Here is a 53,526-nt window from a genome sequence, read left to right as displayed (position 1 = left end):
CTGGCGCGTGCGCGGGCGCGGCAGGTCCACGTCCACGATCTTGCCGATGGTGGCCTGCGGGCCGTTCGTCATCATCACCACGCGGTCGGCGAGCAGGATGGCTTCGTCCACGTCATGGGTGACGCAGATCGCGGTGACCTTGGTGCGATCCCAGACTTCCATCAGCACCTCCTGAAGCTCCCAGCGGGTGAGGCTGTCCAGCATCCCGAATGGCTCGTCCAGCAGCAGCAGCTTGGGCGAAAGCGCGAAGGCCCGCGCGATGCCGACGCGCTGCTTCATGCCGTTGGACATGGAATGCGCCGGGCGGTCCATCGCGTCCGCCAAGCCGACGCGCTCAAGGTAGTAATCCACCACGTCCTGTTTCTCGGCGCGGCTGGCGTTGGGGTAGACCTTGTCCACACCGATCGCGCAGTTCTCCCGCGCCGTGAGCCAGGGGAAGAGGTTCGGCGACTGGAACACCACCGCGCGCTCCGGATCCGCCCCTTCCACGTGGCGGCCATCCAGCCGGATCGCGCCCTTGGAGATCTCGTTGAGCCCGGCGGCCATGGTGAGAACGGTGGATTTGCCGCAGCCCGAGTGGCCGATGAGCGAGATGAATTCGCCCCGGTTGAGCTTGAGGTTGAAATCCTCCACCACGGTGAGCGGGCCCTTCGGCGTCGGGTAGACTTTGTGCAGCTGGGAAAAATCGAGGAAGTTGCGGTCGATCATCCCTTTCTGCGCCTCGGCGACGGCCACCGGCACGCCGTGGATCGGGGTCACGTCGGGCAGGGTGCGGCTGCCTTCGACCTTCGCCTCGATGCCCACGTCCATCAGGTATTTGGTGACATCGGCGCGCAGGCGCTTGAAGAGCGGGCTGTCGTTCATCTCCATCCGGTCGCGCGGGCGCGGGATGTTGACCTCGAATGCCTTGCCCAACGTGCCGTCCGGGTTCAGCGCGATGATGCGGTCGCCCATGATGATGGCTTCATCCACATCGTTGGTGATCAGCACGCAGGTCTTCTTGTCGGTCTCCCAGATGTTGACGATCTCATCGGCGAGGTTGGCGCGGGTGAGGGCGTCGAGCGCGGAGAGCGGCTCGTCCAGGAGCAGCATTTCCGGGTCCATCGCCAGGGCGCGCGCCACGTTGACCCGCTGGCGCATCCCGCCCGATAGCTCCGCCGGGCGGCGCGTGGCGGCGTGGCCGAGGCCCACCATCTTCACGTAATGCGCCACCTTATCGGCGCGTTCCTTCTTTGAAAGCTCGGGGAACATCGTGTCCACCGCGAGGCCCACGTTGCCGTTGACCGTGAGCCAGGGCATGAGCGAATAGCTCTGGAAGATCACGCCGCGCTCCGGGCCGGGGCCGGTGATCGGCTTGCCCTTGAAGGTGACTTCGCCGCTCGTGGGCTTTTCCAACCCGCTCATCAGGTTGATCAGCGTCGTCTTGCCGGTGCCGGAGAAGCCGAGAAGGACGAGGAACTCGCCCTCCTTCACGCTCAGGTCGATGGACTTCAGCACGTCGGTCTTCGCGGTGCCTTCGCCGAAGCTCTTGGAAACGTTCTTCAGTTCGAGAATACCCATGGCGATCACCGGTTGTTGGAGAAGGTGAACATGGACTGGATCGCATACATCAGGCGGTCCAGCAGGAAGCCGATGATGCCGATGGTGAAGACGGCCACCATGATCTTGGCGAGCGACTGGCTGGAGCCGTTCTGGAACTCGTCCCAGACGAATTTGCCGAGCCCCGGGTTCTGCGCCAGCATCTCGGCGGCGATCAGCACCATCCAGCCCACACCCAGCGAAAGCCGCAGGCCGGTGAAGATCAGCGGCAGGGCAGAGGGCAGCACCAGCTTGGTGATCTTGGTCCAGGTGTTCATCTTCAAGACCTTGGAAACGTTCACAAGATCCTTGTCGATGGAGGCCACGCCGAGCGCGGTGTTGATCAGCGTCGGCCAGAGCGAGCAGAGCGTCACGGTGATGGCGGAGTTCAGGAAGCTCTTGGTGAAGAGCCCGTCGTTGGTGGTGTAGAGCGCCGAGACGACCATCGTCACGATCGGCAGCCAGGCAAGGGGCGAGACCGGCTTGAAGATCTGGATCATCGGGTTGATCGCGGCATTGGCCACCGGCGAAAGGCCCGCGGCGATGCCCAGCGGCACGGCGACGATGGTGGCCAGCAGGAAGCCGAAGAAGACGGTTTTGATCGAGGTCCAGATCTGGTCGTAGTAGGTCGGCTTGCCGGTGAAGGTGCGCCACTTCACCTTGTCGGATTTGCCTTCGGCCTCCAGCTTGGCGTTGCGCTCTTCCTGGCGTTCGTAGAAGGCGTCGCGCTTGGCGCTGGTGCGCTGCGCGTCTTCATGCAGGTTGATCACCTGCTCCCAGACCTGCGCCGGGCCGGGGATGGCGCCGAGCGAGGTCTGCACTTTGGGCGCGAGGTTGGCCCAGACCATCAGGAAGATCAGGATCGAGGTCAGCGGCACGCCGAGCAGCATCCAGATTTCCTTCATCTGGGCGCGCGGGTTGTCGCCTGCGGCGGCTTTCAGGATCGGCGTGATGAAGGCGAGGCCCAGCACCTTGAACCAGGCGTCGGCCTTGTTGATGCGGGTGAAGAGGCGGGCGCGGCGGGCCTCCTTGGCCTCGGCGGCGGTGAAATCGGGATCGACGGTTGCCATGTTCCGTGTCCTTTGCTGGCGTTGGGCTGGTTCGGTGTTCCTGGGCCCTTCCCCCCTCGGAAGAGGGGAAGGGAGAGGGGCGCGCTGCCGGGGAGTGTGAGGGGCGCGCGCCCGATGCGCGGGGGTTAGCCCTGGACTTCGTTGCCCACGACCTTCTGGGCGCCCTTCAGGCCGATGGGCAGGCTGTCGAGGTAGGCGTTGGGCTGCTTGCCGTCGTAGGGGATGCCGTCGATGATGTCGGCGGCCGGGGTCGGCGCCTTGTAGCCGTCGCTGTCCCAGGGGAAATCGGCTTCATCGGCGAGGCCCTCTTCCACCAGCAGGCGGGCGGCTTCGAGGTAGATCTCGGGCTTGTAGACGGAGCGGGCCACTTCGTCATACCAGCTGTCGGGCTTGGCTTCGGTGATCTGACCCCAGCGGCGCATCTGGGTCAGGTACCAGACGGCGTCGGAGTAGAAGGGGTAGGTGGCGTTGTAGCGGAAGAAGACGTTGAAGTCCGGCACCTCGCGCTTGTCGCCCTTTTCGTATTCGAAGGTGCCCGTCATCGAGTTGGCGATCACCTCGTAGTCCGCGCCCACGTATTCGGAGCGGCTCAGGATCTCCACCGCCTCGGGGCGGTTGGCGTTGTCGTTCTCATCCAGCCAGATCGCGGCACGGATCAGCGCCTTGGTGATGGCGAGCGTCGTGTTGGGGTATTGCTCGGCGAATTCGGCGGTGATGCCGAAGACCTTCTCGGGGTTGTTCTTCCAGAGCTCGTAGTCGGTGATCACCGGCACGCCGATGCCCTTGAACACGGCCTGCTGGTTCCACGGCTCGCCCACGCAGTAGCCGTAGATCGTGCCGGCTTCCATCGTGGCGGGCATCTGCGGCGGCGGGGTGACGGAGAGCAGCACGTCGGCGCCGATCTGGCCGGTGATGTTCTCGGCGGAGTAGAAGCCGGGGTGCAGGCCGCCGGCGGCGAGCCAGTAGCGCAGCTCGTAGTTGTGGGTGGAGACGGGGAAGACCATGCCCATGTTGAAGGGCTTGCCCTCGGCGGCATATTCCTCGACCACCGGTTTCAGCGCCGCCGCCGAGATCGGGTGCTGCGGGCGGCCGTCGTCCATCTTGGCGACATGGGGTTTCATCTTCTCCCAGATCTCGTTGGAAACGGTGATGCCGTTGCCATTCAGATCCATGGAGAAGGGGGTGATGATATGGGCCTCGGTGCCGAAACCGATGGTGGCGGCGAGCGGCTGGCCGGCCAGCATGTGGGCGCCGTCGAGCTGGCCGTCGATCACGCCGTCCAGCAGCACCTTCCAGTTGGCCTGGGCTTCGAGCGTCACGAAGAGGCCCTCGTCTTCGAAGTAGCCGTTCTCATAGGCCACGGCCAGCGGGGCCATGTCGGTCAGCTTGATGAAGCCGAAGGTCAGTTCGTCCTTCTCGACGTCGAGCATTTCGGCCATGGCGGGCGCGGCCAGGGCAAGGCTGGCGGCGACGGCTGTGCTGATAGCGCGTTTCATGGTGCGTGCGTCCTCTCGTGTCACGTCGCCCCTTGGGAGGAAGGGGCATAAAAAAATGCCGCGCGAGCTGTCCGCGCCCCAGGGAGGAGGGGGGGGAGACAGATCGAGCGGCATTGCTCAGGCATTCCCAGTGTCGATGGGCCCAAATTCCTTTGGGATCGCTTTGCAGGACGCCCTTGCCCTGCGCGACTGATACTCTTTTGCCCGTTTTGCTGCGTTGCGGCGAGGGCCTTCGGGGATCTCGCTGCGGTTGCGCCGGGTGCTTTTCTCGCCTGCCTGTTTTTTGGGCGCGCTTCAGGTGCCGAAGTCGAAAACCTGGCCGTCGAAGAAGGCGTCGGGCCCCAGAATCATCTCGCCGCGCACCGAGGCCACGGGGGTGGCCCGGGGCAGGGCGCCTTCCAGCTTCTCGGAGGCGCCGGGCATGTCGGCGCCGGTGCCGGTGAGGTTGGCGCGGTAGAGATCGCTGCGGAAACAGGCGCGGGCCACGCGCAGGGCCTCTTCGCGCGCGATTCCGGCGCGGGCGGCGATGTGGGTGGCGATCCACGCGCCCTGCGAGCGCCACGGGAAGGTGGCCGCGCCGCCGTGGAAGCGCTGGAAATTCTCCACGCGCTCTCCGATCTGGCCGGGGCGGGGCTGGATCGTCCAGGTGAGGGCGCGGTCGATGATCGTATCGCTGAGATCGAGGTAATCGGAGCGCGCCAGCAGTTCGGAGGCCATCATCCGGTTCTCCGGCGTGCCCAGCCAGCGGCTGGCGGCATGGATGGCCCGCATCAGGCCGCGGGTCAGCTCGGGGTTGGCCTCGCACCATTCGTGGCGCACGGCGAGCACCTTTTCCGGCGCGAAGGCCCAGATGGCGCTGCCGGGCAGCACCAGTTCGGCGACGCCGGTTTCCACGGCCAGTGAGCCCCAGGGTTCGCCGACGCAGAAGGCGTCGATCTCGCCTGCGCCGATGGCGTCGGCCATGCGCGGCGGCGGGATGGTGCGCACGTCCAGCGCTTCGCCAGCCGAAATGCCGAGCGCGCCGAGCCAGTGGTGGAACAGTTCGGCATGCATGGAAAAAGGGAAGGGCACGCCGAGGCGGATCTCGCCGCCGGTGGCCTCGATCAGGTGTTTGCCCGTTTCGAAGGGGGCGTTGAAGGCGCCGCTCCAGCCATTGGCCCGCATCCGCTCCGCGATGGCCGGGGTCACCCCCATGGAGTTGCCGTTGACCGACAGAACCATGAGCACGTCCACCCGCGCCGCAAGCCCGCCGAGCCCGAGCGACATGGCCACGGGCATCGGCGAGAGCATGTGCGCCGCCTCGATGTGGCCGAGCGCGAGCATGTCGCGGATCGCCGACCAGGAAGGTTGCTTGACGAGATCCAGTTGGAAGCCCTCGCGCTCCGCGAACCCCAGTTCATGGGCCACCACGAGCGGGGCGCAATCCACCAGCGGGAGGAAGCCGGCTGTCAGACGCGGCTTCATTTCAGCAACTCCGCGGCCGTGATGAGCGCCTGCGCCACCTCGGCCACCTTCTTGCCCTGGTCCATTGCCGTCTTGCGCAGGAGCGCGTAGGCCTGATCCTCGCTGATGCCGCGGGCCTGGATCAGCAGTCCCTTGGCCCGCTCGATCATCTTGCGTTCCGCCAGCGCGGCCTTGGCGGCGTTCAACTCGCTGCGCATCTGCGAGAGCATGTGGAAGCGGGTGATGGCGGCATCGATCACCGGCTTGATGCGCTCCTTCTTCAGCCCGTCCACTACGTAGGCCGAGAGCCCGGCCTGGATCGCGGCGCGGGTCATCTCCGGGTCCGAGCGATCCACGAACATGGCCACGGGGCGGCTGTTGGCGCCGGTGGCCACGGAGAGCTGTTCGAGCGTGTCGCGGCTGGGGTTGGCCAGATCGATCAGCACCACGTCGGGTGCCAGATCGGCCAGCTTGCGGGCGAGGCCGGTATCGTCGCCCAGCACCGTGACCTCGAAATCGCCGGCCTCGCAGAGCCCGTCCACGATCATGTGGGCGCGCTCGGGATCGGCGTCGACGACGGTTATGCGCAACTTGCTGCTCACAGGCCGGATGTAGGCTGCCCCGCGGCGGGCGGCCATGCGCTGGCGTGCGGCCGCCAGCGCGGCCTTGCGCGGCGCGGCCTCCTCTGCCTGTTTTTTGGGCGCCTTGCCCAGACCGCGCGCGCCGCGCGAAGGCCCGCGTGGCTTGGTCGCGGGGGGTGGCGGCAGGTTTTGTTTGCAATTGCAGCATCGGCCGGTGTTGAGTCGCGTCGAAGGAGCCATGCAATGAGCGGAATCGTACTGACAGTGGCCCAGCAGAAGGGCGGATCCGGCAAGACGACGCTGGCGGCGAACCTCGCCGTGGCGTTTCGGGAGAAGGGCCTGCGCGTCGCGGTGCTGGACACCGATCCGCAGGGCTCGCTCGGGCGCTGGTTCATGGCGCGCATCGAGGCGCGGGGCGAGGACGAGTCCTTGAGTTTCGGCACGGCCTCGGCCTGGGGCGTCTCCTACGAGGTAGGCAAGCTTGCCGGCAGCCACGACGTTGTGCTCGTGGACACCCCGCCCAAGATCGACGCCGATCTGCGCCCCGCGCTCAGGGTCTCCGACCTGGTGATCGTGCCCATCGCCACGAGCCAGGTGGATCTCTGGGCCACCGAGGGGCTGGTGGAACTGGCCGCGCGGGAGGACAAGCCCGTGCTCTTCGTGATGAACCGGGCCGCCGCGCGCGCCCGGCTGACGGCCGACGTGGCGCGCCAGATCGCGGATCTGCAGGGGCGCAAGGCCGAAACCGTCATCGGCAACCGCGTGGCCTTCGCCGAAGCGCTCGGCGAGGGGCTGGGCGTGACCGAGAAGGGCCGCACGGCCCCGGCGGCGCAGGAGATCGCCGCGCTGGCCGAGGAAGTTCTCGCGCATCTGGGCTGAAGAACGGCCGTCATCCGGCCGCCGGCACGCAGGCTCAGTTGCCGCTCTCCCAGCGCCGGACCTGCCCGAGGCTCAGCACCTCGGGAATCGCGCCGTCGAGGCCGGGAATGAAACCCGGATCCTGTTTCAGGCAGCCGGGCCCGCAGATCAGCCGCGCCACCGCGCGCTCCCCGTCGATGAACCACAGCCGCCCGCCGGGCGTGGCCACGTAGCCGTCGATTCCCTCGTCGCGATCGCTCTCGATGTCGGCGGAGGAGGGGAATTCGTTGAAATGCCCCGGATCGAATGCACCGTGGGTGTGGTAGGAGGCGAAGATGCGGATCTGGCCGCTCCAGCGCAGCGTGCAGCTGTCGGCCTGACCCCGGCGCGGACGGGTGGCGGCGAGCCGGCCCTCCGCCGTGAGGCCGAAGTAGCCGCAGTATTCGCGGTTGCGGGCGAAGGAGCGCTCCTGCAACGCGTTCAGGAAAGCCTTGGCGAAGCGGATTTCCTCGGGGGATTGCGCCACTGCGGCGGGCGGGGCCAGGAGGGCTGCCAGCACCAGCAGGGCAGCGCCCAGGAGTCCGGTGGCCCGCCTGGCCCCCGTGGCCCTCACGGCCGGCCTTCCGCCCGGGTGCCGGGGCGCAGCTTGCGCCCGATGGCCCGGATGGCCGCCTTCGGTGCCTTGCGCAGGAACATCAGGCGCAGGTCGCGATACTCGATCTCGCCCGCCAGCAGGCGCAGGTATTTGTTCTGGAGCGAGGTGCCGCGCGCGAAGGCCGAGAGGAACACCTCGCGCATGGCCTTCGGAAACATCAGGCTGCGCCACATGCGCGCTTCGCGCAGGGATTGGTGCATGGGCCGGAGCGCGGTCCGGTAGCGCCGCAGCGCGGTCTCGGGCGCCTGTGCGGCCAGCGCCTCGGCGGCGGCCGTGGCCGCGAGCGCGCCGCTTTCCATCGCCAGCGCGATGCCTTCGCCGGTGATCGGATCCACGAGGCCCGCGGCATCGCCGCAGAGCAGCACCGGGCCGCGGCCCGGAACCTTCTTGAAATCGCCGAAGGGCAGGAACTGGCCCTTGTAGGGAATGGCATCCGGCTCCAGCCCGCAGCGTTCGAGGTAGGCCGCCATATGGGCCTTCATGTCCGCGTTGCGGCTCTTGATCCCGCCCACGCCGATGGTGGTGGAGTGATGCTTGGGGAAGGCCCAGCCGTAGCCCCAGACGGCGGCGTCCAGATCCACCTCCACGTAGTCGTGCATCGCCGTGCCGGGGGCTTCGATCTCCAGCCCGAAGCCGATGGTCTCCGGGTCGAAGGGCCGCCCGAAAAGGGCGCGGGCCACGGCGGAGTTCACGCCGTCCGCGCCGATGAGCACGCCGTAGTGCAACGCGGTGCCGTCCTTCAGGGTGATGCGCCGGGCGGTTTCGTCGATCGCGGTGAACCCCTGCCCGAGGAAGGGCACGGCGCCCGCCTCAAGCGCGAATCCGTGGAGCCATTCGTCGAAATCCCACCGCATCGTGAGGTGGACGGGCGGGCCGTCGGCCAGATCCGCCAGCAGCCGCCCCTTTGCGGAGAAGCGCATCTCGGTGGCCTTTAGGAACATCTGCCCCTCGACCTCGGCGCCGAAGATCGCCTTGATGGCCTTGCGGCTGCGCCCGGTGACGAGCCCGCCGCAGAGCTTCTTGCGTGGAAACGTGGCCTTGTCCACGAGCGCGACGCTCAGCCCCGCGCGGCGGGCCTGCACGGCGGCGGCGCTGCCCGCGGGGCCGGAGCCCACGACGATCACATCGAAATTGCTTTGCATCCAATCGGCCTCTGCCATCTGTGCCGGGCCGGAAAATCCGGTGCCCGATCACATAGGGTGGTCCCTGACAGGTGCAACACGCCTGCGGGGCGGTGTCAATCGCCGCGCGCCGAGAGGGCACGGCCCGTATCAGCCTAGCAACGGCCCAGCGGGCGGAGTCGGATGGTGATGGTGTAAGGGAGGAACCGGAGGGTGATGGTGTGAGGGGGGAGGGGTGGTGGGCGACCCTGGAATCGAACCAGGCATGGGTCTCCCCGGCGGAGTTACAGTCCGCTGCCGCACCTTGCAGCCCGTCGCCCACATCGGCGTTGTCCGCCGGATGTGGGGCGCTGATTACAGGCCATGCCGGGGGGCGTCAACAGGAAAATATCTTGCACATCCCGCTGGCCCGTGCGCATTGTCCCGGGCGCAGCAAAACAAGGGTGCCGGGCAATGAAAAAGCCGAAGTGGGTGGTGGAAAAAGAGAAGGCCAAACGGGCCGCGGCCGCAGAGACCGTCTGGCTGTTCGGCCTGCACGCGGTGCGCGACGCCCTGCAGAATCCCCGGCGCGAGAAACTGCGCCTGATCGTGACCAAGAACGCCCACGACAAGCTTGCCGAAGACATCGCGGCAAGCGGCATGGCGCCCGAGATCGTGGATCCGCGCAAGTTCTCCGCGCCGCTCGATCCGCAGTCGGTGCACCAGGGGGCCGCGCTGGAAGTGAAGCCCCTGCACTGGGGCGCGCTGCACGAGGTCTGCACGCCGCCCGACGGCCCGATGCCCTGCGTCGTGCTGCTGGATCGGGTGTCCGATCCCCACAACGTGGGCGCCATCCTGCGCTCGGCGGAAGTCTTCGGGGCCTGCGCGGTGATCGCGACGGCGCGTCACTCCGCGCCGGAAACCGGCGCCCTCGCCAAAACCGCCTCCGGCGCGCTCGAACGCCAGCCCTACCTGCGCGTGCGCAACCTGTCCGAAGCCATGGAACAGCTCAAATCCTTCGGCTACCTCATGCTCGGCCTCGACGGCGAAGCGGAGCAGACAATCGGCGAGGCGCTGGAGGGGCAGCGCGATCGCCCGATCGCGCTGGTGATGGGCTCCGAAGGGCCGGGCCTGCGCGAAAAGACCAAGGAAACCTGCGACAAACTGGTGAAAATCCCGGCAATCGGCACTTTCGGCTCGCTCAACGTCTCCAATGCGGCGGCCGTGGCCCTATATGCAGTGAGAGCCTGACGCCGGAGGAGAGATGCCGCACCCCACGAAGATCGCGACCTGTTGCTACTGCGGCACCCGTGCGGCACTTGTCCTGTCGGGGCGGGAACGCCACGAACTGGCCTGCTCCGGCTGCGGCGCGCCGCTGCACGATCTGAAAATCATGCCGAGCGCGGCCGGCCAGCAGGCGCATTACCAGCGCCCACTGCAGGCCAAGCCCAGCTATCACAAGCCCAAGAAATCCAAGAAAAAGAACAAGAAAAAGAAGAGCCCGGCGCGCAAGCTCTTCTCCGAAGCATTCGACCTGCTCGACGACATTTTCGACTGATCCCGCTCGGCGCCCGTCCGCTCACCGGCGATCACGCTTTCGTTGAAGGGGTTTCGCGAAGCCCGCCGTGCCGTCATCTCTGGGCAAGACACGAAACCCGGAGGACCCCATGATCACTCGTCGCACCGCTCTCGGCCTGCTTGTCGCCGTTCCCGTCGCCGGCACGCTGGCCCGCCCCGCGCTCGCCGCGAAGCCCGAAATCTACGCCGAGGGGGGCGTGGCCATCAACGGTTACGATCCCGTGGCCTATTTCAACGAGGGCCAGCCCGTCAAAGGCGCCGCGGCCCACGCGGTGAGCTACAAGGGCGCCACCTGGCATTTCGCCTCGGACCGCAACAAGGCCGCCTTCGAGGCCGATCCCGAAGCCTTCGCACCCAAATACGGCGGCTACTGCGCCTATGCCGCATCCAAAGGCGGCACCGCGACGACCTCGCCGGACGCCTGGACGATCCACGAAGGCCGCCTCTACCTGAACTACAACACCACCGTGCGCGGAATCTGGAGCCAGGACATCCCCGGAAACGTCGCCAAGGCCGACGCGAACTGGCCTGACGTTCTTTCCGCGTGAGTCGCGTCAAGAAAATTTTCCGATCACAAAGATATCAGCAGATCTTTAAATTTTCTCTGTGGCACTTATCTCACATGTCAGAGCCCAGGTTCGGAACACCTGTCGCTCACTTCACTGTCCCTCGTTCCGCACTGCGCCCGCGTTCCAGAAACGACGGGCGCTTTTTTTGACTGCGCGCCCGTGGAGCCTTGGCCGGCGGGCGCATTCGGCGCAGTCTGTGGGCATGGCAACGGATTCCCAGATACGGCAGGCCCTTCTTGATTCGGCGGTGATCGCCTGCGTCGGCGCTTCGGCAAAGCCCGAGCGCCCCAGTAACTCCGTCTCGCAGTTCCTGCGGGGCAAGGGCAAACGGGTGATCGGCGTGAATCCCGGGCTCGCGGGGCAGGCGCTCTTCGGCGCGCCAGTCTACGGCCGCCTGTCCGAGATTCCCGCCGCCGAGAACGTGGACATGATCGATCTCTTCCGGCGCTCCGAGCAGATCCTGCCCATCGTGGAGGAGGCGATCGCCGCGCTGCCGGCGCTCAGGACCGTCTGGATGCAGCTTGGTATCGAAAACCGCGAAGCCGCGGCTCTGGCCGAGGCCCATGGGCTGCTGGTGGTGCAGAATCGCTGCCCGAGAATCGAGTGGCCGCGGCTGATCGGTTGATCCTAGCCCTTGCGGGCGGCCTTCTCGGCAATTCCCGAGGTGCCTTCGCGGCGCTCAAGTTCCGCCAGCACGTCGGCCAGCGCGACATCGCGGGATTCCAGCATGACGAGCAGGTGGAACAACACGTCCGCCGCTTCCGCCGTCAGCTCGGCCTTGTCGCCTTTCACGGCCGCGATCACCGCTTCCACCGCCTCTTCGCCGAATTTCTCGGCGCATTTCTCCGGCCCCTTGGACAGAAGCTTCGCCGTCCAGGAGCTTTGGGGATCGGCCCCCTTGCGGGCGGCCACGGTCGCGGCAAGCCGTTCGAGCGTCGTCATGTCAGCCTCATGGGGATGCCCGCGGCGGCCATGTATTCCTTGGCCTCGCGGATGGTGTAGTCGCCGAAGTGGAAGATCGAGGCCGCCAGCACGGCCGAAGCGCCGCCCTCCGTCACCCCCTCCACGAGATGATCCAGCGTGCCGACGCCGCCCGAGGCGATCACCGGCACCGGAACCGCGTCCGAGATGGCGCGGGTCAGGGGCAGGTTGAACCCGGCGCGGGTGCCGTCGCGGTCCATGCTGGTGAGCAGGATCTCGCCGGCGCCCTTGGCGACGACCAGCTTGGCGAATTCCACCGCGTCAATCCCCGTGCCCCTGCGGCCGCCGTGGGTGAAGATCTCCCATTTTCCGGGGGCGACGGTCTTGGCGTCGATGGCCACCACGATGCACTGGCTGCCGAAGCGGTTGGCCGCATCGGCCACCACGTCCGGGTTGGCCACGGCGGCGGAGTTGAAGCTCACCTTGTCCGCGCCCGAAAGCAGCAGCTTGCGCACGTCCTCACTGGTGCGCACCCCGCCGCCGATGGTGAGCGGCATGAAGCAGTGTTCCGCGGTGCGGCGCGCCAGGTCATACATCGTGCCGCGGTTCTCATGGGTAGCGTGGATGTCGAGGAAGCACAGCTCGTCCGCGCCGGCGGCGTCATAGGCCTTGGCGCTTTCCACGGGATCGCCGGCATCGATCAGATCGACGAAGTTCACGCCTTTCACGACCCGGCCGTCGGCCACGTCCAGACAGGGAATGATGCGGGTTTTCAGCATGATGTCACCTCTGCCGCTCTCTTAGCGGGAAACGAAGGCTGCGCCAATGGGGGCTCTGCCCCCGCCGCGCCTGCGGCGCGCCTCCCCCGAGGTATTTGTGGCGAGAGGAAGCGGCCGACTTTGTTCTCCAAATATCCCGGGGTGCGGGGCGGAGCCCCGCGTCACGCCTTCAGTACGGCGAGCGCTTCGGCCAGGTCTATCGCGCCATCGTAGAGCGCGCGGCCGGAGATGGCGCCGTTCAGGGGGGCGCCGCAGGCTTTCAGGGCGCGCAGATCATCGAGGGAGGAGACGCCGCCCGAGGCGATCACGGGGATGGAGACGGCGCGGGCGAGATCGGCGGTGGCCTCCACGTTGGGGCCCTGCATGGCGCCGTCGCGGTTGATGTCGGTGTAGATGATCGCGGCGACGCCGGCGTCCTCGAAGCTTTTGGCGAGGTCGGTGACCGTCACGTCGGTTTCCTCGGCCCAGCCCTTGGTGGCCACGCGGCCGTTGCGGGCATCGATGCCCACGGCGACCTTGCCGGGGAAGGCGCGGGCGGCTTCGCGCACGAGGGCAGGGTTTTCCACGGCCACGGTGCCGAGGATCACGCGCGCGAGCCCCTTGTCGAGCCAGCGCTCGATGGTGGCCATGTCGCGGATGCCGCCGCCGAGCTGGGCGGGCACCTTCGTGCGCTTCAGGATCTCTTCAACGGGGGCGGCGTTCACCGGCTCGCCGGCGAAGGCGCCGTTGAGATCCACGAGGTGCAGCCATTCGCAGCCCGCTTCCACGAAGGCCATGGCCTGGGCGGCCGGATCTTCGTTGAACACGGTGCTCTGCGCCATGTCGCCCTTGTAGAGGCGCACGGCGTTGCCGTCTTTCAGGTCGATGGCGGGGTAGAGGATCATGGGGCGCTCGCGTTGCTTGGTGGCTCTTGCCTGCCCTTTGGCACGTTACGTCGGCAATTGCAAAGCGACCCGACGTCAGGCTTGATCCAAACGCGCCGGGTGCGACAGATTTTCACCCAGCGTGTGAGGAGGAATGACCGCTATGAAAAAGTTTGCACTGTCCGCTGCCGTCCTGATCGGCCTGGCCGGCGCCGCGTTCGCCGATGACGTGGAAGGCGTGTGGAAGACCGAGGTGGACGACGGCTCCTATGCCCACATCTCCATTGCGCCCTGCGGCGCCAAGTTCTGCGGCGTGATCAGCCGCACCTTCAACGCCGAGGGCGAATACAAGTCCGGCAACATCGGCAAGCAGCTGGTGTGGGACATGGAAGCCGCCGGCAACGGCAAGTATCGGAACGGCAAGATCTGGCAGCCCTCCACGGGCAAGACCTACAAATCCAAGATGGATCTGTCCGGCAATACCCTCAAGGTGGCCGGTTGCGTCGGGCCGATCTGCAAGAAGCAGACCTGGACGCGCGTGAAGTAAACGCCCGTTCAGCTCGAACGGCAAAGGCCGGCCCCCGAGACGGGGCCGGCCTTTCCTTTTCCCAGTGACGGAGCGGGTGCTCAGACGGGGCCGGTGTATTCGCCGCGGGCGGGGTAGTCGTTGGCGATGGCGAAATCCAGCGCGCCGACCAGTTCGGAGAAATGCGGGCGCACGAAGGGCATCGTCTGTACCGAGCCGTAGTAGAGCGTCTGCTCCGGCGTCACCATGAAGAGGCCGGGCTCCGAGAAGAGGGCAGGCTCCTCGATGCCGATCGAGGTCTTGCCGCGGGAGGTGGAGATGTAGAGGCCCCAGTCCTTCGCCACGGAGAGCGGCAAGTCATAGGCGATGCGCAGATCCTTGGCGTCGATCTTTTCCGCCATCGCGCGGGCGCGTTCTTCGCCGTCGGAAGAGACGGCGATGGTTTTCACGCCGCGCTCGGCGAAGGCGCCGGTGAGCCGTTCCAGTTCCTTGAGGTAGGTGGCGCAGATCGGGCAGTGCAGGCCGCGATAGAAGCAGATGACGGTGCCGCGTTCGGCGCCCTCGCCGGCAAGATCGAAGGTGCCGTGGTTGAGGGTGGGAAGCGTCAGGCCGGGGGTTTTCTGGCGGGGAAGCAGCATTGGATATCCTTGCTGTGGGTTGCGATTGGGGCTTTTATCTCCGATGATTGCATCAGATTGTTCCGAATAACCTGACGTGGATTCCGATATGGCCCCCTATGACAGGCTCTCTGCCCTGATGCAGCATTTCCAGCTGGAGGTGCGCCCCTGCGAGGCCGGCGAGGCCGATCTGATCATCTGTTCGCGGGATGCACGGGCGGCGGACTGCGGCGGGATGCGCGTCCTTCTGGCTGCGGGTGGGGGCGCGGCAGCGGCGCGGTTGCCCGTGGGCGCGGAGGTGTGCTTCGCGGCCCGCGTCGGCTGGGGCGGGGCGCAGAACCCGTTGTTGCAGGCCTTGCCGCCGATCGTCTGCTACCCGCTGGAGGGCGATGCGGAGGCGCAGGCGCTGGTGGCGGTTCTGCTGGCAGAGAGCGCGGCGCGTCGCTGCGGGGCGGAGTCCGTCCTGAGCCGGTTGTGCGAGGTGCTGCTGGTACGTCTCTTGCGGCACCAGATCGCGGAAGGAGCCACGGAGGCGGGGCTGCTGGCGGGGCTGGCGGATGCGCGGCTGAGCCGGGCCATCGTGGCGATGCACGATCAGCCCGCGCGGCAGTGGCGCACCGAGGATCTGGCGCGGGAGGCCGGGCTTTCGGTAAGCCGGTTCGCCGAGCTCTTCGCCGCCCGCGTCGGCGAAACGCCGATGGCCTATCTGCGGCGCTGGCGGATGACACTCGCACGGCGCGACCTTGCGCGCGGAGACAGGGTGGAGGCCGTGGCGCGGCGCTACGGCTACGGCTCGCCCGAAGGTTTCACCCGTGCCTACAAGCGCGCCTACGGGCGCCCGCCCATGGCGGCGCGGCTCGCTGAACGCGCCGCCTGAGGGTTCACGGGGCCCAGGACAGGAAGTTCGCGATCATCCGCAGGCCGATGTGCTGGCTCTTTTCCGGGTGGAACTGCATCCCGACCATGTTGTCGCGGCCGACGATGGCGGTGATGTCGCCGCCGTAGTCGACATGGGCCAGCCGGTGCGCCGGATCCTTCACCTGGAAGTGGTAGGAGTGCACGAAATAGGCGTGATCGCCCGAGGCGACGCCCGCAAGCAGCGGGTGGGGGCTGTCGATCACGAGGTTGTTCCATCCCATGTGCGGCACCTTCAGCGACGGATCGGCAGGGGTGATCTTCACGACGTCGCCGCCGATCCAGTCGAAGCCCGGGGTTTCGACGTATTCATGGCCGGTCGTGGAGAGCATCTGCATGCCGATGCAGATCCCGAGGAAGGGGCGGCCGCGGCGGATCACCGCCTCCTCGGTGGCCTCGAACAGGCCGCTGTGCTCGAAGAGCTCGGCCTTGCAGGCCGGAAAGGCGCCGTCGCCGGGCAGCACCACGCGGTCGGCGCGCAGCACGTCCTCGGGGGAGGAGGTCACGATCACCTCGCCGGTGCCGGTTTCGCGCGCCATGCGCTGGAAGGCTTTCTCGGCGGAGTGGAGATTGCCGGAATCGTAGTCGATGATCGCGGTCAGCATGGCTCGGGCCTTGTGCGGAAACTATGGGGCGGCGGGCGTGCGGCCCGCCGTCGAGGGGAGGCTCAGAGGGCGCCCTTGGTGGAGGGAATCGCGTCCGAGGTGCGCGGATCGGTTTCCAGCGCGATCCGCAGCGCGCGGGCCACCGCCTTGAAGGCGGCCTCGGCGATGTGGTGGCTGTTGAACCCGTGCAGGCGGTCGATGTGCAGGGTGATCCCGCCGTGGGTTGAGAGCGCCTGGAAGAATTCGCGCACCAGCTCGCAATCGAAGCTGCCGATCTTCTGGGTGGGCAGATCGAGGTTGCAGATCAGGTAGGGGCGGCCGGAGAGATCGAGCGCGCAGCGCACCTGCGCGTCGTCCATCGCGAGGTGGCAATCGCCGTAGCGGCGGATGCCGCGCTTGTCGCCCACGGCCTGCGCCAGCGCCTGGCCGAGCGCGATGCCGGTGTCTTCCACGGTGTGGTGATCGTCGATGTGCAGATCGCCCTCGGCGCGGATCTTCATGTCGATCAGCGCGTGGCGGGCCAGTTGATCGAGCATGTGGTCGAAGAAGCCGACGCCGGTCTGGTTGTCATAGCGGCCGGTGCCGTCGAGGTTGATCTCCACGGTGATGTCGGTTTCGGCGGTTTTGCGCGTTACTTGAGCGGTCCGCATGGGGCCTCCGGCTACTTGCGATGTTCGGCTGCTCTATAGCGGGCTGCGCGGGGCGGGCAAAGGGGGCTTCGGGGCAGGCCCGGATTTGCCTGGCAAGTGGTGCGCGCCCGCCATGCGGGCGATGTGCGTGGTGGGGGCGGGATGCCTCCGGCGGGGATATTTGGGGAACAAAGTGGGGCGCGGCCTCCGCCTTTGCAGGAGCCGCCGGATGTGGGTGGTGCCTTGGGAGGTGGTTTTTCTGGAGCGGGCGATGAGATTCGAACTCACGACCCTTACCTTGGCAAGGTAATGCTCTACCCCTGAGCTACGCCCGCGCGCCAGAACTGTGATCCGATGGAGCGGGCGATGAGATTCGAACTCACGACCCTTACCTTGGCAAGGTAATGCTCTACCCCTGAGCTACGCCCGCTTACCGGATCCGTTTCACAATGGAGCGGGCGATGAGATTCGAACTCACGACCCTTACCTTGGCAAGGTAATGCTCTACCCCTGAGCTACGCCCGCCTCCTTGTGTGGGGCGTGAGATAATAGGAAGCTTGCGGGGCTGCAAGTGGAAACTGGAACCGATGCGCAAATTTTTGATCCCCTTTCACCGCCATTTTCCGAAGGCCCCCGGCGAGGCGCCGGCAGGGCGGCGCCGGCTGCTTCTGCAGGCCGGTGCGGGGCTCCTTCTGGGGGCGGGTTTGGGCGCGCGCGGCGCGGCGCATCCGGGGCACGGGGAGGGGAGCCTTCTCGTCGAGGTCGGGGCGGTGCGGCGGCGCGAGGGGCGGCTGGACGTGCGGCTGCGGCTCGATGCGCAGGGCGTGCCGGGGCGCATGGTGGTGGACGCCTTCGCGCTGGGGGCGATTCTCGACCGCCGGGCGCTGCCGCTGCCCGTTCCGGCAACCGGCGGCGCCGTGCTCGATCTTTCGCTGCGCTACGCGGGGCCGGTGCCCGCGCGGCAGGAGATCCGGCTCCTGGTGATGCCCGAGGGGGTATTGCAGGCGGTGGACGTGTTGACCGGCGGTTAGGGGGCGGGTTCAGAAGATCGCGAAGGCGACGGCGAGGCTGGCGGAGATCGCGAGCATCGCCAGCGTCAGCCCCATGCCGATCTGGCGCAGCAGGAGGATCTGCGGGGTGCGCCCCATGCCGATGGCGTGCAGCACGCGCCCCGACAGAAGCATCAGGCCCAGCAGGTTCAGAAGCCAGGGCGCGGCGGCCCCGGCCTCAAGCAGCAGCAGCAGGATCAGCCCCAGCGGCGCGTATTCGGCGCAGTTGCTCTGCACGCGCATCCGCTTGAGCAGGTTCTTGTCGCCCTTGTCGCCGAGGGAGATGAGATTCGCCCGGCGATAGAGGATCACCCGCGCGCAGAGCACGAGGTAGAGCAGAACGATGAGGCCGGCGTAGAAGGAGGTGATCGTGGGCATGGGGCGCCTTTCGCGTTTCTTCGTCGCCGGGACGGTAGCGCGGAAAAGGCCGGCCCACCAAGCCCTGCCTGCGGCCAGAACGAAAAGCCCCCGCGCTCTTGCGGGCGCGGGGGCGGAGGGCTTTCGGGTGGCCGGCGGGGTGGCCGGGCCTATTCGAACTCGACGAGCAGATCCTTGGCGTCGATCTGGCCGCCGGGCTGCACGTGGACCGCCTTCACCACCGCGTCGCGTTCGGCGTGGATGCCGGTTTCCATCTTCATCGCCTCGATCGTAAGCAGCAGATCCCCCTCGGAGACCTTCTGCCCCGCCGTGACGCCGATGGTGGCCACCACGCCGGGCATCGGCGCGCCCACGTGGTTGGGGTTGCCGGCCTCGGCCTTGGGCCGCGCGGCGGTGGCGGATTTCACCAGGCGGTTGGGCACGCGGATCACCCGCGGCTGGCCGTTGAGCTCGAAGAAGACCTTCACTTCCCCTTTCTCATCGGTCTCGCCGATGGCCTGCAGGCGGATTTCCAGCGTCTTGCCGGGATCGATCTCGGCGCTGATCTCCTCGCCGGGCTCCATGCCGTAGAAGAAGGTGCGCGTCGGCAAGGTGCGCACCGGACCATACTGGCGGTGGCGGCCCATGTAATCGAGGAAGACCTTCGGATACATCAGGTAGCCGTTGAGATCCTCGTCATCCACTTCGAAGCCGTTCAGCTCTTCGGAGAGCTTGGCGCGGACTTCCTCCAGATCCACCGGCGGCAGGTGCTTGCCGGGGCGATCGGTGATGGGGGTTTCGTCCTTCAGCACCTTCTTCAGGATGCCTTCCGGGAAGCCGCCCGGGGGCTGGCCGAGATTGCCGCGCATCATGTCGATCACGGAATCGGGAAAGGCGACCTCGGTGTTCGGATCCTCGACCTGCTCGCGGGTGAGCCCTTGCGAGACCATCATCAGCGCCATGTCGCCCACCACCTTGGAGGAGGGGGTGACCTTCACGATGTCGCCGAACATCTGGTTCACGTCGGCATAGGTCTGGGCGACCTCGTGCCAGCGCTCCTCCAGCCCGAGCGAGCGCGCCTGCGCCTTGAGGTTGGTGAACTGGCCGCCCGGCATCTCGTGCAGGTAGACTTCGCTCGCCGGGGCCTGCAGGCCGCTTTCGAAGGCGGCATATTGGGCGCGCGCGCCCTCCCAGTAGTTGGAGATCTCGCGGATCGCGTTGATGTCCAGCCCGGTGTCGCGCTCGGTGTTGGCGAGGGCTTCGACGATGGAGCCCAGCGTCGGCTGGCTGGTGTTGCCCGACAGCGCGTCCATCGCCGCGTCCACGGCATCCACGCCGGCTTCCGCGGCGGCCAGGATCGTGGCGCCGCCGATGCCGGAAGTGTCATGGGTGTGGAAGTGGATCGGCAGGCCGACCTCCTCCTTCAGGGCGCGGATCAGCACGCGGGCGGCGGCGGGCTTCAGCAGGCCCGCCATGTCCTTCAGGCCCAGCACGTGGGCGCCGGCGGCTTCCAGCTCCTTGGCCATGTTGACGTAGTACTTGACGTCATACTTGGCGCGCGCCGGGTTCAGGATGTCGCCGGTGTAGCAGATCGTGCCCTCGCAGACCTTGTCGGCCTCGATCACCGCATCCATCGCCACGCGCATGTTCTCGACCCAGTTGAGCGAGTCGAAGACGCGGAACACGTCCACCCCGGTGATGGCGGCCTGCTTCACGAAGCTCTGCACCACGTTGTCGGGGTAGTTGGTGTAGCCCACGCCGTTGGAGGCGCGCAGCAGCATCTGCGTCATCAGGTTGGGCATGCGGGCGCGCAGATCGCGCAGGCGCTGCCAGGGGCATTCCTGCAGGAAGCGGTAGGCCACGTCGAAGGTGGCGCCGCCCCAGCATTCCACCGAGAAGAGCTGCGGCAGGTTCGCCGCATAGGCGGGCGCGACGCGGATCATGTCGATCGAGCGCATCCGGGTGGCCAGCAGCGACTGGTGACCGTCGCGCATGGTGGTGTCGGTGATCAGGAGCTGGCGCTGCTGCTTCATCCAGTCCGCCACCGCCTGCGGGCCTTTCTGCTCCAGCAGGTTGCGCGTGCCGTAGGCGGGCGGCGTGTCGGCCTTCGGCGGCTTGGGCTCGCGCACGTCGGCGGGCAGGGGCGGCCGGCCGGCTGTTTCGGGGTGCCCGTTCACCGAGATGTCGGCGATGTAGGTGAGCACCTTGGTGCCGCGGTCGCGCCGCTTGGAGAAGGTGAAGAGCTCCGGCGTCTCGTCGATGAACTTGGTGGTGTATTCATTGGACAGGAACGTCGGGTGCTTGAGCAGGTTCTCCACGAAGGCGATGTTGGTGGAGACGCCGCGGATGCGGAACTCGCGCAGCGCGCGGTCCATCCGGGCGATGGCCTTCTCCGGCGTCGGGGCCCAGGCGGTGATCTTCGTCAGAAGCGAATCGTAGTAGCGGGTGATGACGCCGCCGGAATAGGCGGTGCCGCCGTCGAGCCGGATGCCCATGCCGGTGGCGGAGCGGTAGGCGGTGATGCGGCCGTAGTCGGGGATGAAGTTGTTCTGGGGATCTTCCGTCGTCACGCGGCACTGCAGGGCGTGGCCGTTGAGGCGGACATCTTCCTGCGTGGGCTTGCCGGTGGCCTCGGCGATCGTCTTGCCCTCGGCGATCAGGATCTGGGCCTGCACGATGTCGATGCCGGTCACTTCCTCGGTGACGGTGTGCTCGACCTGCACGCGCGGGTTCACCTCGATGAAGTAGAAGTTGCCGCTCTCCATATCCATCAGGAATTCGACGGTGCCGGCGCATTCGTAGTTCACGTGCTTGCAGATCTTGTAGCCGAGCTCGCAGATCTCGGCGCGCTGCTCCTCCGTCAGGTAGGGCGCGGGCGCGCGTTCCACCACTTTCTGGTTGCGCCGCTGCACCGAGCAGTCCCGCTCGTAGAGGTGATACATGCCGCCGTGCTTGTCGCCGAGGATCTGCACCTCGACGTGGCGGGCGCGGGTGATCATCTTCTCGAGGTAGCCCTCGCCGTTGCCGAAGGCGGCCTCGGCTTCGCGGCGGCCCTCAAGCACCTTCTCCTCGACCTCATCTTCCGAGAGGATCGGGCGCATCCCGCGCCCGCCGCCGCCCCAGGAGGCCTTCAGCATCAGCGGGTAGCCGATCTTGGCGGCTTCGGCCTTGATCGCCTCCATGTCGTCGCCCAGCACCTCGGTGGCCGGGATCACCGGCACGCCGGCCTCGATCGCCACGCGGCGGGCGGAGGCCTTGTCGCCGAGGGCGCGCATGGTCTCGGCCTTGGGGCCGATGAAGGTGATGCCGTTTGCTGCACATGCATCCACGAAGTCCGGGTTCTCAGACAGAAGCCCGTAGCCGGGGTGGATCGCGTCGGCGCCGCTCATCTTGGCGACGCGGATGATCTCGTCGATGCTCAGATAGGCGGCCACGGGGCCGAGGCCCTCGCCGATACGGTAGGCCTCGTCCGCCTTGAAACGATGGAGGGAGAGCTTGTCTTCCTCGGCGTAGATGGCAACTGTCTTCTTGCCCATTTCGTTGGCCGCCCGCATGACGCGGATGGCGATTTCACCACGGTTCGCAACGAGGATCTTGCGAAATTCTGCCATGATTTCCCCCAATGAGCAGTCAAATGCGACGGTTTTGTAACCAGTTTCTGCGCCGCAGTATAGCCGTAGAAATGGGTAGCCGGCCGGAAAAGCGGGGGCGGTTTACGCTGGGGTCAAAAGTGCGCTTTCCAGATCTTTCAATCGCGGCGTTCCAATTTGGCACATGTTGCTTTCCATGTCCTTGCGCAGGATGTTCACGACATGCGCCGCCCCGGCTTCGTCGAAGGCGGCGAGGCCGAAGTGGAAGGCCTTGCCCAGCATCACGAAATCCGCGCCGAGCGCGAGGGCGCGCAGGATGTCGAGGCCGCCTTCGATGCCACTGTCGTAGATCAGCGGGTAGTCCGGGCCCGCGGCCGCCCGGATGGCTGGCAGGCAGTGGATCGCGGCCGGGGCGCCGTCGAACTGGCGCCCCGCGTGGTTGGAAACCCAGATCGCATCCACGCCCGCATCGATCAGCGGGCCCACGTCCTCGGCCCGCAGCACGCCCTTGACCACCAGCTCGCCCTCCCAATGGGCGCGCAGCCAGCGCAGGTAGGCCCAGTCCGGCGAGGTGCGCAGCAGGGTGCCCACGTGGGCCACGGAGGAGAGCGAGCCCGCGGCCTTGCTGTAGCTTTCGATCAGCTTCATGCGCGGGCGCCCGAGCCGGGCGATCCCGGCGGACCACGCCGGACAGCGCGCCATCTGCCAGAGCAGGCGCGGCGTCATCCGGATCGGCTGGGCCAGACCGCCGCGCACCTGCCGCTCCCGGCGGCTGTTGGCGGGCACATCGACCGTCAGCACGAGCTTGCGGAAACCCGCGTTCCAGGCACGGGAAAGCATGTCCTTGCGCACGTCCACCTGACGGGGCGGGTAGAGCTGGAACCACCCGTGGCCCTTGGCAAGCGGCCCGGTTTCTTCCGGGGTGCGGGTGGCAACGGTGGAGAGGCCGTAGGGAATGCCCACCTCGCCTGCGAGCCGGGCCAGCTTGCGCTCGGCGTCGGGCCACAGCACGCCGGAGGTGCCCACGGGCGCGATGCCGAAGGGCAGGGGGTAGGCCTGCCCCATCAGCGTGCAGGAGAGATCCGGCACCATCTCGCCATGCAGGATGGAGGGGCGGAAGAGGATCGCGTCCAGCGCTTCACGGTTGCGGCGCACAGCGGCTTCGGTGCCGGTGCCGGAATCGAGGTATTCCCAGACGAAATGGGGCACGCGTCGCCTGGCGCGGGCCTTCAGATCGGAGAGGGCGGGGTAGCGGCTGTCGAGATCCATGCCGCACTCTCGCGCCCGCCGGGGCGCAGATCAATCTCAAATCAGGGGCTTGCCGCCCCGATCCGCCGCGGCGAGCCGGCGGGCGGCGCGGCGGTCGGCCTCGCGGCGCAGCAGCCCCGGCGCATCCACCTGCGAAAGCGGGCTGGCCTCGGAGCGTGCGATCTCGCCGTCGGCGGCCAGCGCGAGGTAGCGCGCGCAGCAGACCCTCAGGAAGGAGGTGAAGTTGCCCATGTCGTGGCCGGCGTCGATGGCTTCGAAATAGAGGCGCGTGATGAGCTGGTTCACCGTCATCGCATCGCGCCGGGCGATTTCGTCCAGCGTCTGCCAGAAGAACTCCTCGATGCGGATCGAGGTGGCCACGCCGTCGATGCGCAGCGATTTGGTGCGGCTGCGCCAGAGCGCAGGCTCCGCGCCGATGAACAATTCACACATGGTCCGGGCCTCCTCCCCCCTGTGCCTTCTCCCCCGTGTGCCGGGCGGCGACGGCCGCCGCCCCGCGCAAGCGCGCCTACAGAAGCGCCATGAACTGCTTCAGCCAGGCCGGGTGGGCCGGCCAGGCGGGCGCAGTGACGAGAGTGCCATCGGTCACGGCCTCTGTCACCTCGATCTCGGCATAGGTGCCGCCTGCGGCGCGCACTTCGGGGGCGCAGGCAGGGTAGGCGGAGCACGTCCGCCCCTCCAGAACGCCCGCCGCGGCCAGAAGCTGCGCCCCGTGGCAGATCGCGGCCACCGGCTTGCCGGCGTCAAAGAAGTGGCGCACGGCGACCAGGACGCTTTCGTCAAGCCGCAGGTATTCGGGCGCCCGCCCGCCGGGGATCACGAGCGCATCATAGGCGCCGGCGTCGATCTCGGCCCAGGTGGCGTTGAGCGCGAAAATGTGGCCGGGCTTCTCAGTATAGGTCTGATCCCCTTCGAAATCGTGAATCGCGGTCTTGACCGTTTCCCCGGCGGCCTTGCCGGGGCAGGCAGCCGCCACCTCGTGCCCGCAGGCCAGAAGCGTCTGGAAGGGCACCATCGTTTCGTAATCCTCGGTGAAATCTCCCGTTATCATCAGAACCTTGGCCATTTTCTCCTCCGTCTGGCTGGGTGTTCGGCCGGATCCTAAAGCGGCGCGGGGCCGCGCGGGTGTTAGCGGGATACGACATCGCCGCCGCGGCGCAGCAGGGGATAGAGCGCAACCTGTGGCGGCATCGGCGCCGACGCCCGGCAGGCAAATGCCGCCGTGCTCGGCCAATGCGCGCATGAATGCGGGCGCTTCGTACTTCGCCGGGAGATGCGCTCATCGATCATCTGGGCGCCGCGGCCAGGGGCGGGACGGGCGCGCGCGGGCCGCCGCCGGCGCTCGAACATTAAGCGAACACGGCTTTTCCTTTCCCGGCGGCCGGGCTAAGATGCGCGCCATGAGCAGCTTTGATGAAAACGACGCTTTCGAGAGCGCCGCACGGCCCTCTCTGGCCGCCCGGGCCATGGCCGCGCGCCCCGCGCCCTACCTCGATGATCTGAACCCGGCCCAACGCGAGGCGGTGGAGGCGCTGGACGGCCCCGTGCTGATGCTCGCCGGCGCCGGCACCGGCAAGACGAAGGCGCTCACCACCCGCATCGCCCACCTGCTCAACACCGGCCGCGCGCGCCCCAACGAGATCCTCGCGGTGACCTTCACCAACAAGGCCGCGCGCGAAATGAAGGAGCGCGTGGCGCGCACGCTCGGCCAGTCCGTCGAGGGCATGCCGTGGATGGGCACCTTCCACGCGATCTGCGTGAAGCTGCTGCGCCGTCATGCCGAACTGGTGGATCTGAAAAGCAATTTCACCATCCTCGATACGGACGATCAGCTGCGCCTGCTCAAGCAGCTCATCTCGGCGGCCAACATCGACGACAAGCGCTGGCCCGCCCGCATGCTCGCCGGGCTGATCGACGGCTGGAAGAACCGCGCCTGGGGCCCCTCGCAGGTGCCCGCCGGCGAGGCCGCGGCCTACAACAACATGGGCGGCGAACTCTACGAGGCCTATCAGCGCCGCCTTGTCGAGCTGAACGCGGTGGATTTCGGCGATCTGCTGCTGCACATGGTCTCCATCTTCCAGAAACACCCCGACGTGCTGGCGCAATACCAGCGCTGGTTCCGCTACATCCTCGTGGACGAATACCAGGATACCAACGTCGCCCAGTATCTCTGGCTGCGGCTGCTGGCGGCGGACCACAAGAACATCTGCTGCGTGGGCGACGACGATCAGTCGATCTACGGCTGGCGCGGCGCGGAGGTGGGCAACATCCTGCGCTTCGAGAAGGATTTTCCCGGCGCCAAGGTCGTCCGGCTGGAGCAGAACTACCGCTCCACGCCGCATATCCTCGCCGCCGCCTCCGGCGTGATCGCCGGCAACCGAAGCCGGCTGGGCAAGGAGCTTTGGACGGAAGCGCAGGAGGGCGAGAAGGTCCGCCTCATCGGCCACTGGGACGGGGAGGAAGAGGCGCGCTGGATCGGAGAGGAGATCGAAAGCCTTCAGCGCGGCACCCGAGGGCTGCCGCCGCGCTCGCTGGACGACATGGCCATCCTCGTGCGGGCTTCCCACCAGATGCGCGCCTTCGAGGATCGCTTCCTCACGATCGGGCTGCCCTATCGCGTCATCGGCGGGCCGCGCTTCTACGAGCGGATGGAGATCCGTGATGCCATGGCCTATTTCCGCATCGCCGTCTCCCCCGACGACGATCTGGCCTTCGAGCGCATCGTCAACACGCCCAAACGCGGGCTGGGCGACAAGGCGCAGCAGAAGATCCAGATGGCAGCGCGCAGCAACGGCGTGCCCCTGCTGGAGGGCGCGCGGATCCTGCTGGAGGAGAAGGGCCTCGGCGGCAAGGGCGCGGCGGAACTGCGCAAGCTGGTGGACGCCTGCGCGCGCTGGCACGCGGCGGTGCTGAACGCGCAGCTGGATTTCCTTGACGAAGACGCCGTGCTGGACGATGGCCTCGTGCCGCTGCAGCCGCCGCTGCCCGGGCTTTCCCACGTCGAACTGGCCGAGGTGATCCTCGACGAAAGCGGCTACACCGCCCATTGGCAGAACGACAAGTCACCCGAGGCACCGGGCCGGCTCGAAAACCTGAAGGAACTCGTCAAGGCGCTGGAGAATTTCGACAACCTCCAGGGCTTCCTCGAACATGTTGCCCTGATCATGGACAACGAGCAGGAAGAAACGGAAGAGAAGGTCACCATCATGACGCTGCACGGCGCCAAGGGGCTGGAGTTTCCGGTGGTCTTCCTGCCCGGATGGGAGGACGGGCTCTTTCCCTCGCAGCGCTCGATGGACGAGAACGGCCTGAAGGGGCTGGAGGAAGAGCGCCGCCTCGCCTACGTCGGCATCACCCGCGCCGAGGAGCTGTGCACGATTTCCTTCGCGGCCAATCGGCGGCTCTATGGGCAATGGCAATCCTCCATGCCCAGCCGTTTCATCGACGAATTGCCGGAGGATCACGTGGAAGTGCTGACTCCTCCGGGCCTCTACGGCGGCGGCTATGGCGCGGCCGGGTTGAACACCGGGTCGATGGGCGCCGGCTTCGGCACGGGGCTGGCCGGCGGGATGGAGCAGCGCGCCACCAAAGCCGACGTCTACAACTCGCCCGGCTGGAAACGGATGCAGGCGCGCCGGAGCGAGCGCCCCCTGAGCCAGCCGCGCGAAAGCCGCGCCTCGGCGATCGATCTGGAGGCGGTTTCGAGCTTCACGGCCGGAAACCGCGTGTTCCACCAGAAATTCGGCTACGGCATCGTGATGGGCATCGAGGGCGACAAGCTCGACATCGCGTTCGAGAAGGCCGGGGCGAAGAAAGTCGTCGCGCGTTTCGTCGTGGCCGCCGATCAGGCCGGCGACGACGTGCCGTTCTAAGAGGGGGCTCTGCCCCCGCCGCCTGCGGCGCCTCCCCCGAGATATTTGTCGAACAAAGTGGGGCCCCGACTTTGTTCCAAAAATACCTCCGCCGGAGGCAGGAAAGTGAATGGGCGCGTGAAACACAAGCGCCCGTTCGTGGTTGTCAAAGCGCGGCGTGGAAAAGCGCGCGGGTGTTCTCTGCCGTCATCTTCACCGGGTTGCCGCCAGCGCTGGGATCTTCCAGCGCCATGGGAACCATGATTTCGATCTTCTCTTCGGTGACGCCAAGATCGGCGAGGTGGCGCGGGATGCCGAGGCTGTCGTTCAGATCCTGCACGTAAGCCCGGAAGCCCTCGAACCCGCCCTTGATGCCGAGGTAGGCGGCGGCGGCGTCGAAGCGTTCGGCGATCGCGGGAGCGTTCATCTCCAGCACCGCGGGCATGCAGACGGCATTGGTGGTGCCGTGGTGGGTGTTGAAAATCGCGCCGATCGGATGTGAGAGCGCGTGGATGGCGCCGAGGCCTTTCTGGAAGGCCGTTGCTCCCATCATCGCCGCGCTCATCATCTGGGCGCGGGCTTCGAGATCGCTGCCGTTCTCATAGGCGCGCGGGAGGTAGTCCTTCACCAGCCGCATGCCTTCGAGCGCGATGCCCTGGCTCATCGGGTGATAGAAGGGGGAGGAATAGGCCTCCACGCAATGGGCGAAGGCGTCGAGCCCGGTGCCGGCGGTTATGAACTTCGGCATGCCGGTGATGAGTTCGGGATCGCAGATCACCACGGTGGGCAGCACCTTCGGGTGGAAGATGATCTTCTTCACGTGGGTTTCGGAATTGGTGATCACAGAGGCGCGGCCCACTTCGCTTCCGGTGCCGGCGGTGGTGGGCACGGCGACGATGGGGGCGATGGCGGAAGCATCGGCGCGGGTCCACCAATCGCCGATGTCCTCGAAATCCCAGACGGGCCGCGTCTGGCCGGCCATGAAGGCGACCATCTTCCCGAGGTCGAGGCCCGAGCCGCCGCCGAAGGCGATGACGCCATCATGGCCGCCCGCCTTGTAGGCGGCGATGCCGGCGGCGAGGTTCAGCTCATTGGGGTTGGGATCGACGTCGGCGAAAAGCGCGCGCCCCAGCCCGGCGGCCTCCAGCAGATCGAGCGTGCGGGTGGTGATCTCCATCGTGGCCAGCCCCCTGTCGGTGACGAGGAGCGGGCGGGAGATGCCCGCCTGTGCGCAGGCCTCGGCGATCTCCTTGATGCGGCCGGCGCCGAAGCGGATGGCGGTGGGGTAGGACCAGTTGGCGGTGAGGCTCATGGGATCAGCCCTTCTTGAGGTGGTAGGATTTGGGTCGTGTCAGGTTGTGGTAGCCGATGACGGAGAGCCCGCCGCCGCGCCCGGTGTCCTTGCAGCCCGTCCAGCAGAGCGCCGGGTCGAGGTAATCGCAGCGGTTGAGGAATACCGTGCCGGTGTCCAGCGCGTCGCCGATGGCCTCGGCGGCCGCAGGATCGGCGCTCCAGATGCTGGCGGTGAGGCCGAAGTGACTGTCGTTCATCAGGGCGATGGCCTCGGCGTCATCCTTCACCGGCATGATGCCGACGACGGGGCCGAAGCTTTCATCGCGCATCACGCGCATCTCGTGGGTGACGTCCACGAGGATCTGCGGCATCAGGTAGGCGGCGCCGTCGTCTTCGGGGAAATCCAGCGGCGAGATCAGGGCTTTAGCGCCGGCGGCCACGGCCTCTTCCGTCTGGGCGCGCACCTCGGCGGCGAAGCGGGCGTGGGCCATGGGGCCGAGCGTGGTTTCGGGATCGAGCGGGTTGCCCAGCTTGTAGCCGCGCACGATCGCGACCGCCTTGGCGACGAAATCGTCGAACAGGCTTTCGTGGACGTAGATCCGTTCGATGCCGCAGCAGCACTGGCCGGAGTTGAACATCGCCCCGTCGATCAGCGTCTCGACGGCGGCATCGAGATCGGCGTCGGCGCGGACGTAGCCCGGATCCTTGCCGCCCAGTTCCAGCCCGACGCCGGTGAAAGTGCCCGCCGCCGCGCGTTCGATGGCGCGGCCGCCGCCCACGGAGCCGGTGAAATTCACGAAGCCGAAACGTTTCTGTGCGATCAACGCGCTCGTCGTCCGGTGATCGAGGAAGACATTGGCGAAGACATCCTCGGGCACGCCGGCCTCGTGGAAGGCGCGGGCCATGCGTTCGCCCACGAGCAGCGTCTGGCTCGCGTGTTTCAGCATCACCGTGTTGCCCGCGATCAGCGCCGGGGCCACGGTGTTGATCGCCGTCATGTAGGGGTAGTTCCACGGCGCGATCACGAGGACGACGCCATGGGGCACGCGTTTGATCTGGCGCTTGAAGCCGGCATCGTCGGCGATGGCGATGGGGGCCAGGGCGTCTTCGGCGATCTGCGCCATGTAGGTGGCGCGTTCGTTGAAACCGCCGAATTCGCCGCCGTAGCGGATCGGGCGGCCCATCTGCCAGGCCAGCTCGGGCACGATTTCCTCGTTCATCGCGCCGACATTGGCGACGCCCCTGAGCACGAGATCGATGCGTTCCTGAAGCGGGCGCGCCGCCCAGGCCTTCTGCGCGGCCGCGAGGCGTTCGCAGAGGGCGCCCGCCTGCGCGGCGGTGAGGGTTTCACGTTCGGCGTAGACGGAGCCATCGACGGGGGAGATGCAGGTAAGGGTCATGGATCAGGCCTTCTCGAAGCCGCGGGCGACTTCGTAATCGGTGACGACGCGGTCGAATTCTTCCTGCTCCCACTCCGCGCAGCGGGTGTAATGGGCCACGACGCCGGCGCCGAAGGCCTCTTTCAGGAAGGCGGAGTTTCGCAGGGTATCGGTGGCCGCGCGCAGGGTTGCGGGGATTTCGCCCACGTTCTCGGCCTCGTAGAGATCGCCCGAGGTGGGGGCGGGCAGGGGCAGCTTCTCCTCGATGCCCTTCAGGCCGGCGGCGAGCTGAGCGGCGAGCGCGAGATAGGGGTTAAGGTCGCTGCCGCCGATGCGGCATTCCACGCGCACCGCCTTGGTGCCTTCGCCGCAGAGGCGGAAGCCGGCGGTGCGGTTGTCCACGCTCCAGGCGGTTTTCGTCGGCGCGAAGCTGCCTTTCACGAAGCGCTTGTAGCTGTTGACGTAGGGGGCGAGGAAGAAGGTGTAGTCGGGCGCGTAGGCAATCAGCCCGGCCATGTAGTGCTGCATGATCTCGCTCATGCCGAGCGCGTCGTCCGGATCGAAGAAGGCGTTGCGCCCGTCCGCCCAGAGCGACTGGTGCACGTGGGAGGAGGAGCCGACGCGATCGTGGTGCCACTTGGGCAGGAAGGTCGCGGCGCGGCCCTGCTGCCAGGCGATCTCCTTGGTGGCCTGCTTGGCGATGGTGTGGAAATCGGCGCAGTCCAGGGCCTCGGAATAGCGGATGTTGAGCTCTTCCTGCCCGGCCTCGGCCTCGCCCTTGGAGTTCTCGATCGGGATGCCGGCGGCGTAGAGGTGGTTGCGCAGCGGGCGCATCACGGCCTCTTCCTTGGTGGTCTGCAGGATGTGGTAATCCTCGTTGTAGCCGGAGATGGGCGTGAGATCCCTGAAGCCGCCCTTGCGGATCTCGTCCAGCGGCTTTTCGAAGAGGAAGAACTCAAGCTCGGTGGCCATCATCGGCGTGAAGCCGAGCGCCTCGGCGCGCTGGATCTGCCTCTTCAGGATCGCGCGGGGGGAATGGGGCACCTCTTCGTGGGTATGGTGGTCGAGCACGTCGCAGAGCACCATGGCCGTTCCTTCCAGCCACGGCACGGGCCGCAGGGTGGAGAGATCGGGCTTCATCACGTAGTCGCCGTAGCCTTCGCGCCAGCTGGTGGCGCGGTAGCCGTCGGGGGTGGCCATTTCCAGGTCGGTGGCCAGCAGGTAGTTGCAGCAATGGGTCTCTTCCCATGCGCCTTCCACGAAATGGGCGGCATGGAAGCGTTTGCCCATGAGGCGGCCCTGCATGTCCACGAGGCAGACGAGAACGGTATCGATGCTGCCGTCGGCGACGGCGGCCTTGAGGGCGTCGAAGGTGAGGGGGCCGGGCATGATGTGAAAACTTCCTTCCTGATCCAGCGGAGGCCGGCCCGCGGGGGGCCGGCCACTCTATCTGTGCGCGCTGCCCCGCGCGGGGCAGCACAGGGCTCAGCCGTAGCGGTAGGGGCGGCCGGCCTTCTGCATGTCGGCGTTGTATTTCTTGATGATCTCGACGACCTTCGCCTTGGTTTCGCTTTCCGCGGCGATTTCGTCCCAGAACTTCACGGCGGCTTCTTCCACCTGTGCCCATTCGGCATCGGGGATGGTGGTCAGCTGCATCTTGGTGCCGTTGACCCGCAGCGAGGCCTCGCCGCCCCAATACCACCACTGACGGTAGTAGTGGGATTGATCGCAGCAGACGCGGAACAGCGTCTGCAGATCTTCGGGAAGCTCGTTCCAGCGATCCATGTTGGCAAAGAAGCTGCCCGCCCAGGCGCCGGAGATGTTGTTGGTGAGGAAGTAGTTCGTCACGTCGGCCCAGCCGACGGTGTAATCCTCGGTGATGCCCGACCAGGCGATGCCGTCCAGCTCGCCCGTCTGCACGGCGACCTCGATGTCTTCCCACGGCAGGGTGACGGGCACCACGCCGAACTGGGCGAGGAAACGGCCCGCGGTGGGGAAGGTGAAGACGCGTTTGCCCTTCAGATCCTCCAGCGAGTTGATCGGATCCTTGGTGGCGAAGTGGCAGGGATCCCAGGCCCCTGCGGAGATGTGCTTCACGCCGACCTTGGAGTATTCGGCGTCCCAGATCTCGTTCAGGCCGTATTGGTTGAACAGCACCGGCACGTCGAGGCTGTAGCGCGAGGCAAAGGGGAAGTAGCCGCCGAAGACGGTGACCTCGGTGGGCGAAGCCATGGAATCGTCATCGGACTGCACGGCGTCGATGGTGCCCTTCTGCATGGCGCGGAAAAGCTCGCCCGTGGGCACGAGCTGATCGGCGTAGAAAAGTTCGATCTCCATGCGGTCGCCGGCGATCTTGTTGAACATCTCGATCGCGGGATCGATCACGTGGGCGGCCAGCGCGGGGCCGGCGTAGGTCTGCATGCGCCACTTGATCTTGCCCTGGGCCAGCGCCGGGGTGGCCAGCGCGGCGGCCGGAGCAAGGGCGGCGCCCTGAAGCAGCTTGCGTCTTGTGGTCATTGTCTCTCTCCTGGTTGGCGGTTGGGGTTCGGCCCGCTGCCGGGCTCTCGTTGTCGGTTATTTTCCGTAGACGTAGTTGGGCAGCCACATGGCGATCTGCGGGAAGCACATCACCAGGACCAGTGCCAGCACCATCACGCAGACGAAGGGGACGATGGAGGCGTAGATGTCGCGCAGGCCGATCTCGGGCGGGGCCATGGCGCGCATCAGGAAGAGGTTGTAGCCGAAGGGCGGCGTCATGTAGGCGATCTGCGTGGTGATCGTGTAGAGCACACCATACCAGATCAGATCGAAGCCGAGCGCCTTCACCAGCGGCACGTAGAGCGGCGCGACGATCACCAGCATGGCGGTGTCGTCGAGGAAGGTGCCCATCACGAGGAAGCTCAGCTGCATCAGCACGAGGATCATCCAGGGATCGAGCCCGAGCTGCTCGGTGAAGAGCGTGTCGATCGCGCGCACCGCCCCGAGGCCGTCGAACACCGCGCCGAAGCCGAGCGCGGCCAGGATGATCCACATGAACATGCAGGAAATGGCCAGCGTCTGGCGCACGCTGGTTTCGAACACCTCCTTCGTCATCCGCCCCTTGAGCACCGCCGCCGCGAAGGCGGTGAGCGCACCGATGGCGGAGCTTTCCACCAGGGATGTCCAGCCATTCACGAAGGGCACCATCATCGCCGCGAAGATGAAGAGCGGCAGCAGGCCGGCGCGCAGCAGGCGCAGCTTCTCGGCCATCGGCACCGCGCGGGCCTCTTCCTTCAGGGCGGGGCCCAGTTCGGGCTGCAGGCGGCAGCGGATGTAGATGTAGAGGATGAACATCGCCGCCATCATCAGCCCCGGCACGATGCCGGCGAGCCAGAGCTGGCCCACGGGCTGGCGCGCGATCATCGCGTAGAGCACGAGCACGACGGAAGGCGGCACGAGGATGCCGAGGCTCGATCCCGCCTGCACCACGCCCGTGACCATGCGCTTGTCGTAGCCGCGGCGCAGCAGCTCGGGCAGGGCGATCGTCGCCCCGATGGCCATGCCGGCCACCGAAAGCCCGTTCATCGCCGAGATCAGCACCATCAGCCCGATCGTGCCGATGGCGAGCCCGCCGTTCACAGGGCCCATCCAGACGTGGAACATCTTGTAGAGATCGTCGGCGATCTTGGATTCCGACAGCACGTATCCCATGAAGATGAACATCGGCAGGGTGAGCAGAGGATACCATTTCATCAGCTTCATGGCCGAGGAGAAGGGGATGTCCGATCCCCCCGTGCCCCAGAGCATCACGGCGGCCATGGAGGCCACGAAGCCGATGGCCCCGAATACCCGCTGGCCCGTGAAGAGCATCAGCATCATGGTGGAGAACATCAGGATGGCGATCATCTCGTAGCTCATCGGATCTCCTCCCCGCGGATGCGTGCGACATCCTTGATGAGTTCGGAGATCGCCTGCAGCAGCATGAGGAAGATGCCGAGGCACATGATGATCTTGATCGGCCAGAGATAGGGGCGCCACGCGGTGGGGCTGCGCTCGTTGTATTGCAGGGAGTAGCTGGTGCTCTCGACGGCCCCGTAGAGCATCACGCCGAGGTAGAAGAGCAGGCAGAAGACGGTGATCGCGTCCACCTGTGCTTTGCGGCGGTCGCTCCAGGCGCCGTAGAACAGATCCATCCGCACGTTGCTGCCCAGCTGGATCGAGTAGGGGCCGCCCATGATGTAATAGGTGACCATGGCGAACTGCGCCATTTCCAGCGTCCAGAGCGAGGGCAGGAAGAAGGTCTTGGAGATCGAAGACCACAGCAGGATGCCGATCATGACGAAGATGCCATACATCATGACCCGTCCGATCCTGTAGTTCACCGCGTCCACTGTGCGGACATAGCCGCGGGCGAAGGGGGTCATGTGGCCTCCGTTCGGTTGGCGTCGATCCGCATTTCCGTCAGCGTGGCGCTGAGCAGGCGGGCCAGGTCCTCGGCCACGGCGGCCTGGGTTCCGGGCGTGGCGATCAGATCGTTTCGGATTTCCAGCATCACGTTCAGCAGCCCGTTCAGGATGCCGTGCTGCTTGAGCGTATGGGTGACGCCATCGGCCGGGCTGTAGGGCGCGTTGCGCTGGGTGTTCATCGCGGTGAAAGCGGGGGCGAGGTCGAGCATCCTGTCGGCGAGGCGGCTGTCCTCGTCGTGCAGGATGCCAAGCTCCACCGCGCGCGTTTCGCCGTTGTAGGTGGGAGTGAAGCTGTGCACCGTCACCAGAACGGGCGGCTGGCGGAAGCCGCGCAGGGTCTCCTCCAGGAGATCGCGGAAGGGCTCGTAATAGGTGCGCGTGCGGCGGGTGCGCTCTTCGCGGGTCACCGCGGCATTGCCCGGAATCGTGAAGCGTTCGCTGCGCGCGGGCATGGCGTCATGGGCGTAGGGCGGGCGGTTGCAATCGTAGACGAGGCGCGACACCGTGCTGATGACGAGCGGCGCATCGAGGATGCGCGCCATGTGGGCGGCCACCTCCAGCGCGCCCGGATCCCAGGCCACATGGCTCCTGCGTGCTTCCTCCGTCAGCCCGAGCCCCGCGAACTCTTCGGGAATCCGCCAGGAGGCATGTTCGCAGGCCAGCAGGAACGGGCCGGCGCCGTCCGGGTTCAGCAGCGCCGCCGGCGCCTGCCCCTGCACGATCTGTTCCAATGTGTTGGCCGATGCGGACACGCCTTGCAGCTCCCGGTTTGCGTTTGTGAAAAGAATTCTTCAGGAGCCTCTTTCCTGTCAAAAAAATTTTCTGGAAAGATTTGTTCAGGGCAATACAACCTGTTTGAATCCGCTCATCCAGCGATCAGAAAAAGGGCAAGCCGATGCCGCATCCATCAGACACGATCGCCGACAGGCTGCAGCAGGCCTACGAGGCGCTGACGAGGGCGGAGCGGCAGCTGGCGACCTCGATCCTCGAAAACTACCCGGTCTCGGGGCTGGGCACGATCACCACCGTGGCCCAGGCGGCCGGGGTCTCGACGCCCACCGTGGCGCGGATGGTGCAGAAGCTGGGTTACAAAGGGTTTCCCGAGTTTCAGGCCGAGCTGCGCCGCGAGCTTGAGGCCAAGATTTCCGACCCGATCGCCAAGCATGACACATGGGCGGAGCGCGCGCCGGACGCGCATATCCTCAACCGCTTCACCGAGGCGGTGAGCGGCAACATCCGCCAGACGCTGGCGCAGATGGACCCGGACAGCTTCGACGCCGCCTGCGCGCTGCTCGCCGATACCGGGCGCGGGGTCTATGTCGTCGGTGGGCGGATCACCCGCGCGCTGGCGGATTACTTCTTCCTCCACATGCAGGTGCTGCGCCCGCAGGTGACGCTGATCCAGTCCATTTCCAACGCCTGGCCGCACTACCTGCTGGAAGTGGAGGCGGGGGACGTGGTGGTGATCCTCGACGTGCGCCGCTACGAGAACAGCACCCTGAAGCTGGCCGAAATGGCGGCGGCGCGGGGGGCGAAGATCGTGCTCTTCACCGATCAGTGGCGCTCGCCGGTGTCACAATACGCCGACCACGTGTTTTCCTGCCGCATCGAAGTGCCATCGGCTTGGGATTCCGGCGTGACGCTGATGCTTCTGCTGGAAACCGTCATCGCCGAGGTGCAGGAGCAGACCTGGCCGGAAACGCGCAAGCGGATGGAGGCGCTGGAAGACATGTTCGACCGGACGAAATTCTTCCGCAAGTTCACCTGAGCGCCCGCGCGCCGCGCCCCCAGCCTCAGGTGGCGCCGGCATCCTGGGCCTTGCGATACAGCTCCCAGGCGTCGAACTCGCCTTCATCCACGATGCAGACGCCATACTGGTTGCCTTCCGGATCTTCGCGGATCTCGTAGGCGCCGTTGCTCTGGACGCAGAAAACGGCGGCCGGGTTGGCCAGATCCACCTCGTCGGCGCTGTTGGACGACTCGGTGCAGGCGGCCAGCGCGGCCAGCGGCAGCAATGCGAAAGACATTTTGCGGATCATGAAGTGCCTCATCTTGAAATGATGTTGCGCGGCGAAGCGCCTTCCGGCGCCGTGCTCCGCGGTGATCGAATGGCCAACTTCCTCTCTTTTTGCGGGTGACGCAAGGGCAGTGATCGCGCCGGTTCCGGCCCTTGTTTCCTTGCGTGCGGGGCCGCAGTCCCGCCCCGTCATGGCGCTCGAATTCGAGACCCGCTGACCGGAAATTCAGCAGGCCGGGAAAAAAACCCTTGCCGAAACCGGTTTCGAAACAAAACGATTGAACAAGAATTCCGCAAAACAACCGAACGGACCATGCAACAGGAAGGGCTCGGCGTGAAGCAACGCCGCATCACCATCGCCGATGTCGCCGATGCCTTGGGCGTGACGAAGGGCACCGTCTCCCGCGCGCTCAACGGCTATTCCGACATCGCCGACAGCACCCGCCTGCGCATCCAGCGCAAGGCGCAGGAGCTTGGGTATCGCCCCTTGAGCCATGCGCAGGCGATCCGGACCGGCAAGGTCCGCTCCATCGGGCTGGTGCTCCAGATCAACGCCCATGACGCGCAGCGCCCGTTCCTGGCCGATTTCCTGGCGGGCGTCACCAAAGGCGCAAGCGATGAGCACTGGACGCTGACGGTCTCCACGGCGGCGTCCGATGCGGACATGCGCGACACGCTCACCCGGCTGGTGGAGGAGCGCAAGGCCGACGGCTTCATCCTGCCGCGGGCGCTGCGCAGGGATTACCGCGTCGAGCTGCTGCGCCGGCTCGAAGTGCCCTTCGTGCTCTACGGCCGCACCCCCGACATGGCCGGCTGCCCCTTCTACGACATCCGCGGCGAGGAGGCGATGGAGGAGGCGGTGCTGCGGCTGGCGGCCTTCGGGCACCGGCGCATCGGCTTCATCAACGGCGGCCTCGAATACTACTATTCCGCCCTGCGGCTGGAGGGCTACAAGGCCGGGCTGGCGAAGGCGGGGATCGCCTACCGGCCCGAATACGTGCAGGAAGACGCGGTGACCGTGGCGCAGGGCCATGCCGCCGGCGAGCGCCTGCTGGGGCAGGCGGAGCCGCCGACGGCGGTCGTCTGCGCCGTGGACATGGCGGCGCTGGGGCTCTACCAGGCGATCCGCGCCGCCGGGCAGGAGCCGGGGCGCGATGTTTCCGTGATCGCCTATGACGGGGTGCCCGAAGGCGCCTACGCGCAGCCTCCGCTCACCACCTTTGCCGTGGATTCCCGACGCGCCGGTGAACGGCTCGCGCGGCTTCTCATCACCCGCATTCGTGGCGGCCACCCCGATACCCTGCGCGAGTTCGATCGCGCGCAGCTCGTGGTGCGCGGCTCCGATGGGCCACCGCCACGGCCCGATTTCACCAACTGATTTGTCACCTGAGCAAAAAGAGACTGGGAGGAAAACAATGACGATTTTTGCCAAGACACACACCGGCCGGCTGCTGGCCGGGGCCGCGATGGGCCTCGCCTTCAGCGCGATGGCCGTCCAGGCCGACACCATCCGCTTCTGGACCACCGAGGAGCAGCCCGAGCGCCTCGCCAAGCAGGAAGAAATGGCCGCCGCCTTCAAGGAGGCCACCGGCACCGAGGTCGAGGTGATCCCCGTCTCCGAAAGCGATCTGGGCACCCGCGCCACGGCCGCCTTCGCCGCCGGCGATCTGCCCGACGTGATCTACCACACCCTGCAATACGCGCTGCCCTGGGCCGAGGCCGGCATCCTCGACACCGAGGCCGCCAGCGACGTGATCGCCGAGCTTGGCACCGAGACCTTCGCGCCGGGCGCCCTCGCCATGGCCGCCTTCGACGGTGGCACCGCGGCCGTGCCAGTCGATGGCTGGACGCAGATGGTCGTCTACCGCAAGGATCTCTTCGACGAGAAGGGGCTTGCGGCGCCCAATTCCTACGCCAACGTGCTGGCCGCCATCGAAGCGCTGCACAACCCGCCGGAGATGTATGGCTTCGTGGCCGCCACCAAGGTGGACGAGAACTTCATGAGCCAGGTGCTGGAGCACGTCTTCCTCGCCAACGGCGTTTCGCCCGTCGGCCCGGATGGCTTCAAGCCGCTGGAAGAAGGGCCGACGATGGAGGTGCTCGACTTCTACAAGGCCATCGCCGAGGCCTCCCCGCCGGGCGAACTCTACTGGAAGCAGTCGCGCGAACTGTATTTCGCCGGGCAGGCGGCGATGATCATCTGGTCGCCCTTCATCCTCGATGAGCTGGCCGGCCTGCGCGACAGCGCGCCGCCCACCATCAACGACGATCCCACCACCCGCGATCTGGCCACCGCCACCGGCATCGTGACCAAGCTTGCCGGCCCCTCCAACCCCGACGGCGCGGCCTGGGGCGACATCCGCTACTTCGGCATCACCTCGGATGCGGATACGGATGCGGCGATGGAGTTCGTGAAATACTCCATGGACGAAGGCTACACCCAGACGCTCTCCATCGCGCCGGAAGGCAAGTTCCCGGTCCGCCGCGGCACCGCCGAGAACCCGACGGCCTTCGTGGAGGCCTGGGCCGAACTGCCGGTGGGCGTGGACCGCAAGGCCCCGCTGGGCGAGCTTTACGCGCAGGAGATGATCGACGAGATCGTCGGCGGCCTCGACGTGGCCCAGCGCTGGGGCGTGGCCGAGGGGCAGCTGTCGCTGGCCTCCAAGATCATCAACAGCCAGGCCATCAACCGCATCGTGCGCCAATACATCGACGGCGCGCTTGACGGCCCCGCCGCCGTGGCGGCGATGAACGATGAGCTTTCCAGGGTAGAGTAAAACTTTCAGGGCGTTGCGGCGCCCTGTTCATGCAAGGCGCGGTGGGCCGGCCCCGGCCCGCCGCCACCGTCGAAACCACGGAAAAACCCCGCCATGACATCCCTGTCTCCCCCGAAAGGCACGGGGCCGCTCGGCCGGCGCGAAGCGCGCCTGGCCTGGGGCCTGTTGATGCCCACGATCATCAGTGTCGCCCTCGTGGTGATCCTGCCGCTGCTGTCGATCTTCTGGATCAGCGTGAAGCCGGTGCAGCTGGCTGACCTGCGCGCGCCCGCCCCGGTGGTGCGCGAAAGCCTGCGTGGCCGCCCCGCGGCGCCGTCCGATCCGGCGCAGTATGAAATCCGGATCCGCAACTCCAGCCAGGACAAGCCGATCCTCGGCGTGACGCTGGCCGATACGCTGCCCGAGGGGCTGACCATCCTCGCACCCGATCCGCGTTGCACCATCGACGGCGCCGAGATTTTCTGTGATTTCGGTGATCTGGAGCCGGGTTATCGGGAGCGGATGCGCATGGAGGCGCAGGTTTCGCAGGCTTTCCTCGATGCGGATCCCGATCTCGACGCCTCCGAGCCCCGGCTCACCTACAGGTCGGAAAACATCCTGACCAACAGCGAATTCACGCTGGACAACTTCCGGCGCGTCTTCGACGGCGGCGAGTTCTGGGCGGTGCTCTGGACCACGATGTTCTACACCGTCTTCGGCACCATCGGCGCGCTCGTCTTCGGGCTGTTCGCCGCGATGCTCCTGAACAAGAGCTTCAAGGGGCAGGGCGTGCTGCGCGGGCTCTACCTCTTTCCCTACGTCGCCCCGGTGATCGCGGTGGCCTTTACCTGGGTCACCCTGTTCGATCCCTTCTCCGGCTCCGCCAACGCGCTTCTGCTGCAGATGGGGGTGACGCAGGCGCCGATCAACTTCTTCGGCGAACGGCCGCTGGCGCTGATCATGGTGACGGTCTTCGAGATCTGGCGCTACTTCCCGCTTTCTTTCCTCTTCATCCTCGCCCGGATGCAGAGCATCGACACCGACATGTACGAAGCCGCCGACATGGACGGCGCGAGCCCGTTCCAGAAGTTCTGGTTCCTGAGCCTGCCGCAGCTTCTGGGCATCCTCTCGGTGCTCTTCCTGCTGCGCTTCATCTGGACCTTCAACAAGTTCGACGACATCTTCCTGCTGACGGGTGGCAACGCCGGTACGCGCACGCTGACCGTGAACGTCTACGAACAGGCCTTCGCCCTTGCCAACATCGGTGCCGGGGCGGCGGTGGCGGTGGTGGTCTTCCTCTGCCTGCTGCTGTTCTCCGTCTTCTTCTTCAAGTTCATCAGCCGCGAGGAGGGCCTGTGATGGGAGCCTTGAGACATGGCTACGTGACGGCGCCGCTTCTGGGCGCGCTCTGGGCCTTCACCATCGCGGTGACGGTTTCGGTCAGCTTCGCCTTCGCCACCGGCGAAGCCTTCAAGCCCTCGCTCTGGCTGTCGCTGCTGTTCGGCGCCGCCGCCGGGGTGATCGCCCTGAAGGCGCCGGGGCGCTGGACGGGGGTGGGCGTGGTGAGCCTCGCCTTCGCGCTGCTGGGCGCGGCCGGGTTTGGCGCGGTGCTGAGCGGGGAGGGCGTCTCGCTGGGCAAGACGCTGCTGGCCGGGCTCTGCGCCGGGTTCTTCACGGCGCTTCCCCTGGCGGTGTTCCTCGAGGATTGCACATGGGGGGCGCTCACGCGGCACGAGTTCGAGGAGGCGTTGATCCGCTTCTTCACCGGCATCGGCTACATCTTCTTCACCGCCATCGTCGTGATCCCCTTCTACGTGATGGTGATGACCAGCCTGAAGAGCCAGCAGGCGCTGTTGCAGAACCCGCTGGATTTCTCGCTGGAGCTGTCCAAGGGCTGGGGTCTGTTCCGCAGCTATTCTGAGCTGTTTGCCGATTTCGGCTTCGGCGGCTACCTGATGACCTCGCTGCTGGTCTCCGTGGCCACGGTGGCGATCACGCTGGCCTTCTCGGTGCCCGGCGCCTATGCCGTGGCGCGGCTGCGCTTCAAGGGGCAGGCGGCGTTCTCGCGCTCGATCCTGCTGATCTACATGGTGCCGATGATCGTGCTGGCGCTGCCCATCTACATCGTCTTCTCGATGGTGGGGCTGCGCAACTCGATCTTCGGGATCATCCTGATCTACCCCGTTACCACCATTCCCGTGGCGCTCTACATGCTGCAGGGCTACTTCCGCGGCCTGCCCGCGGAAGTGGAGGAAGCCGGGCTGATGGACGGTCTGTCGCGCCTCGCGGTGATCTGGAAGATCACCCTGCCGCTCTCGCTGCCCGCGCTGGCCTCCGTCTCGCTCTACGTCTTCATGATCGCCTGGAACGAGTTCCTGCTGGCCTTCATGCTGCTGGATGATCCCTCGAAATTCACCCTCACGCGGGGCGTGGCGATGCTGAACTCCTCGGAGATCCCGCGCCAGCACCTGATGGCCGGGGCGGTGATCGCCACCGTGCCGATCATGGTGCTCTTCCTCGGGCTCGAACGCTTCATGACCAAGGGCCTCACGGCCGGATCGGTGAAGGGCTGAGCCACGATGACACGCAATTTCAGGAACGGGCCGGGCAACTGGCCGGAAAGACAGGACGAAATGACGGAGCAACTGGATCAGCAGGCCCGCGACATCATGACGGGCAACGATCGTGGCGGCTACACGGTGCCCACCAGCGGACTCTACCCCTACCAGTGGAACTGGGACAGCATGTTCGCGGCGTGGGGGTTCTCCACCTTCGATCGTGCCCGCGCCTGGGTGGAAGCGGAGACGCTCTTCGCCAGCCAGTGGGAAAACGGCATGGTGCCCCACATCATCTTCCACCGCGAGGTGCCGGAGTATTTTCCGGGGCCGGAAGTCTGGGGGCGCGAGCGCAGCCCCGCCACCTCGGGCATCAGCCAGCCGCCGGTGGCCGCGACCCTGATCCGCTGGATCTACGAGGCCGACAGGGCGGAAGGCGCGGCGCATCTGCGCGCCCTCTACCCGAAGCTGCTGGCGTGGCACCGCTGGTTCATGGCGCACCGCTGCGAGCGCGGCATGATCGTCGTCACCCACCCGTGGGAAAGCGGGCGCGACAATGCTGCCGACTGGGACGCGGCCATGGCCAATGTCGATGGCTCGGGCGTGGGCGAATACACCCGGCGGGACACCTCCCACGTGGATGGCTCCATGCGCCCCACGAAGGAGCAGTACGACCGCTACCTTGCGCTTGTCCACTTCGGGCGTGATTGCCATTGGGATGAAGAGGTTATCCGGCAAAGCTCACCCTTCCGGGTGGCCGATCCTGGGATGAGCTTCATCTTCCTGCGGGCCTGCCGCGACCTGGCGGCGCTGGGCGCGGAACTGGGCGAGGACACCTCCGAGATCGCGGGCTGGATCGCGGCGCTCGAGGAGGGGGCGGCCAGCCACTGGAACCCGGAGCGCGGCCACTACGATTCGGTCGATATCCGCACCGGCCGGTTCAGCGGCGCGCTCAGTTCCGGGGCCTTCCTGTGCTGGTATGCCGGCGTCGGCGGCGATGCGATGCTGCCCGCGCTGGAGCGCATCATGCAGGCGGTGCGCTACCCGGTGCCGAGCCTCGATCCGGCCGATCCGCGTTTCGACGCGCCGCGCTACTGGCGCGGGCCGATGTGGGGGATGTTCAACGCCCTCATCGCGCGCGGGCTGGCGGAAGCGGGCCACGGGGCCATTGCCGAGGATCTGCGCCGCCGCACCGCCGAGTGCATCGCGCGGAACGGCTTCTACGAATATTTCAACCCGGTGACGGGCGCCCCGGCAGGCGGCGGCCTGTTCACCTGGACAGCAGCAATCTGGCTGACCTGGGCCTCGCCCGCAGCCGAGGGGAGGGTGTGATGGGCGCCATCGAACTGAAAGCCGTCGAGAAATGGTTCGGCGAACTGCAAGTCATCAAGGGGGTGGATCTGAAGGTCGAGGACGGCGAGTTCATCATCTTCGTCGGCCCCTCGGGCTGCGGGAAATCCACGCTTCTGCGGATGATCGGCGGGCTGGAGGAGACCAGCCGGGGCGCCATCCTGATCGACGGCGAGGACGTGACCTCGCATTCGCCCAGCAAGCGCGGGCTGTCGATGGTGTTCCAGAGCTACGCGCTCTATCCGCACATGACCGTGGGCGAGAACATGGGCTTTTCGCTGAAGACCGCCGGCGCCCCCAAGGCCGAGATCGCGGAGAAGGTGGGCCATGCGGCGCGGATCCTGAAGCTCGAACCCTTCCTTGAGCGCCGCCCCAAGGCGCTGTCGGGCGGGCAGCGGCAGCGGGTGGCGATCGGGCGCTCCATCGTGCGCGACCCCACGGCCTTCCTCTTCGACGAGCCGCTCTCCAACCTCGATGCCGCCCTGCGGGTGGAAATGCGCTACGAGATCGCCAAGCTGCACCAGTCGCTGAAGTCCACGATGATCTACGTGACCCACGACCAGGTGGAGGCGATGACGCTGGCCGACCGCATCGTGGTGCTGGACGGCGGGAAGATCGCGCAGGTGGGCAGCCCGCGGGAGCTGTATGAAAACCCGGCGAACCTCTTCGTGGCGCAGTTCATCGGCTCGCCCAAGATGAACGTGATGCCCTGCACCACCTCGGGCGATGTCTTCCGGCTTGAAGGCGGGCGCGGCGGGGCGTTCCCGGGCGGCGGCGCGGCGGTCTCCGTGGGCGTGCGCCCGGAGCACATCACGCTCGGCGCACCCGGCACCGGGGCCTGCGACGGCGTGGTGGACGTGCTGGAATACCTCGGCGCGGACACCTTCGTGATCATCGACGCCGGCCCGCTGGGCCAGATCACGGTGCGGGTGACGGGCGACAGCCTGCTGCGGCCGGGCGAGGCCGTGGGGCTGACGTTTGATCCCGAGCGGCTGCATTTCTTCAATTCTGATGGGCTGGCGGTTTAGCAAGCGCTGTTGGGGCTGGGCCCGTCTGCGGGCGGGATCGAGGAGGCCATCGCTCTCGAAAGCCGCGGTTCCAACGTTTGTTTTTAGATCTAAGGGCAGCGAAGACCCGCGGGGTGGTGCGAATAGCGCCGCCCCGTTTTGCAAAGGCAAACCTTCGGTTTGACGGGGGCGGGTCGGCGCTGCCCGGCGTGCGCCGGGCGGGAGTATGAGAGTTGGTGCAGGGCGTTGCCTAAGCCTCCACCCCCCCGCACAAATGCCTGCCCCCCTTGCAGCCCCCAGAGCGCGACACTAAGACTCTGGTAGTGACCCATCGCGCATCATCGCGACAAGCAGCAGGCAGGCGAAGAGAATGAGAGATCCCCACGAATTCTACATGAACACCCTCGTGCCCATGGTCGTCGAGCAGACGAGCCGCGGCGAACGGGCCTACGACATCTTCTCGCGCCTTCTGAAGGAGCGGATTATCTTCCTGTCGGGCCCCGTGCATGACGGCATGTCCTCGCTGGTCGTGGCACAGCTTCTGCACCTTGAGGCGGAAAACCCGAGCAAGGAAATCTCGATGTACATCAACAGCCCCGGCGGCGTCGTGACCTCGGGCCTGTCGATCTACGACACCATGCAATACATCAAGCCGAAGGTCTCCACGCTCTGCGTCGGGCAGGCGGCCTCCATGGGCTCGCTGCTGCTGGCGGCCGGCGCGCCGGGCATGCGCTTCTCGCTGCCGAACTCGCGCATCATGGTCCACCAGCCCTCCGGCGGCTACCAGGGCCAGGCGACGGACATCATGATCCACGCCCGCGAGACCCAGAAGCTGAAGGATCGCCTCAACGGCATCTACGTGAAGCACACCGGCCAGAAACTGAAGGCCGTGGAAGACGCTCTGGAGCGCGACAACTTCATGTCGGCCGAGGAAGCCAAGGAGTGGGGCCTGATCGACGAGATCGTCGAAAACCGCGTGAAGGACGACGACTCCTGATCATGAATCGCGGCGGCAAAAGCGCCTCGAAAGGGTGCGTTTTTGCCGTTGTGGATACCCGGGCGCTGGCCTACTGTTGAGCGCAAGAGACGACGGAACGCTCCCAAGCGGGCGCATCAAGGGGCCAGCGGGCCCAGAGGATAGCACATGGCGAACAACGCAAGCGGCGACGGCAAGAACACCCTTTACTGCTCTTTCTGCGGAAAGAGCCAGCACGAGGTGCGCAAGCTGATCGCGGGCCCGACGGTGTTCATCTGCGATGAATGCGTCGAGCTGTGCATGGATATCATTCGCGAGGAGACGAAATCGGCAGGCCTGAAAGCCACCGACGGCGTGCCCACCCCGAAGGAGATCTGCGATGTGCTCGATGATTACGTCATCGGCCAGGCCCACGCCAAGCGCGTGCTCTCCGTGGCCGTGCACAACCATTACAAGCGTCTGAACCACGCCGGGAAATCCGAGATCGAGCTGGCGAAGTCCAACATCCTGCTGATCGGCCCCACCGGCTGCGGCAAGACGCTGCTGGCCCAGACGCTGGCGCGCATCCTGGACGTGCCCTTCACCATGGCCGACGCCACCACGCTGACCGAAGCCGGCTACGTGGGCGAAGACGTGGAGAACATCATCCTCAAGCTGCTCCAGGCCTCCGAATACAACGTGGAGCGGGCGCAGCGCGGCATCGTCTACATCGACGAGGTGGACAAGATCACCCGCAAGTCCGACAACCCCTCGATCACCCGCGACGTTTCGGGCGAGGGCGTGCAGCAGGCGCTTCTGAAGATCATGGAGGGCACCGTGGCCTCCGTGCCGCCGCAGGGCGGCCGCAAGCACCCGCAGCAGGAATTCCTGCAGGTGGACACCACCAACATCCTGTTCATCTGCGGCGGCGCCTTCGCAGGGCTCGACAAGATCATCGCGCAGCGCGGCAAGGGCTCGGCGATGGGCTTCGGTGCCGACGTGCGCGACGAGAGCCAGAAGACGATCGGCGAGCACTTCAAGGATCTGGAGCCGGAGGATCTGCTGAAATTCGGCCTGATCCCCGAGTTCGTGGGCCGTCTGCCGGTGATCGCCACTCTGGAAGACCTGGACGAGGACGCGCTCGTCACCATCCTGACCGCGCCGAAGAACGCGCTGGTGAAGCAATACCAGCGCCTGTTCGAGCTGGAAGACGCCGAGCTGACCTTCACCGACGACGCCCTGCGCGCCATCGCCAAGCGCGCCATCGAGCGCAAGACCGGCGCGCGCGGCCTGCGCTCCATCATGGAAGACATCCTGCTCGACACGATGTTCGAACTTCCGAGCATGAAGAACGTGGAGAAGGTCGTCGTCAACGAAGAGGCCGTCACCAGCGACGCGGCGCCGCTTCTGGCCTTCTACGAGCCGGAAAAGGGCGAGGAAGCCAGCGCGAGCTGAGCCGCGCGGCAAGGCTGAAGTTACGGGCAGGGCGGGGATTTCCCCGCCTTTTCCATGTCCGCTTGCCGCGTCCGGCCGGCATCCGGGGCGGGCAGGGCAGGGGCGCGAGGTTCAGCGGCGACGCAGGTTCTTGTAGAGGCCGGTCAGGAAGCCCACGGCGAGGCTCAGGCCGATCACAACCGGCACGTTGAAGGTGTGGCGCGCGCCCATCGTCTTGCCTTCGGGCAGGAAGAAGAAATATCCGCCCGCAAGCGCCAGCGCGTAGAGCAGCAGGAAGCCGCCGAGCTCCCGCTCCTTCGGTTCGCGCGAATGCGTCAGGGCAAAGGCGCCGTAGCCGGCCGGGAAGCCGACGATCAGCAGGACGAAAACAGCATAGAGCATGCTCTGCCTCCTTCAGGTCATGGCCCCATAGTGGGGGAAGGCGCCCGCCCGGCAAAGAGAATTCTTTCAAGGGCTTCGCCGCAAGGTTTGGGGCAGGGCGGCGGCGCAGCGCCGCGCCCCGCACGGGCCACTGGACGTTGCGCCTCACATCGGTCATATGAAAGGGAAGGAAACCGGAGGGTGCCATGAACTTTCTTCTTCGTCTTCTCACCTGGTGGAATGGCTCCACCCTGGGCACGCAGATCTTCACGGCCCGCAAAGGGGTGAAGGTCGGCGAAGACGAGCAGGGCAACGTCTTCTACGAAACCCGCGACGGCAAGCGCCGCTGGGTCGTCTACAACGGCGAAGTCGAGGCCTCGCGCATCTCCCCGGACTGGCACGGCTGGCTGCATTTCACCTGGGACGAGCCGCCCACCGCCAAGCCGCTGGCCCACAAGCCGTGGGAAAAGCCGCACAAGGAAAACCTCACCGGCTCCGCCCTGGCCTATGCGCCTCCCGGCTCCCTGCGCCGCGCGCAGCCGGTGGAACGCAAGGATTACGAAGCCTGGCAACCTGAGTGAGCATGGCTGAAAACCTGACAGAAACCCTGGTGGGGGCGGGCGTCGTGGCCGTGGCCGCGGGCTTCCTGCTCTACACCTCTCAGGTCACGGGGCTGGGCTCCGGCGGCGGTGGCGGAGCCTATCCGCTCAAGGCGAGCTTCCGCTCCGTGGAAGGCGTGACCGTCGGCACCGACGTGCGCCTGGCCGGGGTGAAGATCGGCACCGTCACCGCGCTCACCCTGAACCCGGAGACGTTCCGTGCCGATGCCACGCTGACCCTTCAGGACGGCATCGAGATCCCCGACGACAGCGCCGCGGTGATCGCCTCCGAGGGGCTGCTGGGCGGCAATTTCGTGGAGGTCGTGCCCGGTGGCTCGCCCTTCGCCTTCGCCCCCGGTGACGAGGTGCTCGACACCCAGGGCGCCGTGAGCCTCGTCTCGCTCCTGCTGAAATTCGTGACGGGCGACGGCCAATGACTTCGCGCAGACGGCCCCATGCCCTGCTGGCGCTCACGCTGGCCGCTTCCCTTGCCGCGGGCACCGCGGTGGCGCAGACCTTCGGCCTGCTGCCCGAGGAGCAGCCCGGCGCCAATCCCAACGGCGAGATCGTGGAGCGCACGCTCGAAGAGCAGTCCGACGGGTTGAGCCTCATCATCGACGACACCATCCGGCTGATCGAGATCGACGACCGCGAGAAGGCCGAAACCGCGCCGGGCGGCGTGCTGCGGGCGCTCGACAAGGTGGACGGCGCGCTCCAGGATCTAGCGCTCGAGAACGGCGGGGGCGCCAGCTTCGGCCGCATCGATGTGGTGCTCGATGAATGCCGCGTCCCGGCGGACAACCCCACCGGCGACGCCTACGCCCATGTGACGATCCACGACCAGGTGCTGGACAAGACGGTGTTCGAAGGCTGGATGATCGCCTCCTCGCCCGCGCTCAACGCGCTGGATCACCCGCGCTACGACGTCTGGCTTCTGCGTTGCGGGCCAGCAGCTCAGCCGGAGACGGACACCGCGTCTGGCGATTGAAATCGGCATCCTTTTCAAGGGCTTCGGCAAGGCGCGCATGGTAGGCGGCTCGGGTGATCTCCCGCGCGCCCAGCCGCGCGAGATGCGGCGTGAGAAACTGCGTGTCAAACAGGGTGAAGCCGCCTTCGCGCAGCCGGTCCACGAGATAGGCCAGCGCCACTTTCGAGGCATCCGTTTCGCGGGAGAACATGCTTTCACCGAAGAAGGCGCCCTTGAGGGTGACGCCGTAGACCCCGCCGACCAGCGCGCCGCCGTGCCGCACCTCGATGGAATGGGCGTGGCCGCGCCGGTGCAGCGCGAGGTAGAGGCGGCGGATTCGATGGCTGATCCAGGTCTCCTCGCGCTCCGCGCAGCCGTCCAGAACGCCCTCGAAATCGCTGTCGCAGGAGATGTCGAACCGGCCAGAGCGGATGCGGCGCGCCAGGCTGCGGGAGATGTGGAAGCCGTCCAGATCGAACACGCCGCGGCGTTGGGGATCGAGCCAGAAGATGTCTTCGTCGTCGCGGGATTCGGCCATCGGGAAGATCCCGTTGGCGTAGGCCTGCAACAGGAGTTCGGGGGTCAGGGCGAGATCCATCGCGGCCTCGCGGGCGGATGGCCCCCGCCGCGGCGGGGGCACACCCTCAACTCATGTTGGCGTCGAGCCATTTTTCCAGCCAGTGGATGTCGTAGGAGCCGCGCTGCACGTCTTCCTCGGCCAGCAGCATCCGGAAGAGCGGCACGGTGGTGTCGATGCCGTCCACGATCAGCTCGCCGAGCGCGCGGTCCAGGCGCGCCAGAGCCTCCTGGCGGTCGCGCCCGTGGACGATCAGCTTGCCGATCAGGCTGTCGTAGTAGGGGGGGATGGCGTAGCCGTCGTAGAGCGCGGAATCCATCCGCACGCCCAGCCCGCCGGGTGCATGGTAGGCGGTGACCTTGCCGGGGCAGGGCGAGAAGTTGGGCAGCCGTTCGGCGTTGATCCGCACCTCGATGGCGTGGCCGTTGATGGCCAGATCTTCCTGCGTGAAGGACATCGGCAGGCCTTCGGCCACGCGGATCTGCTCGCGCACGAGGTCCACGCCGAAGATGGCCTCCGTTACCGGGTGCTCCACCTGCAGGCGGGTGTTCATCTCGATGAAGTAGAACTCGCCGTCCTCGTAGAGGAATTCGATGGTGCCGGCCCCGATGTAGTTGATCTTGGCCACGGCCTCCGCACAGGTCTTGCCGATCCGGGCGCGCAGCTCCGGGGTGATGACGGGGCCGGGGGCCTCTTCGAAGACCTTCTGGTGGCGCCGTTGCAGCGAGCAGTCGCGCTCGCCAAGGTGCACCGCGTTGCCCTTGCCGTCGCCGAAGACCTGCACCTCGATGTGGCGCGGCTTGCCGAGATATTTCTCGATGTAGACTTCATCGTTGCCGAAGGCCGCCTTGCCCTCCGCCCGCGCGGTGCGGAAGGCGGTTTCCAGCTCTTCGGGCGTGCGCGCGAGTTTCATGCCGCGCCCGCCGCCGCCGGCGGTGGCCTTGATGATGACCGGGTAGCCGATCTCCGCCGAGACCTTCTTGGCGGTCTCGTAGTCCGGCACGCCACCGTCGGAGCCGGGCACGCAGGGCACGCCGAGCTTCTTCATCGTATCCTTGGCGGTGATCTTGTCGCCCATGATGCGGATGTGTTCGGCGGTGGGGCCGATGAAGGTGATGTCGTGATCTTCAAGCGCCTGCACGAAGGTCGCGTTCTCCGACAGGAAGCCGTAGCCCGGGTGGATCGCCTGGGCGCCGGTGATCTCGCAGGCGGCGATGATCGAGGCGATGTTGAGGTAGCTCTCGCCCGAGGGCGGCGGGCCGATGCAGACGGCCTCGTCGGCCATGCGCACGTGCATCGCGTCGCTGTCGGCGGTGGAATGCACGGCGACGGACTTGATGCCCATCTCCCGGCAGGCGCGGATCACGCGCAGCGCGATCTCACCCCGGTTCGCGATCAGGATTTTTTCGAACATGGCTCTGGCCTTATTCGAGGATCACGAGCGGCTGGCCGAATTCCACGGCATCGCCGTCGCCCACGAGGATCCGCTTGACGGTGCCGGAGGCCGGGGCCGGGATGTGGTTCATGGTCTTCATCGCTTCCACGATGAGCAGCGTGTCGCCTTCCTTGACGCTGGCGCCCACGGTGATGAAGGCCGCGGCGCCCGGTTCGGGAGCAAGGTAGGCGGTGCCGACCATCGGCGAAGTCACGGCGCCGGGGTGGCTGGCGGGATCCTCCGGCAGGTCCGCGGCCGGGGCGGCTGCCGGGGCCGGTGCGGCGGCGGGGGCCACGGCAACCGGGGCGGGGGCGGCGACGGCAGGCGCGGCGTAGGCCACGCCTTCGGCCGTCTTGCTGACGCGCACGTTCAGGCTGTCGTCCTCGCCGTATTCGCGCATGACCTCGATCTCGGTCAGGTCATTGTCGTTGAGCATCTCGGCGAGCGCCTTGATGAAAGCCACGTCGTTTTCGTATTTGTTTTCTGTCATGCCGTCCTCGATGGTCTGGCGCCTGTCTGAAGCAGGCTTGCCCTGAGCTACGCGGTTTATACGCTACGTCACGAGCGGGGAAAAGTGGCGTGGGCGACATTTCTTTCCCCGGTCTTTTCCCGCCGACATCCGCTGTTTTGCTGCGCCACCGCACGACCTGTGGCGAATATTTGTGCGCCGCGCCCCTCCGGCTGCCCAAATCCTGCCGCGCGGTGCAAGTCGCGGTGATTTCAGAAAATTTACCATTTGATAAAAAAATCAGCCTGTGCCACGCTGATCCCAATAAGAACAGATGCCAGCAGAGAGGCCATGATGCCCAACAGCCAGTTGACCCCCGGCATAGTCGCCGGGCGCTTGCCGGATGACTCCTACGCGGAGAATTTCGCCGATCTCCATGCACCGCTCGATGCCCATGAGGCGCAGGTGGCGGCGGACCGCTGCTACTTCTGCCACGACGCCCCCTGCGTCACGGCCTGTCCGACGAGCATCGACATCCCGCTCTTCATCCGCCAGATCGCGACCGGCACGCCGGAGGCCGCCGCCAAGACGATCTTCGATCAGAACATCCTTGGCGGCATGTGCGCCCGCGTCTGTCCCACGGAGACGCTCTGCGAGCAGGCCTGCGTGCGCGAGGCGGCGGAAGGCAAGCCGGTGATGATCGGCCAGTTGCAGCGCTACGCCACCGACAGGCTGATGGAGAAGAACCGGCACCCCTACACGCGCGCGCCCGAAACCGGCAAGCGCGTGGCGGTCGTCGGGGCGGGGCCGGCGGGGCTGGCCTGCGCCCACCGCCTGGCGATGCACGGCCACGACGTGACGGTCTACGATGCGCGCAACAAGCCCGGCGGGCTCAACGAATACGGCATCGCGGCCTACAAGGCGGTGGATCGCTTCGCCGAGCGCGAGGTGTCCTGGCTGCTGCAGATCGGCGGCATCCGCCTGGAGACGGGCAAGGCGCTCGGGGCCGGGCTGACGCTCGAAGCGCTGCGGGAGGATTTCGACGCGGTGTTCCTCGCGATCGGGCTGGCCGGCGTGAACGCGCTGCGGGCGCCGGGCGAAGACAAGGCCGGCGTGGAAGACGCCGTGTCCTTCATCGCCGAACTGCGGCAGGCCAGCGATCTCTCGGCCCTGCCGATCGGCCGCAACGTCGTGGTGATCGGCGGCGGGATGACGGCGGTGGATGCCGCCGTGCAGGCCCGCCTGCTGGGCGCGCAGAACGTCACCATCGCCTACCGCCGTGGCCGCGACCGCATGGGCGCCTCGAAGTTCGAACAGGATCTCGCGGCCTCTCGGGGCGTGCGCATCCTCGAGAACGTGCAGCCCAAGGCGATCCACGGCAACGGCAGCGCGGTGGAGATCGAACTGGAATACACCGAAGAGACGCCCGAGGGGCTGAAAGGCACCGGCGAAACCTTCCGCATTCCGGCCGACCAGGTGTTCAAGGCCATCGGCCAGACGCTCGAAGGCGCGCCCGAGGGGCTGGAGATCGCCGGCGGCAAGATCGCCGTCACGGGCGCGGGCCAGACGAGCCTGCCCGGTGTCTGGGCCGGCGGCGACTGCGCCTCCGGGGGCGATGATCTGACCGTTACAGCCGTGGCCGAAGGGCGGGATGCCGCCGAGGCCATCCACGCCGCTCTCGGCGCTTGATTTCAGGGAAGGATACCCAAATGGCAGACCTTTCAAGCACTTTCGTCGGGATCAAATCCCCCAACCCCTTCTGGCTCGCCTCCGCGCCGCCGACCGACAAGGAATACAACGTCCGCCGGGCCTTCGAGGCAGGCTGGGGCGGTGTCGTCTGGAAGACGCTGGGTGCGGAAGGCCCGCCCGTCGTCAACGTCAACGGCCCGCGCTACGGCGCGATCTGGGGGGCGGACCGGCGCCTGCTGGGCCTCAACAACATCGAACTGATCACCGACCGCCCGCTCGAGGTGAACCTGCGCGAGATCAAATCGGTGAAGCGCGACTACCCCGACCGCGCGCTCGTCGTCTCGCTCATGGTGCCCTGCGAGGAGGCCGCGTGGAAGGCGATCCTGCCTCTGGTGGAGGAGACCGGCGCCGATGGTGTCGAGCTGAACTTCGGCTGTCCGCACGGGATGGCGGAGCGCGGCATGGGCTCTGCCGTCGGGCAGGTGCCCGAATACATCGAGATGGTCACGCGCTGGGTGAAGCAGAACAGCCGCATGCCCTGCATCGTGAAGCTCACCCCCAACATCACCGACATCCGCAAACCGGCCGAGGCCGCCGCGCGCGGCGGGGCCGATGCGGTGAGCCTGATCAACACGATCAACTCCATCACCTCGGTGAACCTCGACGAGATGTGCCCGGAGCCGATGATCGACGGGCAGGGCTCCCACGGCGGCTACTGCGGCCCGGCGGTGAAGCCGATCGCGCTGAACATGGTGGCCGAGATCGCCCGCAACCCGGAAACCGCGAACATCCCGATCTCGGGCATCGGCGGCGTCACCACCTGGCGGGACGCGGCGGAGTTCATCTCGCTGGGCGCGGGCAACGTGCAGGTCTGCACGGCGGCCATGACCTACGGCTTCAAGATCGTGCAGGAGATGATCTCGGGCCTGTCCCAGTGGATGGACGAAAAAGGCTACGCCTCGGTGGACGAGGTGGTGGGCCGCGCCGTGCCGAAGGTGAAGGACTGGCAGGATCTCAACCTGAACTACGTGGCCAAGGCCTCGATCAACCAGGATGACTGCATCAAGTGCGGCCGCTGCTTCGCCGCCTGCGAGGACACCAGCCACCAGGCCATCGCCATGAGCGAGGATCGGACCTTCACCGTGAAGGACGACGAATGCGTGGCCTGCAACCTCTGCGTCAACGTCTGCCCGGTGGAAGGCTGCATCACCATGGTGCCGATGAAGCCCGGCGAGGTGGATCCGCGCACCGGCGAAGTGGTGAAAGAGGAATACGGCAACTGGCAAACCCATCCCAACAACCCGGCCGTCTGGGCGGCCGAGTGAGCGGGTTCTCCCCAA

The 53,526-nt window shown here is 66.7% G+C and carries 53 protein-coding genes and 4 tRNA genes (1 of these 57 running past the window's edge); 23 read left to right on the top strand and 34 right to left on the bottom strand.

What is annotated here, in order from left to right:
* From PSA7680_RS01925 to PSA7680_RS01905, 5 genes are all read right to left on the bottom strand, one after another.
* Positions 1-1,560, bottom strand: the 5' portion of a protein-coding gene (locus tag PSA7680_RS01925) for an ABC transporter ATP-binding protein (RefSeq protein WP_176244061.1). The gene continues 105 nt to the left of window position 1, outside the view; only the first 1,560 of its 1,665 coding nucleotides appear in the window; the start codon lies at positions 1,558-1,560; the stop codon falls past the left edge of the window.
* A 5-nt stretch (positions 1,561-1,565) separates the two neighbouring features.
* Positions 1,566-2,648 carry an ABC transporter permease gene (locus PSA7680_RS01920; protein ID WP_085866971.1) on the bottom strand — a complete coding sequence of 361 codons (1,083 nt, stop codon included), beginning with the start codon at positions 2,646-2,648 and terminating at the stop codon, positions 1,566-1,568.
* Positions 2,649-2,773: 125 nt separating this feature from the next.
* On the bottom strand, positions 2,774-4,144 hold the full coding sequence (locus PSA7680_RS01915) for a CmpA/NrtA family ABC transporter substrate-binding protein (RefSeq protein ID WP_085866970.1): 1,371 nt from the start codon (positions 4,142-4,144) through the stop codon (positions 2,774-2,776).
* A 294-nt stretch (positions 4,145-4,438) separates the two neighbouring features.
* A complete protein-coding gene (locus PSA7680_RS01910; RefSeq protein ID WP_085866969.1) occupies positions 4,439-5,608 on the bottom strand; it encodes a CmpA/NrtA family ABC transporter substrate-binding protein in 1,170 nt (389 codons plus the stop codon).
* Positions 5,605-6,189, bottom strand: coding sequence for an ANTAR domain-containing response regulator (locus PSA7680_RS01905; protein WP_085867133.1), 585 nt, complete (start codon positions 6,187-6,189; stop codon positions 5,605-5,607). The genes PSA7680_RS01910 and PSA7680_RS01905 overlap by 4 nt, the downstream gene beginning before the upstream one ends.
* A gap of 222 nt (positions 6,190-6,411) precedes the next feature.
* Here PSA7680_RS01905 and parA point away from each other — a divergent pair, with 222 nt between their 5' ends.
* A complete protein-coding gene (gene parA, locus PSA7680_RS01900) occupies positions 6,412-7,047 on the top strand; it encodes a ParA family partition ATPase (protein ID WP_085866968.1) in 636 nt (211 codons plus the stop codon).
* Positions 7,048-7,081: 34 nt separating this feature from the next.
* On the opposite strand, the gene PSA7680_RS01895 is transcribed toward parA, so the two are convergent.
* The 3 genes from PSA7680_RS01895 to PSA7680_RS18665 form a co-directional block, all read right to left on the bottom strand.
* Positions 7,082-7,585: a DUF4329 domain-containing protein gene (locus PSA7680_RS01895; protein WP_245824414.1), complete on the bottom strand. Its 504-nt coding sequence runs from the start codon at positions 7,583-7,585 to the stop codon at positions 7,082-7,084.
* Between the two features lie 50 nt (positions 7,586-7,635).
* On the bottom strand, positions 7,636-8,841 hold the full coding sequence (locus PSA7680_RS01890) for a geranylgeranyl reductase family protein (RefSeq protein ID WP_245824413.1): 1,206 nt from the start codon (positions 8,839-8,841) through the stop codon (positions 7,636-7,638).
* Positions 8,842-9,038: 197 nt separating this feature from the next.
* Positions 9,039-9,122 (bottom strand) — tRNA-Tyr (locus tag PSA7680_RS18665).
* Between the two features lie 133 nt (positions 9,123-9,255).
* Here PSA7680_RS18665 and rlmB point away from each other — a divergent pair.
* From rlmB to PSA7680_RS01870, 4 genes are all read left to right on the top strand, one after another.
* Complete coding sequence (gene rlmB, locus PSA7680_RS01885) at positions 9,256-10,032, top strand: 23S rRNA (guanosine(2251)-2'-O)-methyltransferase RlmB (protein WP_085866967.1); 777 nt, start codon at positions 9,256-9,258, stop codon at positions 10,030-10,032.
* Positions 10,033-10,045: 13 nt separating this feature from the next.
* Complete coding sequence (locus PSA7680_RS01880; RefSeq protein ID WP_085866966.1) at positions 10,046-10,339, top strand: hypothetical protein; 294 nt, start codon at positions 10,046-10,048, stop codon at positions 10,337-10,339.
* A 109-nt stretch (positions 10,340-10,448) separates the two neighbouring features.
* Complete coding sequence (locus PSA7680_RS01875) at positions 10,449-10,907, top strand: YHS domain-containing (seleno)protein (RefSeq protein ID WP_085866965.1); 459 nt, start codon at positions 10,449-10,451, stop codon at positions 10,905-10,907.
* Between the two features lie 223 nt (positions 10,908-11,130).
* Positions 11,131-11,553 (top strand): CoA-binding protein, encoded by a 423-nt coding sequence (locus tag PSA7680_RS01870; protein ID WP_085866964.1) that lies wholly within the window; start codon positions 11,131-11,133, stop codon positions 11,551-11,553.
* A gap of 2 nt (positions 11,554-11,555) precedes the next feature.
* Here the strand turns inward: PSA7680_RS01870 and PSA7680_RS01865 are convergent, their stop codons facing one another.
* The 3 genes from PSA7680_RS01865 to hisA all read right to left on the bottom strand — a co-directional run bounded on the left by PSA7680_RS01865 (position 11,556) and on the right by hisA (position 13,512).
* Positions 11,556-11,870: a phosphoribosyl-ATP diphosphatase gene (locus PSA7680_RS01865; RefSeq protein ID WP_085866963.1), complete on the bottom strand. Its 315-nt coding sequence runs from the start codon at positions 11,868-11,870 to the stop codon at positions 11,556-11,558.
* Positions 11,867-12,628 (bottom strand): imidazole glycerol phosphate synthase subunit HisF, encoded by a 762-nt coding sequence (gene hisF, locus PSA7680_RS01860; protein ID WP_085866962.1) that lies wholly within the window; start codon positions 12,626-12,628, stop codon positions 11,867-11,869. Before hisF ends, PSA7680_RS01865 begins: the two co-directional genes overlap by 4 nt.
* Before the next feature lie 161 nt (positions 12,629-12,789).
* Positions 12,790-13,512, bottom strand: a complete 723-nt coding sequence (gene hisA, locus PSA7680_RS01855) for a 1-(5-phosphoribosyl)-5-[(5-phosphoribosylamino)methylideneamino]imidazole-4-carboxamide isomerase (protein ID WP_085866961.1) — start codon at positions 13,510-13,512, stop codon at positions 12,790-12,792.
* A 142-nt stretch (positions 13,513-13,654) separates the two neighbouring features.
* Between hisA and PSA7680_RS01850 the strand changes: the two genes are divergently transcribed.
* Complete coding sequence (locus PSA7680_RS01850) at positions 13,655-14,038, top strand: DUF2147 domain-containing protein (RefSeq protein WP_085866960.1); 384 nt, start codon at positions 13,655-13,657, stop codon at positions 14,036-14,038.
* Between the two features lie 80 nt (positions 14,039-14,118).
* Here PSA7680_RS01850 and PSA7680_RS01845 read toward each other — a convergent pair whose 3' ends face one another.
* Complete coding sequence (locus tag PSA7680_RS01845; protein ID WP_085866959.1) at positions 14,119-14,655, bottom strand: peroxiredoxin-like family protein; 537 nt, start codon at positions 14,653-14,655, stop codon at positions 14,119-14,121.
* 76 nt (positions 14,656-14,731) lie between these two features.
* On the opposite strand from PSA7680_RS01845, the gene PSA7680_RS01840 reads away from it, so the two are divergent.
* Positions 14,732-15,511, top strand: a complete 780-nt coding sequence (locus PSA7680_RS01840) for a helix-turn-helix transcriptional regulator (RefSeq protein ID WP_306372443.1) — start codon at positions 14,732-14,734, stop codon at positions 15,509-15,511.
* Positions 15,512-15,515: 4 nt separating this feature from the next.
* Here the strand turns inward: PSA7680_RS01840 and hisH are convergent, their stop codons facing one another.
* From hisH to PSA7680_RS01815, 5 genes are all read right to left on the bottom strand, one after another.
* Positions 15,516-16,154, bottom strand: coding sequence for an imidazole glycerol phosphate synthase subunit HisH (hisH, locus tag PSA7680_RS01835; RefSeq protein WP_085866958.1), 639 nt, complete (start codon positions 16,152-16,154; stop codon positions 15,516-15,518).
* 62 nt (positions 16,155-16,216) lie between these two features.
* Entirely contained in the window at positions 16,217-16,804 is a 588-nt protein-coding gene (gene hisB / locus PSA7680_RS01830) for an imidazoleglycerol-phosphate dehydratase HisB (RefSeq protein ID WP_085866957.1), read from the bottom strand.
* 239 nt (positions 16,805-17,043) lie between these two features.
* Positions 17,044-17,118: transfer RNA gene (locus PSA7680_RS01825), tRNA-Gly, on the bottom strand.
* Positions 17,119-17,138: 20 nt separating this feature from the next.
* A tRNA-Gly gene (locus tag PSA7680_RS01820) sits at positions 17,139-17,213 on the bottom strand.
* A gap of 20 nt (positions 17,214-17,233) precedes the next feature.
* Positions 17,234-17,308 (bottom strand) — tRNA-Gly (locus tag PSA7680_RS01815).
* Between the two features lie 62 nt (positions 17,309-17,370).
* On the opposite strand from PSA7680_RS01815, the gene PSA7680_RS01810 reads away from it, so the two are divergent.
* Positions 17,371-17,814, top strand: coding sequence for a hypothetical protein (locus PSA7680_RS01810; protein ID WP_085866956.1), 444 nt, complete (start codon positions 17,371-17,373; stop codon positions 17,812-17,814).
* Positions 17,815-17,823: 9 nt separating this feature from the next.
* On the opposite strand, the gene PSA7680_RS01805 is transcribed toward PSA7680_RS01810, so the two are convergent.
* From PSA7680_RS01805 to PSA7680_RS01785, 5 genes are all read right to left on the bottom strand, one after another.
* A complete protein-coding gene (locus tag PSA7680_RS01805; protein WP_085866955.1) occupies positions 17,824-18,210 on the bottom strand; it encodes an MAPEG family protein in 387 nt (128 codons plus the stop codon).
* 149 nt (positions 18,211-18,359) lie between these two features.
* Complete coding sequence (locus tag PSA7680_RS01800) at positions 18,360-21,800, bottom strand: pyruvate carboxylase (protein ID WP_085866954.1); 3,441 nt, start codon at positions 21,798-21,800, stop codon at positions 18,360-18,362.
* A 102-nt stretch (positions 21,801-21,902) separates the two neighbouring features.
* Positions 21,903-23,048 carry an alpha-hydroxy acid oxidase gene (locus PSA7680_RS01795; RefSeq protein WP_085866953.1) on the bottom strand — a complete coding sequence of 382 codons (1,146 nt, stop codon included), beginning with the start codon at positions 23,046-23,048 and terminating at the stop codon, positions 21,903-21,905.
* A 36-nt stretch (positions 23,049-23,084) separates the two neighbouring features.
* Positions 23,085-23,480 (bottom strand): ribbon-helix-helix domain-containing protein, encoded by a 396-nt coding sequence (locus tag PSA7680_RS01790; RefSeq protein ID WP_085866952.1) that lies wholly within the window; start codon positions 23,478-23,480, stop codon positions 23,085-23,087.
* Between the two features lie 76 nt (positions 23,481-23,556).
* Positions 23,557-24,114 (bottom strand): DJ-1/PfpI family protein, encoded by a 558-nt coding sequence (locus PSA7680_RS01785; protein WP_085866951.1) that lies wholly within the window; start codon positions 24,112-24,114, stop codon positions 23,557-23,559.
* A gap of 334 nt (positions 24,115-24,448) precedes the next feature.
* On the opposite strand from PSA7680_RS01785, the gene PSA7680_RS01780 reads away from it, so the two are divergent.
* Positions 24,449-26,920, top strand: a complete 2,472-nt coding sequence (locus PSA7680_RS01780; protein WP_085867129.1) for an ATP-dependent helicase — start codon at positions 24,449-24,451, stop codon at positions 26,918-26,920.
* A gap of 145 nt (positions 26,921-27,065) precedes the next feature.
* Here the strand turns inward: PSA7680_RS01780 and PSA7680_RS01775 are convergent, their stop codons facing one another.
* The 7 genes from PSA7680_RS01775 to PSA7680_RS01745 all read right to left on the bottom strand — a co-directional run bounded on the left by PSA7680_RS01775 (position 27,066) and on the right by PSA7680_RS01745 (position 34,768).
* On the bottom strand, positions 27,066-28,211 hold the full coding sequence (locus PSA7680_RS01775; RefSeq protein ID WP_085866950.1) for an iron-containing alcohol dehydrogenase: 1,146 nt from the start codon (positions 28,209-28,211) through the stop codon (positions 27,066-27,068).
* A gap of 4 nt (positions 28,212-28,215) precedes the next feature.
* The gene (locus PSA7680_RS01770) at positions 28,216-29,592 is read right to left on the bottom strand and encodes an aldehyde dehydrogenase family protein (RefSeq protein ID WP_085866949.1); all 1,377 of its coding nucleotides are present in this window, start codon (positions 29,590-29,592) and stop codon (positions 28,216-28,218) included.
* 3 nt (positions 29,593-29,595) lie between these two features.
* On the bottom strand, positions 29,596-30,960 hold the full coding sequence (locus PSA7680_RS01765; RefSeq protein ID WP_085866948.1) for a glutamine synthetase family protein: 1,365 nt from the start codon (positions 30,958-30,960) through the stop codon (positions 29,596-29,598).
* A gap of 96 nt (positions 30,961-31,056) precedes the next feature.
* On the bottom strand, positions 31,057-32,088 hold the full coding sequence (locus tag PSA7680_RS01760; protein ID WP_085866947.1) for a TRAP transporter substrate-binding protein: 1,032 nt from the start codon (positions 32,086-32,088) through the stop codon (positions 31,057-31,059).
* A gap of 57 nt (positions 32,089-32,145) precedes the next feature.
* Entirely contained in the window at positions 32,146-33,468 is a 1,323-nt protein-coding gene (locus PSA7680_RS01755) for a TRAP transporter large permease (RefSeq protein WP_085866946.1), read from the bottom strand.
* Complete coding sequence (locus PSA7680_RS01750) at positions 33,465-33,974, bottom strand: TRAP transporter small permease subunit (RefSeq protein WP_085866945.1); 510 nt, start codon at positions 33,972-33,974, stop codon at positions 33,465-33,467. The genes PSA7680_RS01755 and PSA7680_RS01750 overlap by 4 nt, the downstream gene beginning before the upstream one ends.
* Positions 33,971-34,768, bottom strand: a complete 798-nt coding sequence (locus PSA7680_RS01745) for an N-formylglutamate amidohydrolase (RefSeq protein WP_245824412.1) — start codon at positions 34,766-34,768, stop codon at positions 33,971-33,973. Before PSA7680_RS01745 ends, PSA7680_RS01750 begins: the two co-directional genes overlap by 4 nt.
* A 143-nt stretch (positions 34,769-34,911) precedes the next feature.
* Here PSA7680_RS01745 and PSA7680_RS01740 point away from each other — a divergent pair, with 143 nt between their 5' ends.
* The gene (locus tag PSA7680_RS01740; RefSeq protein WP_085866943.1) at positions 34,912-35,784 is read left to right on the top strand and encodes a MurR/RpiR family transcriptional regulator; all 873 of its coding nucleotides are present in this window, start codon (positions 34,912-34,914) and stop codon (positions 35,782-35,784) included.
* Positions 35,785-35,809: 25 nt separating this feature from the next.
* Here the strand turns inward: PSA7680_RS01740 and PSA7680_RS18660 are convergent, their stop codons facing one another.
* Complete coding sequence (locus tag PSA7680_RS18660; protein ID WP_176244060.1) at positions 35,810-36,043, bottom strand: putative hemolysin; 234 nt, start codon at positions 36,041-36,043, stop codon at positions 35,810-35,812.
* A 303-nt stretch (positions 36,044-36,346) separates the two neighbouring features.
* Between PSA7680_RS18660 and PSA7680_RS01730 the strand changes: the two genes are divergently transcribed.
* From PSA7680_RS01730 to clpX, 8 genes are all read left to right on the top strand, one after another.
* Positions 36,347-37,411 (top strand): LacI family DNA-binding transcriptional regulator, encoded by a 1,065-nt coding sequence (locus PSA7680_RS01730; protein WP_085866941.1) that lies wholly within the window; start codon positions 36,347-36,349, stop codon positions 37,409-37,411.
* A gap of 37 nt (positions 37,412-37,448) precedes the next feature.
* Positions 37,449-38,810: an ABC transporter substrate-binding protein gene (locus tag PSA7680_RS01725; protein ID WP_085866940.1), complete on the top strand. Its 1,362-nt coding sequence runs from the start codon at positions 37,449-37,451 to the stop codon at positions 38,808-38,810.
* 93 nt (positions 38,811-38,903) lie between these two features.
* On the top strand, positions 38,904-40,148 hold the full coding sequence (locus tag PSA7680_RS01720; protein WP_085866939.1) for a carbohydrate ABC transporter permease: 1,245 nt from the start codon (positions 38,904-38,906) through the stop codon (positions 40,146-40,148).
* Positions 40,148-41,362, top strand: a complete 1,215-nt coding sequence (locus tag PSA7680_RS01715) for a carbohydrate ABC transporter permease (RefSeq protein ID WP_085866938.1) — start codon at positions 40,148-40,150, stop codon at positions 41,360-41,362. The genes PSA7680_RS01720 and PSA7680_RS01715 overlap by 1 nt, the downstream gene beginning before the upstream one ends.
* Before the next feature lie 60 nt (positions 41,363-41,422).
* Positions 41,423-42,676, top strand: a complete 1,254-nt coding sequence (locus PSA7680_RS01710; protein ID WP_085866937.1) for an MGH1-like glycoside hydrolase domain-containing protein — start codon at positions 41,423-41,425, stop codon at positions 42,674-42,676.
* Positions 42,676-43,722: an ABC transporter ATP-binding protein gene (locus PSA7680_RS01705; protein WP_085866936.1), complete on the top strand. Its 1,047-nt coding sequence runs from the start codon at positions 42,676-42,678 to the stop codon at positions 43,720-43,722. Before PSA7680_RS01710 ends, PSA7680_RS01705 begins: the two co-directional genes overlap by 1 nt.
* Positions 43,723-44,071: 349 nt before the next feature.
* Positions 44,072-44,698, top strand: a complete 627-nt coding sequence (locus PSA7680_RS01700) for an ATP-dependent Clp protease proteolytic subunit (protein ID WP_085866935.1) — start codon at positions 44,072-44,074, stop codon at positions 44,696-44,698.
* A gap of 147 nt (positions 44,699-44,845) precedes the next feature.
* A complete protein-coding gene (gene clpX, locus PSA7680_RS01695; RefSeq protein WP_085866934.1) occupies positions 44,846-46,111 on the top strand; it encodes an ATP-dependent Clp protease ATP-binding subunit ClpX in 1,266 nt (421 codons plus the stop codon).
* A gap of 111 nt (positions 46,112-46,222) precedes the next feature.
* Here the strand turns inward: clpX and PSA7680_RS01690 are convergent, their stop codons facing one another.
* A complete protein-coding gene (locus PSA7680_RS01690; RefSeq protein WP_085866933.1) occupies positions 46,223-46,492 on the bottom strand; it encodes a hypothetical protein in 270 nt (89 codons plus the stop codon).
* 185 nt (positions 46,493-46,677) lie between these two features.
* On the opposite strand from PSA7680_RS01690, the gene PSA7680_RS01685 reads away from it, so the two are divergent.
* The 3 genes from PSA7680_RS01685 to PSA7680_RS01675 are packed head-to-tail and all read left to right on the top strand — an operon-like array spanning position 46,678 to position 48,058.
* Entirely contained in the window at positions 46,678-47,052 is a 375-nt protein-coding gene (locus PSA7680_RS01685; protein ID WP_085866932.1) for an NADH:ubiquinone oxidoreductase subunit NDUFA12, read from the top strand.
* Between the two features lie 2 nt (positions 47,053-47,054).
* The gene (gene mlaD / locus PSA7680_RS01680) at positions 47,055-47,507 is read left to right on the top strand and encodes an outer membrane lipid asymmetry maintenance protein MlaD (protein ID WP_085866931.1); all 453 of its coding nucleotides are present in this window, start codon (positions 47,055-47,057) and stop codon (positions 47,505-47,507) included.
* Complete coding sequence (locus PSA7680_RS01675; protein WP_085866930.1) at positions 47,504-48,058, top strand: DUF2155 domain-containing protein; 555 nt, start codon at positions 47,504-47,506, stop codon at positions 48,056-48,058. Before mlaD ends, PSA7680_RS01675 begins: the two co-directional genes overlap by 4 nt.
* On the opposite strand, the gene aat is transcribed toward PSA7680_RS01675, so the two are convergent.
* Genes aat through accB form a run of 3 tightly spaced genes read right to left on the bottom strand, consistent with a single transcriptional unit; the run spans position 47,967 to position 50,539 of the window.
* Positions 47,967-48,635 carry a leucyl/phenylalanyl-tRNA--protein transferase gene (gene aat / locus PSA7680_RS01670; protein ID WP_085866929.1) on the bottom strand — a complete coding sequence of 223 codons (669 nt, stop codon included), beginning with the start codon at positions 48,633-48,635 and terminating at the stop codon, positions 47,967-47,969. The genes PSA7680_RS01675 and aat overlap by 92 nt on opposite strands.
* A gap of 46 nt (positions 48,636-48,681) precedes the next feature.
* Positions 48,682-50,028 carry an acetyl-CoA carboxylase biotin carboxylase subunit gene (gene accC, locus PSA7680_RS01665; protein ID WP_085866928.1) on the bottom strand — a complete coding sequence of 449 codons (1,347 nt, stop codon included), beginning with the start codon at positions 50,026-50,028 and terminating at the stop codon, positions 48,682-48,684.
* Between the two features lie 10 nt (positions 50,029-50,038).
* A complete protein-coding gene (accB, locus tag PSA7680_RS01660) occupies positions 50,039-50,539 on the bottom strand; it encodes an acetyl-CoA carboxylase biotin carboxyl carrier protein (RefSeq protein WP_085866927.1) in 501 nt (166 codons plus the stop codon).
* A gap of 312 nt (positions 50,540-50,851) precedes the next feature.
* Here accB and PSA7680_RS01655 point away from each other — a divergent pair, with 312 nt between their 5' ends.
* The gene (locus PSA7680_RS01655) at positions 50,852-52,186 is read left to right on the top strand and encodes an NAD(P)-dependent oxidoreductase (protein WP_085867128.1); all 1,335 of its coding nucleotides are present in this window, start codon (positions 50,852-50,854) and stop codon (positions 52,184-52,186) included.
* A gap of 20 nt (positions 52,187-52,206) precedes the next feature.
* A complete protein-coding gene (gene preA, locus PSA7680_RS01650) occupies positions 52,207-53,511 on the top strand; it encodes an NAD-dependent dihydropyrimidine dehydrogenase subunit PreA (RefSeq protein ID WP_085866926.1) in 1,305 nt (434 codons plus the stop codon).
* Positions 53,512-53,526: the final 15 nt, after the last annotated feature.

The organism is Pseudoruegeria aquimaris, assembly GCF_900172235.1.
Lineage (GTDB): Bacteria > Pseudomonadota > Alphaproteobacteria > Rhodobacterales > Rhodobacteraceae > Pseudoruegeria > Pseudoruegeria aquimaris.
Note: the sequence above shows the minus strand (reverse complement) of the source record. Positions and strands in the feature narration are given on the sequence as shown.

What these genes read in the sequence shown, in the direction of transcription:
- PSA7680_RS01920 (WP_085866971.1), bottom strand. Translation starts at nt 2,648, where the DNA reads ATGGCAACCGTCGATCCCGATTTCACCGCCGCCGAGGCCAAGGAGGCC.
- PSA7680_RS01915 (WP_085866970.1), bottom strand. Translation starts at nt 4,144, where the DNA reads ATGAAACGCGCTATCAGCACAGCCGTCGCCGCCAGCCTTGCCCTGGCC.
- PSA7680_RS01910 (WP_085866969.1), bottom strand. Translation starts at nt 5,608, where the DNA reads ATGAAGCCGCGTCTGACAGCCGGCTTCCTCCCGCTGGTGGATTGCGCC.
- parA (WP_085866968.1), top strand. Translation starts at nt 6,412, where the DNA reads ATGAGCGGAATCGTACTGACAGTGGCCCAGCAGAAGGGCGGATCCGGC.
- PSA7680_RS01890 (WP_245824413.1), bottom strand. Translation starts at nt 8,841, where the DNA reads ATGGCAGAGGCCGATTGGATGCAAAGCAATTTCGATGTGATCGTCGTG.
- rlmB (WP_085866967.1), top strand. Translation starts at nt 9,256, where the DNA reads ATGAAAAAGCCGAAGTGGGTGGTGGAAAAAGAGAAGGCCAAACGGGCC.
- PSA7680_RS01880 (WP_085866966.1), top strand. Translation starts at nt 10,046, where the DNA reads ATGCCGCACCCCACGAAGATCGCGACCTGTTGCTACTGCGGCACCCGT.
- PSA7680_RS01875 (WP_085866965.1), top strand. Translation starts at nt 10,449, where the DNA reads ATGATCACTCGTCGCACCGCTCTCGGCCTGCTTGTCGCCGTTCCCGTC.
- PSA7680_RS01870 (WP_085866964.1), top strand. Translation starts at nt 11,131, where the DNA reads ATGGCAACGGATTCCCAGATACGGCAGGCCCTTCTTGATTCGGCGGTG.
- PSA7680_RS01865 (WP_085866963.1), bottom strand. Translation starts at nt 11,870, where the DNA reads ATGACGACGCTCGAACGGCTTGCCGCGACCGTGGCCGCCCGCAAGGGG.
- hisF (WP_085866962.1), bottom strand. Translation starts at nt 12,628, where the DNA reads ATGCTGAAAACCCGCATCATTCCCTGTCTGGACGTGGCCGACGGCCGG.
- hisA (WP_085866961.1), bottom strand. Translation starts at nt 13,512, where the DNA reads ATGATCCTCTACCCCGCCATCGACCTGAAAGACGGCAACGCCGTGCGC.
- PSA7680_RS01850 (WP_085866960.1), top strand. Translation starts at nt 13,655, where the DNA reads ATGAAAAAGTTTGCACTGTCCGCTGCCGTCCTGATCGGCCTGGCCGGC.
- PSA7680_RS01845 (WP_085866959.1), bottom strand. Translation starts at nt 14,655, where the DNA reads ATGCTGCTTCCCCGCCAGAAAACCCCCGGCCTGACGCTTCCCACCCTC.
- hisH (WP_085866958.1), bottom strand. Translation starts at nt 16,154, where the DNA reads ATGCTGACCGCGATCATCGACTACGATTCCGGCAATCTCCACTCCGCC.
- hisB (WP_085866957.1), bottom strand. Translation starts at nt 16,804, where the DNA reads ATGCGGACCGCTCAAGTAACGCGCAAAACCGCCGAAACCGACATCACC.
- PSA7680_RS01810 (WP_085866956.1), top strand. Translation starts at nt 17,371, where the DNA reads ATGCGCAAATTTTTGATCCCCTTTCACCGCCATTTTCCGAAGGCCCCC.
- PSA7680_RS01805 (WP_085866955.1), bottom strand. Translation starts at nt 18,210, where the DNA reads ATGCCCACGATCACCTCCTTCTACGCCGGCCTCATCGTTCTGCTCTAC.
- PSA7680_RS01800 (WP_085866954.1), bottom strand. Translation starts at nt 21,800, where the DNA reads ATGGCAGAATTTCGCAAGATCCTCGTTGCGAACCGTGGTGAAATCGCC.
- PSA7680_RS01795 (WP_085866953.1), bottom strand. Translation starts at nt 23,048, where the DNA reads ATGGATCTCGACAGCCGCTACCCCGCCCTCTCCGATCTGAAGGCCCGC.
- PSA7680_RS01790 (WP_085866952.1), bottom strand. Translation starts at nt 23,480, where the DNA reads ATGTGTGAATTGTTCATCGGCGCGGAGCCTGCGCTCTGGCGCAGCCGC.
- PSA7680_RS01785 (WP_085866951.1), bottom strand. Translation starts at nt 24,114, where the DNA reads ATGGCCAAGGTTCTGATGATAACGGGAGATTTCACCGAGGATTACGAA.
- PSA7680_RS01780 (WP_085867129.1), top strand. Translation starts at nt 24,449, where the DNA reads ATGAGCAGCTTTGATGAAAACGACGCTTTCGAGAGCGCCGCACGGCCC.
- PSA7680_RS01775 (WP_085866950.1), bottom strand. Translation starts at nt 28,211, where the DNA reads ATGAGCCTCACCGCCAACTGGTCCTACCCCACCGCCATCCGCTTCGGC.
- PSA7680_RS01770 (WP_085866949.1), bottom strand. Translation starts at nt 29,592, where the DNA reads ATGACCCTTACCTGCATCTCCCCCGTCGATGGCTCCGTCTACGCCGAA.
- PSA7680_RS01765 (WP_085866948.1), bottom strand. Translation starts at nt 30,960, where the DNA reads ATGCCCGGCCCCCTCACCTTCGACGCCCTCAAGGCCGCCGTCGCCGAC.
- PSA7680_RS01760 (WP_085866947.1), bottom strand. Translation starts at nt 32,088, where the DNA reads ATGACCACAAGACGCAAGCTGCTTCAGGGCGCCGCCCTTGCTCCGGCC.
- PSA7680_RS01755 (WP_085866946.1), bottom strand. Translation starts at nt 33,468, where the DNA reads ATGAGCTACGAGATGATCGCCATCCTGATGTTCTCCACCATGATGCTG.
- PSA7680_RS01750 (WP_085866945.1), bottom strand. Translation starts at nt 33,974, where the DNA reads ATGACCCCCTTCGCCCGCGGCTATGTCCGCACAGTGGACGCGGTGAAC.
- PSA7680_RS01740 (WP_085866943.1), top strand. Translation starts at nt 34,912, where the DNA reads ATGCCGCATCCATCAGACACGATCGCCGACAGGCTGCAGCAGGCCTAC.
- PSA7680_RS18660 (WP_176244060.1), bottom strand. Translation starts at nt 36,043, where the DNA reads ATGTCTTTCGCATTGCTGCCGCTGGCCGCGCTGGCCGCCTGCACCGAG.
- PSA7680_RS01730 (WP_085866941.1), top strand. Translation starts at nt 36,347, where the DNA reads ATGCAACAGGAAGGGCTCGGCGTGAAGCAACGCCGCATCACCATCGCC.
- PSA7680_RS01725 (WP_085866940.1), top strand. Translation starts at nt 37,449, where the DNA reads ATGACGATTTTTGCCAAGACACACACCGGCCGGCTGCTGGCCGGGGCC.
- PSA7680_RS01720 (WP_085866939.1), top strand. Translation starts at nt 38,904, where the DNA reads ATGACATCCCTGTCTCCCCCGAAAGGCACGGGGCCGCTCGGCCGGCGC.
- PSA7680_RS01715 (WP_085866938.1), top strand. Translation starts at nt 40,148, where the DNA reads ATGGGAGCCTTGAGACATGGCTACGTGACGGCGCCGCTTCTGGGCGCG.
- PSA7680_RS01710 (WP_085866937.1), top strand. Translation starts at nt 41,423, where the DNA reads ATGACGGAGCAACTGGATCAGCAGGCCCGCGACATCATGACGGGCAAC.
- PSA7680_RS01705 (WP_085866936.1), top strand. Translation starts at nt 42,676, where the DNA reads ATGGGCGCCATCGAACTGAAAGCCGTCGAGAAATGGTTCGGCGAACTG.
- PSA7680_RS01700 (WP_085866935.1), top strand. Translation starts at nt 44,072, where the DNA reads ATGAGAGATCCCCACGAATTCTACATGAACACCCTCGTGCCCATGGTC.
- clpX (WP_085866934.1), top strand. Translation starts at nt 44,846, where the DNA reads ATGGCGAACAACGCAAGCGGCGACGGCAAGAACACCCTTTACTGCTCT.
- PSA7680_RS01690 (WP_085866933.1), bottom strand. Translation starts at nt 46,492, where the DNA reads ATGCTCTATGCTGTTTTCGTCCTGCTGATCGTCGGCTTCCCGGCCGGC.
- PSA7680_RS01685 (WP_085866932.1), top strand. Translation starts at nt 46,678, where the DNA reads ATGAACTTTCTTCTTCGTCTTCTCACCTGGTGGAATGGCTCCACCCTG.
- mlaD (WP_085866931.1), top strand. Translation starts at nt 47,055, where the DNA reads ATGGCTGAAAACCTGACAGAAACCCTGGTGGGGGCGGGCGTCGTGGCC.
- PSA7680_RS01675 (WP_085866930.1), top strand. Translation starts at nt 47,504, where the DNA reads ATGACTTCGCGCAGACGGCCCCATGCCCTGCTGGCGCTCACGCTGGCC.
- aat (WP_085866929.1), bottom strand. Translation starts at nt 48,635, where the DNA reads ATGGATCTCGCCCTGACCCCCGAACTCCTGTTGCAGGCCTACGCCAAC.
- accC (WP_085866928.1), bottom strand. Translation starts at nt 50,028, where the DNA reads ATGTTCGAAAAAATCCTGATCGCGAACCGGGGTGAGATCGCGCTGCGC.
- accB (WP_085866927.1), bottom strand. Translation starts at nt 50,539, where the DNA reads ATGACAGAAAACAAATACGAAAACGACGTGGCTTTCATCAAGGCGCTC.
- PSA7680_RS01655 (WP_085867128.1), top strand. Translation starts at nt 50,852, where the DNA reads ATGCCCAACAGCCAGTTGACCCCCGGCATAGTCGCCGGGCGCTTGCCG.
- preA (WP_085866926.1), top strand. Translation starts at nt 52,207, where the DNA reads ATGGCAGACCTTTCAAGCACTTTCGTCGGGATCAAATCCCCCAACCCC.